Annotated in this window: 52 protein-coding genes, 1 tRNA gene and 1 pseudogene (2 of these 54 only partly in view); 17 read left to right on the top strand and 37 right to left on the bottom strand. The window is 70.3% G+C overall.

All coding sequences use genetic code 11. The annotated features are described in order from the left end of the window. The 9 genes from OG780_RS24610 to rsmI form a co-directional block, all read right to left on the bottom strand. Positions 1-1,766, bottom strand: partial view of an outer membrane protein assembly factor BamB family protein gene (locus OG780_RS24610; protein ID WP_328451582.1) — the 5' portion only. The gene continues 160 nt to the left of window position 1, outside the view; only the first 1,766 of its 1,926 coding nucleotides appear in the window; its start codon is at positions 1,764-1,766; its stop codon lies beyond the left edge, outside the window. A 78-nt stretch (positions 1,767-1,844) separates the two neighbouring features. Next, positions 1,845-3,737, bottom strand: coding sequence for an outer membrane protein assembly factor BamB family protein (locus OG780_RS24605; protein ID WP_328451580.1), 1,893 nt, complete (start codon positions 3,735-3,737; stop codon positions 1,845-1,847). A gap of 406 nt (positions 3,738-4,143) precedes the next feature. Beyond that, positions 4,144-5,949, bottom strand: a complete 1,806-nt coding sequence (locus OG780_RS24600) for an ABC-F family ATP-binding cassette domain-containing protein (RefSeq protein ID WP_328451578.1) — start codon at positions 5,947-5,949, stop codon at positions 4,144-4,146. A 105-nt stretch (positions 5,950-6,054) separates the two neighbouring features. Further along, positions 6,055-6,957: a 4-(cytidine 5'-diphospho)-2-C-methyl-D-erythritol kinase gene (locus OG780_RS24595; protein ID WP_328451576.1), complete on the bottom strand. Its 903-nt coding sequence runs from the start codon at positions 6,955-6,957 to the stop codon at positions 6,055-6,057. Continuing rightward, positions 6,954-7,925 carry a 16S rRNA (adenine(1518)-N(6)/adenine(1519)-N(6))-dimethyltransferase RsmA gene (rsmA, locus tag OG780_RS24590; protein WP_328451574.1) on the bottom strand — a complete coding sequence of 324 codons (972 nt, stop codon included), beginning with the start codon at positions 7,923-7,925 and terminating at the stop codon, positions 6,954-6,956. The genes OG780_RS24595 and rsmA overlap by 4 nt, the downstream gene beginning before the upstream one ends. A gap of 93 nt (positions 7,926-8,018) precedes the next feature. After that, entirely contained in the window at positions 8,019-9,470 is a 1,452-nt protein-coding gene (locus tag OG780_RS24585) for a ubiquitin-like domain-containing protein (RefSeq protein ID WP_328458344.1), read from the bottom strand. A 698-nt stretch (positions 9,471-10,168) separates the two neighbouring features. Further along, positions 10,169-11,056 carry a TatD family hydrolase gene (locus OG780_RS24580; RefSeq protein WP_328451572.1) on the bottom strand — a complete coding sequence of 296 codons (888 nt, stop codon included), beginning with the start codon at positions 11,054-11,056 and terminating at the stop codon, positions 10,169-10,171. Positions 11,057-11,142: 86 nt separating this feature from the next. Continuing rightward, positions 11,143-11,613 (bottom strand): hypothetical protein, encoded by a 471-nt coding sequence (locus OG780_RS24575; protein ID WP_328451570.1) that lies wholly within the window; start codon positions 11,611-11,613, stop codon positions 11,143-11,145. A gap of 228 nt (positions 11,614-11,841) precedes the next feature. Continuing rightward, entirely contained in the window at positions 11,842-12,699 is an 858-nt protein-coding gene (rsmI, locus tag OG780_RS24570) for a 16S rRNA (cytidine(1402)-2'-O)-methyltransferase (protein ID WP_328451568.1), read from the bottom strand. A gap of 95 nt (positions 12,700-12,794) precedes the next feature. Here rsmI and OG780_RS24565 point away from each other — a divergent pair, with 95 nt between their 5' ends. The 8 genes from OG780_RS24565 (at position 12,795) to OG780_RS24535 (ending at position 21,304) form a co-directional block, all read left to right on the top strand. Then, on the top strand, positions 12,795-14,531 hold the full coding sequence (locus OG780_RS24565; RefSeq protein WP_328451566.1) for a dolichyl-phosphate-mannose--protein mannosyltransferase: 1,737 nt from the start codon (positions 12,795-12,797) through the stop codon (positions 14,529-14,531). Positions 14,532-14,582: 51 nt separating this feature from the next. After that, on the top strand, positions 14,583-14,684 hold the full coding sequence (locus tag OG780_RS44675; RefSeq protein WP_443062199.1) for a DUF397 domain-containing protein: 102 nt from the start codon (positions 14,583-14,585) through the stop codon (positions 14,682-14,684). 985 nt (positions 14,685-15,669) lie between these two features. Beyond that, positions 15,670-15,885, top strand: coding sequence for a DUF6243 family protein (locus OG780_RS24560; RefSeq protein ID WP_328451564.1), 216 nt, complete (start codon positions 15,670-15,672; stop codon positions 15,883-15,885). Between the two features lie 306 nt (positions 15,886-16,191). Then, positions 16,192-17,820, top strand: a complete 1,629-nt coding sequence (locus OG780_RS24555; RefSeq protein WP_328451562.1) for a penicillin-binding transpeptidase domain-containing protein — start codon at positions 16,192-16,194, stop codon at positions 17,818-17,820. Between the two features lie 114 nt (positions 17,821-17,934). Beyond that, positions 17,935-19,611 (top strand): penicillin-binding transpeptidase domain-containing protein, encoded by a 1,677-nt coding sequence (locus tag OG780_RS24550; RefSeq protein WP_328451560.1) that lies wholly within the window; start codon positions 17,935-17,937, stop codon positions 19,609-19,611. A 145-nt stretch (positions 19,612-19,756) separates the two neighbouring features. Beyond that, on the top strand, positions 19,757-20,047 hold the full coding sequence (locus OG780_RS24545) for a hypothetical protein (protein ID WP_328451558.1): 291 nt from the start codon (positions 19,757-19,759) through the stop codon (positions 20,045-20,047). A 70-nt stretch (positions 20,048-20,117) separates the two neighbouring features. Next, positions 20,118-20,648: an aminoacyl-tRNA deacylase gene (locus OG780_RS24540; protein WP_328451556.1), complete on the top strand. Its 531-nt coding sequence runs from the start codon at positions 20,118-20,120 to the stop codon at positions 20,646-20,648. Positions 20,649-21,058: 410 nt separating this feature from the next. Further along, the gene (locus tag OG780_RS24535) at positions 21,059-21,304 is read left to right on the top strand and encodes a hypothetical protein (protein WP_328451554.1); all 246 of its coding nucleotides are present in this window, start codon (positions 21,059-21,061) and stop codon (positions 21,302-21,304) included. Positions 21,305-21,385: 81 nt separating this feature from the next. Here the strand turns inward: OG780_RS24535 and OG780_RS24530 are convergent. Continuing rightward, positions 21,386-21,524: pseudogene (locus tag OG780_RS24530) on the bottom strand (IS5/IS1182 family transposase); the annotation flags it as partial. A gap of 730 nt (positions 21,525-22,254) precedes the next feature. Beyond that, on the bottom strand, positions 22,255-22,809 hold the full coding sequence (locus tag OG780_RS24525; protein WP_328451552.1) for a hypothetical protein: 555 nt from the start codon (positions 22,807-22,809) through the stop codon (positions 22,255-22,257). A gap of 216 nt (positions 22,810-23,025) precedes the next feature. On the opposite strand from OG780_RS24525, the gene OG780_RS24520 reads away from it, so the two are divergent. After that, positions 23,026-23,364, top strand: coding sequence for a hypothetical protein (locus OG780_RS24520; protein ID WP_328451550.1), 339 nt, complete (start codon positions 23,026-23,028; stop codon positions 23,362-23,364). Between the two features lie 342 nt (positions 23,365-23,706). Here OG780_RS24520 and OG780_RS24515 read toward each other — a convergent pair whose 3' ends face one another. The 3 genes from OG780_RS24515 to OG780_RS24505 form a co-directional block, all read right to left on the bottom strand. Continuing rightward, positions 23,707-23,991, bottom strand: a complete 285-nt coding sequence (locus OG780_RS24515; protein ID WP_328451548.1) for a hypothetical protein — start codon at positions 23,989-23,991, stop codon at positions 23,707-23,709. 217 nt (positions 23,992-24,208) lie between these two features. Then, positions 24,209-24,490, bottom strand: coding sequence for a hypothetical protein (locus OG780_RS24510; RefSeq protein ID WP_326787257.1), 282 nt, complete (start codon positions 24,488-24,490; stop codon positions 24,209-24,211). A gap of 213 nt (positions 24,491-24,703) precedes the next feature. Next, positions 24,704-25,177 (bottom strand): hypothetical protein, encoded by a 474-nt coding sequence (locus tag OG780_RS24505; protein WP_328451546.1) that lies wholly within the window; start codon positions 25,175-25,177, stop codon positions 24,704-24,706. Between the two features lie 463 nt (positions 25,178-25,640). Between OG780_RS24505 and OG780_RS24500 the strand changes: the two genes are divergently transcribed. Continuing rightward, positions 25,641-26,216 carry a hypothetical protein gene (locus tag OG780_RS24500; RefSeq protein WP_328451544.1) on the top strand — a complete coding sequence of 192 codons (576 nt, stop codon included), beginning with the start codon at positions 25,641-25,643 and terminating at the stop codon, positions 26,214-26,216. A 73-nt stretch (positions 26,217-26,289) separates the two neighbouring features. Further along, entirely contained in the window at positions 26,290-26,574 is a 285-nt protein-coding gene (locus OG780_RS24495) for a hypothetical protein (protein ID WP_328451542.1), read from the top strand. Positions 26,575-26,790: 216 nt separating this feature from the next. Here the strand turns inward: OG780_RS24495 and OG780_RS24490 are convergent, their stop codons facing one another. Next, positions 26,791-27,438, bottom strand: a complete 648-nt coding sequence (locus OG780_RS24490) for a chaplin (RefSeq protein WP_328458343.1) — start codon at positions 27,436-27,438, stop codon at positions 26,791-26,793. A 426-nt stretch (positions 27,439-27,864) separates the two neighbouring features. On the opposite strand from OG780_RS24490, the gene OG780_RS24485 reads away from it, so the two are divergent. After that, complete coding sequence (locus tag OG780_RS24485) at positions 27,865-29,268, top strand: condensation domain-containing protein (protein ID WP_328451540.1); 1,404 nt, start codon at positions 27,865-27,867, stop codon at positions 29,266-29,268. Here the strand turns inward: OG780_RS24485 and OG780_RS24480 are convergent. The 6 genes from OG780_RS24480 to OG780_RS24455 form a co-directional block, all read right to left on the bottom strand. Further along, on the bottom strand, positions 29,257-30,429 hold the full coding sequence (locus OG780_RS24480) for a serine hydrolase domain-containing protein (protein ID WP_328451539.1): 1,173 nt from the start codon (positions 30,427-30,429) through the stop codon (positions 29,257-29,259). The two genes, OG780_RS24485 and OG780_RS24480, sit on opposite strands and share 12 nt — an antisense overlap. A 67-nt stretch (positions 30,430-30,496) precedes the next feature. Further along, positions 30,497-30,901, bottom strand: a complete 405-nt coding sequence (locus tag OG780_RS24475) for an organic hydroperoxide resistance protein (RefSeq protein ID WP_326790915.1) — start codon at positions 30,899-30,901, stop codon at positions 30,497-30,499. A gap of 206 nt (positions 30,902-31,107) precedes the next feature. Continuing rightward, positions 31,108-31,581 carry a MarR family winged helix-turn-helix transcriptional regulator gene (locus tag OG780_RS24470; RefSeq protein WP_326787250.1) on the bottom strand — a complete coding sequence of 158 codons (474 nt, stop codon included), beginning with the start codon at positions 31,579-31,581 and terminating at the stop codon, positions 31,108-31,110. Beyond that, complete coding sequence (locus tag OG780_RS24465) at positions 31,578-32,333, bottom strand: energy-coupling factor ABC transporter ATP-binding protein (protein WP_326787249.1); 756 nt, start codon at positions 32,331-32,333, stop codon at positions 31,578-31,580. The genes OG780_RS24470 and OG780_RS24465 overlap by 4 nt, the downstream gene beginning before the upstream one ends. Continuing rightward, positions 32,333-33,094: a cobalt ECF transporter T component CbiQ gene (gene cbiQ / locus OG780_RS24460; RefSeq protein ID WP_326787248.1), complete on the bottom strand. Its 762-nt coding sequence runs from the start codon at positions 33,092-33,094 to the stop codon at positions 32,333-32,335. The genes OG780_RS24465 and cbiQ overlap by 1 nt, the downstream gene beginning before the upstream one ends. A 1-nt stretch (position 33,095) precedes the next feature. Further along, positions 33,096-34,145 carry an energy-coupling factor ABC transporter permease gene (locus tag OG780_RS24455; RefSeq protein ID WP_328451534.1) on the bottom strand — a complete coding sequence of 350 codons (1,050 nt, stop codon included), beginning with the start codon at positions 34,143-34,145 and terminating at the stop codon, positions 33,096-33,098. Between the two features lie 276 nt (positions 34,146-34,421). Here OG780_RS24455 and OG780_RS24450 point away from each other — a divergent pair, with 276 nt between their 5' ends. After that, positions 34,422-34,778, top strand: coding sequence for an SsgA family sporulation/cell division regulator (locus OG780_RS24450; protein ID WP_328451532.1), 357 nt, complete (start codon positions 34,422-34,424; stop codon positions 34,776-34,778). Positions 34,779-34,859: 81 nt separating this feature from the next. Here the strand turns inward: OG780_RS24450 and OG780_RS24445 are convergent, their stop codons facing one another. Together OG780_RS24445 and OG780_RS24440 are read right to left on the bottom strand one after the other, a co-directional pair. Beyond that, the gene (locus OG780_RS24445; protein WP_328451530.1) at positions 34,860-37,076 is read right to left on the bottom strand and encodes an MMPL family transporter; all 2,217 of its coding nucleotides are present in this window, start codon (positions 37,074-37,076) and stop codon (positions 34,860-34,862) included. A gap of 181 nt (positions 37,077-37,257) precedes the next feature. Continuing rightward, on the bottom strand, positions 37,258-37,848 hold the full coding sequence (locus tag OG780_RS24440; protein WP_328451528.1) for a TetR/AcrR family transcriptional regulator: 591 nt from the start codon (positions 37,846-37,848) through the stop codon (positions 37,258-37,260). Positions 37,849-38,206: 358 nt separating this feature from the next. On the opposite strand from OG780_RS24440, the gene OG780_RS24435 reads away from it, so the two are divergent. Next, the gene (locus OG780_RS24435; RefSeq protein WP_328451526.1) at positions 38,207-41,692 is read left to right on the top strand and encodes a S41 family peptidase; all 3,486 of its coding nucleotides are present in this window, start codon (positions 38,207-38,209) and stop codon (positions 41,690-41,692) included. Between the two features lie 131 nt (positions 41,693-41,823). Here OG780_RS24435 and OG780_RS24430 read toward each other — a convergent pair whose 3' ends face one another. The 4 genes from OG780_RS24430 to OG780_RS24415 form a co-directional block, all read right to left on the bottom strand. Continuing rightward, positions 41,824-42,033, bottom strand: a complete 210-nt coding sequence (locus OG780_RS24430) for a hypothetical protein (RefSeq protein WP_328451524.1) — start codon at positions 42,031-42,033, stop codon at positions 41,824-41,826. Between the two features lie 200 nt (positions 42,034-42,233). Continuing rightward, positions 42,234-43,121: an SDR family oxidoreductase gene (locus tag OG780_RS24425; RefSeq protein ID WP_328451522.1), complete on the bottom strand. Its 888-nt coding sequence runs from the start codon at positions 43,119-43,121 to the stop codon at positions 42,234-42,236. Continuing rightward, complete coding sequence (locus tag OG780_RS24420) at positions 43,118-44,074, bottom strand: alpha/beta fold hydrolase (RefSeq protein ID WP_328451520.1); 957 nt, start codon at positions 44,072-44,074, stop codon at positions 43,118-43,120. The genes OG780_RS24425 and OG780_RS24420 overlap by 4 nt, the downstream gene beginning before the upstream one ends. Then, entirely contained in the window at positions 44,071-45,627 is a 1,557-nt protein-coding gene (locus OG780_RS24415) for a flavin-containing monooxygenase (protein WP_328451518.1), read from the bottom strand. The genes OG780_RS24420 and OG780_RS24415 overlap by 4 nt, the downstream gene beginning before the upstream one ends. 305 nt (positions 45,628-45,932) lie before the next feature. Between OG780_RS24415 and OG780_RS24410 the strand changes: the two genes are divergently transcribed. Then, positions 45,933-46,604 (top strand): MerR family transcriptional regulator, encoded by a 672-nt coding sequence (locus OG780_RS24410; RefSeq protein ID WP_328458341.1) that lies wholly within the window; start codon positions 45,933-45,935, stop codon positions 46,602-46,604. Here OG780_RS24410 and OG780_RS24405 read toward each other — a convergent pair. Then, positions 46,592-47,395, bottom strand: coding sequence for an exodeoxyribonuclease III (locus OG780_RS24405; RefSeq protein WP_328451516.1), 804 nt, complete (start codon positions 47,393-47,395; stop codon positions 46,592-46,594). The genes OG780_RS24410 and OG780_RS24405 overlap by 13 nt on opposite strands. A gap of 148 nt (positions 47,396-47,543) precedes the next feature. Here OG780_RS24405 and OG780_RS24400 point away from each other — a divergent pair, with 148 nt between their 5' ends. After that, positions 47,544-48,020 (top strand): GNAT family N-acetyltransferase, encoded by a 477-nt coding sequence (locus OG780_RS24400; protein WP_328451514.1) that lies wholly within the window; start codon positions 47,544-47,546, stop codon positions 48,018-48,020. Positions 48,021-48,123: 103 nt separating this feature from the next. Here the strand turns inward: OG780_RS24400 and OG780_RS24395 are convergent, their stop codons facing one another. The 8 genes from OG780_RS24395 to galU form a co-directional block, all read right to left on the bottom strand. Next, positions 48,124-48,525, bottom strand: coding sequence for a hypothetical protein (locus OG780_RS24395; RefSeq protein ID WP_328451512.1), 402 nt, complete (start codon positions 48,523-48,525; stop codon positions 48,124-48,126). Between the two features lie 216 nt (positions 48,526-48,741). Then, positions 48,742-48,815: transfer RNA gene (locus tag OG780_RS24390), tRNA-Ala, on the bottom strand. A 97-nt stretch (positions 48,816-48,912) separates the two neighbouring features. Continuing rightward, positions 48,913-50,184 carry a divisome protein SepX/GlpR gene (sepX, locus tag OG780_RS24385; protein WP_328451510.1) on the bottom strand — a complete coding sequence of 424 codons (1,272 nt, stop codon included), beginning with the start codon at positions 50,182-50,184 and terminating at the stop codon, positions 48,913-48,915. Positions 50,185-50,357: 173 nt separating this feature from the next. Beyond that, positions 50,358-51,017: a GNAT family N-acetyltransferase gene (locus tag OG780_RS24380; RefSeq protein ID WP_328451508.1), complete on the bottom strand. Its 660-nt coding sequence runs from the start codon at positions 51,015-51,017 to the stop codon at positions 50,358-50,360. Between the two features lie 26 nt (positions 51,018-51,043). Beyond that, on the bottom strand, positions 51,044-51,583 hold the full coding sequence (locus OG780_RS24375; protein WP_326787232.1) for a MogA/MoaB family molybdenum cofactor biosynthesis protein: 540 nt from the start codon (positions 51,581-51,583) through the stop codon (positions 51,044-51,046). Next, entirely contained in the window at positions 51,580-52,092 is a 513-nt protein-coding gene (moaC, locus tag OG780_RS24370) for a cyclic pyranopterin monophosphate synthase MoaC (protein ID WP_328451505.1), read from the bottom strand. Before moaC ends, OG780_RS24375 begins: the two co-directional genes overlap by 4 nt. Before the next feature lie 173 nt (positions 52,093-52,265). Next, positions 52,266-53,588 (bottom strand): molybdotransferase-like divisome protein Glp, encoded by a 1,323-nt coding sequence (glp, locus tag OG780_RS24365; protein WP_328451503.1) that lies wholly within the window; start codon positions 53,586-53,588, stop codon positions 52,266-52,268. A 4-nt stretch (positions 53,589-53,592) separates the two neighbouring features. Next, positions 53,593-54,495 carry a UTP--glucose-1-phosphate uridylyltransferase GalU gene (galU, locus tag OG780_RS24360; RefSeq protein ID WP_326787229.1) on the bottom strand — a complete coding sequence of 301 codons (903 nt, stop codon included), beginning with the start codon at positions 54,493-54,495 and terminating at the stop codon, positions 53,593-53,595. A gap of 133 nt (positions 54,496-54,628) precedes the next feature. Between galU and OG780_RS24355 the strand changes: the two genes are divergently transcribed. Continuing rightward, on the top strand, positions 54,629-55,204 hold the full coding sequence (locus OG780_RS24355) for a 5-formyltetrahydrofolate cyclo-ligase (RefSeq protein WP_443062198.1): 576 nt from the start codon (positions 54,629-54,631) through the stop codon (positions 55,202-55,204). A 139-nt stretch (positions 55,205-55,343) separates the two neighbouring features. Here the strand turns inward: OG780_RS24355 and OG780_RS24350 are convergent, their stop codons facing one another. Beyond that, positions 55,344-57,671 carry the 3' portion of a penicillin acylase family protein gene (locus tag OG780_RS24350; protein WP_328451498.1) on the bottom strand. 441 nt of this gene lie beyond the right edge of the window, so only the last 2,328 of its 2,769 coding nucleotides appear in the window; its start codon lies beyond the right edge, outside the window; the stop codon is at positions 55,344-55,346.

Here is a 57,671-nt window from a genome sequence, read left to right as displayed (position 1 = left end):
GGGTTCTGCATCAGCTTCGTCTCCTTGAAGGAGGTTCCGTCGAAGGAGACGATCTGCCCGCCCTTGTCGTACGGCGGCCGCTTGTACGCGATGAGGCTGGTGCCGTCCATGCGCAGCGGGGTGATGCTGTAGCCGTCGCCCGCGTCGGCGCGCTGGCCCGTCTGCTTACCCGTGGCCAGGTCGAACGCGACGATCTCGTTGGTCCGGCTGTAGTCGCCGGTGCCCTCGTGCTCCTCCGTCGGGACGTACAGCTTGTCGTTGCCGACGGCGAGCGACTTGCAGAACTCGATCCGGGTGATGCCGTCGCACTTGGCCGCGTACGTCTCGCCGGGTGCCGAGATCTTCGCCCGCAGCTTGCCGGTCTTGTTGTCGATGGAGAAGAAGTCCGAGATACCGCTGCCGTCACCGGCGGAGTCGCCGACGTCGGCCGCCACGACCAGCGGGTCGGTGGAGACGACGCTGGCGTACTCGATGCCGGGCGACATCTTGTACTCGGAGATGACCTTCCCGGACTTCGGGTCGATGGTCTGGATGTGCAGCTGGCGCGTACTGCCGTACTCGCCGCACTTGCGGACCGCGACCAGCTTCTCGCCGCCGCCGTAGCCGGAGTCGTAGCAGCTGTCGCCCGTCTTCGGCGCCCACAGAACCTTGCCGGTGGAGATGTCGAACGCTCCGCCGCCGCCCGTGCTGCCCGCGGCGACCGTGTTCCCGCTGATCGTCACGTTGTCGAGGTTGATCGACTGGTCACCGGACTTGATCGTCCGGGTCCAGAGTTTCGCGCCCGCGTCGAGGTCGATGGCGGCTAGCTGGGTGCATCCGTGCGAGGGCTGCGTCTTGGTGGGCATGGCCGGCTCGTAGATGATCGCCGAGCGGTTGGCGTCCGTGGTGTGCCGGCTGGCCTGGCACACCGGGCCGGGGAGCTTGAGCGTCCAGGTCTTGGCGCCGGTGTCCGGGTCGTAGCCGTTGATCTCGGCGTTGCCGGTCTTGGCGTACACCTTGTCGGTGAGCCAGGAGCCGGCCGTCTGCACGCTCGTGATGCCCTTGGGCACGGCCGGCGCGGGGAGCTGGAACAGCAGCGTGGAGTTGGTGTTCGCCGGCACCTTCTCCCCGCCGTTGCCGCCCTTGCCGTCACCGCCCTTGTCGTCGCCCTTGCCACCGGTGGTGCCGCTCGTCGCCCCGGTGTTGTGCGGGTCGTCCTTGCCGGAGCGCTGCGAGTACAGGAAACCGCCGCCGACGATCAGCGCGACGGCCACCACGGCCGCCACGATGATGAGCAGCTGGCTGTTGATCCTGCGCCCGCCGCCTGCCTGCTGAGCCTGCGGCTGCATCGGCATGGTCGGCGGCTGCGGGTAGCCGTAGCCGTACGGGGCCTGCGGCTGGCCGGGGGCGCCGTACGGGGCCTGCGGCTGGCCCGGGTAGCCGTAGCCCGGCTGGCCCGGGGGCGGCGTCTGCGGGTAGCCGTACGGCTGCTGCGGGGCCGCGGGCGGGGGCGTCTGGGGATAGCCGTAGCCCGGACCGGCGGCGGCCGGCGGCGGGGTCGGCGGACCGAATCCGCCCGCCGGCGGGTCCTGCGGAGCACCGAAGCCCTGCGCGGGGGCGTCCTGCGGAGCGCCGAAACCCTGCGCCGGCGCGTCCTGCGGAGCGTCGGGACCGCTGGGCTCGGGGTCTCCGGCGCTCGGACTCTGCGGAGTGCCCGGAGCGGGTTCCTGCGGTGCGCCGAAGCCCTTCGGGGGTTCGTTCGGCGGCGGCGGGGGCGGCTGGCTCATGACGTGATTACCTCGGAATGCGTCGGGACGGCGGGCCTGTGCGCGCGTACGGGCGCGACGGAACGGGCAGGGGCGTGATCACTTGCCGAAGGCCAGCATCAGCTTCTCCTTCGCCTCGTCATTGCCCGTCAGCCGGGTCGTGGAGATGTAGAAGCGTCCGTCCACGTAGTCGACGGCCTTCGAGTAGAAGCCGGACTCGATGTCCGCGGTGCCCTGCGGGTTCTGGAGCAGCTTCGTGGGCGTGTGGACGGTGCCGCCCGTCGGGATCGACACGACGCGGCCGCCGCCGTCGTAGGACGCCTCGACGTAGGCGATGAGCCCGGTGCCGTCCGTCTTCATCGGCATCATCGTCGCGTCCGTCGGGGACTTGACGCGCCACTTCTCCTTGCCGGTCGCGAGGCTGAACGCGACGATCTCGTTGGGGCCGCTCTTCGCCTCGGTCGGCAGATAGAGCGTGTCGGCGTCGGCGACGGCACCGAAGCAGCCCGTCAGGTCGCGGTCGAGGATCGCGAAGCCGCACTCGGGCGCGAGGCCGTCGTCGCTCTTGAGCTGCGAGCGCTCGTCACCGTTGCCCGTCAGCACGGTGATGTTCACCGTCTTCTTCGCGTCGTTGGTCAGGTAGAGCACGACCGGGTCCACGGAGTAGGCGCGCCCGACCCGCCAGCCCTTGGGGAACTTCTTCGTCCATCGGACCTTGCCGGTGGCCGGGTCCAGTTCCTGCACCTCGTCGTGCTCGGTGCTGCTGCCGGCCCCGCAGGACGAGACGGCCAGCAGCTTGGGGCCGCCCGCGAATCCCGCCGGGTAGCAGCCGGAGCCGTACTTCTCCTTGTCCCACAGCTTCTTGCCGCTGGTGACGTCGTAGGCCGTGCCCGACATCGAGCGGCCGACCGTCAACGTGTTCCCGGTGACGGACAGTTCGACCGAGAGCGTGCTGTCGAACAGGGTGCCGTCCGCGACCTTCCCGCTCCAGCCCTTGGCGCCGGTGTTCAGGTCGACCTGCTGGAGCTGGTTGCACTTGGCGCTGCTGGCGGCGCTGCTCATGTAGGCGATGACGACCTTGTCGTCGGCCGTCTTCTGCGGGGTGACCGAGCAGATCTTCTGCGGGAAGGTCAGCGCGGGCCAAGTCGGCTTGCCGTCCCCGACGTCGAACGCGAAGAGCTGCTTGTACGCCGTCTTCACCGCCGTCTTGCCGGTGATCCACATGCCGGAGGCGTCGGCGCCCGAACCGGGCGCGTCGGGTGCCGACTTGTACCAGAGGACCTTCGCCTCGCCCGCCTTGCGGCCGGCGTTCAGGTCGTCGTCCTCCTCGCCGCCGTCACCGCTGCCGTCGCCGGGGTTGACCGGATCGTCCGACGCGGACGCCGATGCGGACGGGCTGCCGCTCGGGCTGTGCTCCGCGACGGGCTTCTTGTCGTCACCACCGCCGGTGACGGCCCATACGGTGCCGCCGACGACGAGCAGACCCGCCACCGCGGCGGCGATGACGAGCGCGGGCTTCCCCTTGAACGGGTTCTTCGAGCCACCGCCGGGACCGCCGGGCGGCGGGGTGCCGGGCGCGCCCGGGTACGGCGCCTGGGGCGGATACCCGTACCCCGGCTGCTGCCCGTATCCGTAGGGTCCGGGCCCGCCGTAGGGACCCGGCTGCTGCGGCTGTCCGTATGGGCCCGGCTGGGCGTAGGGGCCGGGCTGCTGCGGGTACCCGTAGCCGGGCTGCGGAGGCCCGGCGGGCGGGGTGTTCTGGGGCGCGGCGGGTGCCTGGGGCGGCTGCGCGGGAGGAGGGGGTGTGCTCTGGGGCGCCGGGGGCGTGTTCGGGGGCGTGCCCTGTGAACGCGGGTCCTGCGGCGCGCCCTGCGGTGCGCCGAAACCACCCTGCGACCGCGGGTCAGGCGAGGCGTCGGCACCACCTGTCGGCGGCTGGTCCTGCGGTGCTCCGAAACCGCCCTGCGGCGGCTGACTCGGCGGCTGACTCATCAGCGCGTCCCCCTCTTCACTGATGTGACCCCTCACCGGCGGCGCCGGGTTCGCGCCTCGCCCGGTGGATCTCAGACTGTTCTCAGACCGCTCTTTCTATCACTCCGGGGGGCGCGGACAGGGGGCCGGTGCGCGCCCTGTTCCCAAGGGAGGACCGGGCTGTGATGCCGCCGTTACGCGCCTTCACGTGCTCTTCATGCCGGGCACCCAGGGTGGGTTCACCGCCCCCGGACCGCCGTGACGGGGGGCGCCATAGGCAACTCGGGGGCGCCCGGCGGCACTTGCGCGCCCTTCGAGCAAGCCGCGTGCGCCGGGCGGACGAGCCGGGCGCGCGGCGCCTCCGCCCCGGGAGGCACCGCACGTCAGGAGGCACCGCGGATCGGGCAGGGGGCGGTTGCCCTCCGTGTCAGGCGTCTTCCGCCAGCTCCAGCCAGCGCATCTCCAGCTCCTCCCGCTCGCCCGCCAACCCGCGCAGCTCCGAATCGAGTTGGGCGACCTTCCCGAAGTCGGTGGCGTTGTCGGCGATCTGGGCGTGCAGCTTGGTCTCCTTCTCGGAGATCTTGTCCAGCTGGCGCTCGATCTTCTGGAGTTCCTTCTTGGCGGCGCGGGCGTCGGCGGCGGAAGCGGCCTTGACGGGGGCGGGGGCGGCGGCGAGCACGGCCGCCGCGGCCACCTCCTCCATCTTCTGGCGCCGCTCCAGGTACTCGTCGATCCCGCGCGGAAGCATCCGCAGGGTGCTGTCGCCGAGGAGCGCGAACACGTTGTCCGTGGTGCGCTCGATGAAGAAGCGGTCGTGGGAGATCACGATCATGGAGCCGGGCCAGCCGTCGAGGAGGTCCTCGAGCTGGGTGAGGGTCTCGATGTCGAGGTCGTTGGTGGGCTCGTCGAGGAAGAGGACGTTGGGCTCGTCCATCAGCAGGCGCAGGAGCTGGAGCCGCCGGCGCTCACCACCGCTGAGGTCGCCCACCGGCGTCCACTGCTTCTCCTTGTTGAAGCCGAACGTCTCGCAGAGCTGCCCCGCGGTCATCTCGCGGCCCTTGCCGAGGTCGACACGGTCGCGGACGGACTGGACGGCCTGGAGGACCCGCCAGGTGGGGTCGAGCTCGGCGACCTCCTGGGAGAGGTAGGCGAGCTTCACCGTCTTGCCGGTGACGATGCGGCCGGCGGCGGGCTGCTTCTCGCCGTCGCTGCGGGCGGCCTCGGCCAGGGCGCGCAGCAGCGAGGTCTTGCCCGCTCCGTTCACGCCGACGAGGCCGACGCGGTCACCCGGGCCGAGCTGCCAGGTCAGGTGCTTGAGCAGCACCTTGGGCCCGGCCTGCACGGTGACGTTCTCCAGTTCGAAGACGGTCCTGCCGAGCCGCGTACCGGCGAACTTCATGAGCTCGCTCTTGTCGCGGGGCGGCGGGACGTCGGCGATCAGCTCGTTGGCGGCCTCGACGCGGAAGCGCGGCTTGGAGGTACGGGCGGGCGCCCCGCGGCGCAGCCACGCCAGCTCCTTGCGGACCAGGTTCTGCCGCTTGACCTCCTCGGTCGCGGCGATGCGCTCACGCTCGGCCCGCGCGAACACGTAGTCGGTGTAGCCGCCCTCGTACTCGTACACCGCGCCCTTCTGCACGTCCCACATCTGGGTGCAGACCTGGTCGAGGAACCACCGGTCGTGCGTCACGCACACCAGCGCGGAACGCCGCTCCCGCAGGTGCTTGGCCAGCCAGGCGATGCCCTCGACGTCCAGGTGGTTGGTGGGCTCGTCGAGGACGATCAGGTCCTGCTCCTCGATGAGCAGCTTCGCGAGGGCGATACGGCGGCGCTCGCCACCGGAGAGCGGGGCGATCACGGTGTCGAGGCCCTGCGGGAACCCGGGCAGGTCGAGACCGCCGAAGAGACCCGTCAGCACGTCCCTGATCTTGGCGTTGCCGGCCCACTCGTGGTCGGCCATGTCCCGGATGACCTCGTGGCGCACGGTGGCCGTGGGGTCGAGCGAGTCGTGCTGGGTGAGCACCCCGACGTTCAGGCCGCCGGAGTGCGTCACGCGGCCGGTGTCGGGCTCCTCCAGCCGGGCCAGCATGCGGATCAGGGTCGTCTTGCCGTCCCCGTTCCGGCCGACCACGCCGATCCGGTCGCCCTCGCTGACGCCGAGGGAGACTCCGTCGAGCAGTGCACGGGTGCCGTACACCTTGCTGACGGACTCGACATTGACCAGGTTGACGGCCATTTCTCTCCTGAACAAGGGGGACGATCGACCCTCAAGGGTAGTCCGCGCGGCGGACGTCCCCCGCCGCGCGTTCCCCGTCCCCTCGGTCGAGCACGGCCGCTCCGGTCAGTCGAGCACGGTCGCTCCGGGCGCCGGGGACCGCGTGACGCGGACCGTCCGGCAGGTGCCCGAGGTGAGAAGCACCTGGCCGATGGTCCGCGCGGACTCCGCGTCCGGCGCGAGGAACGCCGTGGTCGGGCCCGACCCGGAGACGAGCGCGGCGAGCGCGCCGGCCGCGCGGCCCGCCGCGAGGGTGTCGGCGAGGGCGGGGAAGAGGGAGAGGGCCGCGGGCTGGAGGTCGTTGGAGACGGTGCGGGCGAGGGCCCCGGCGTCCCCCTTCGCCAGCGCGTCCAGCAGTTCCTGCGAGGCGACCGGCTCCGGAACGCGTACGCCCTCGTTCATCCGGTCGAACTCCCGGAAGACCGCCGGGGTCGACAGACCGCGCTCGGCCATCGCGAACACCCAGTGGAAGGTCCCGCCGACCTCCAGCAGCCGCAGTCGCTCGCCCCGACCGGTACCGAGCGCCGCCCCGCCCACCAGCGAGAACGGCACATCACTGCCCAATTCGGCACAGATGTCGAGGAGTTCGTCGCGCGAGGCGTTCGTTCCCCACAGGGTGTCGCAGGCGAGCAGCGCGCCCGCCCCGTCCGCGCTGCCTCCGGCCATGCCGCCGGCGACGGGGATGTCCTTGGCGATGTGGAGATGGACGGCGGGGTCGATGCCGTACCGGCGGGCGAGTTCCAGGGCGGCGCGGGCCGCGAGGTTCGTGCGGTCGAGGGGCACCTGGGCGGCGTCCGGACCCGCGCAGGTGACGCGCAGTTCGTCCGCCGGGGTGACCGTCACCTCGTCGTACAGGCCGACCGCGAGGAAGACGTTGGCCAGGTCGTGGAAGCCGTCGGGGCGTGCGCCGCCGACCGCGAGCTGGACGTTGACCTTGGCAGGGACGCGTACCGTCACCGTCTCCGTCACGGCTGGGTCGACTCCTCGTTCTCGGTGGCGTTCTCGGTGGCGCTCTCGGCGTTCTCGACGTTCTCGGGGCGGTAGCGGCGTGCGTTCCTCGTGTCCGCGCCGCTCGCCTCGCCTCGGTTCTCCGCGATCCGGACGAACTCCTCGACCGTCAGGGACTCGCCGCGGGCCTGCGGAGAGACGCCGGCGGCGACGAGCGCGGCCTCGGCGGCGGCGGCCGAACCGGCCCATCCGGCGAGGGCGGCACGCAGGGTCTTGCGGCGCTGCGCGAAGGCCGCGTCCACGGCCGCGAACACGTCGCTCTTCCGGACGGTCGTGGAGATCGGCTCGGCACGCCGGGTGAGCGACACGAGACCGCTGTCGACGTTGGGCGCCGGCCAGAAGACGTTGCGCCCGATGGAACCGGCCCGCTTCACGTCGGCGTACCAGTTCGCCTTCACGGACGGCACGCCGTACACCTTCGAGCCGGGCGGGGCGGCGAGCCGGTCGGCGACCTCCGCCTGGACCATCACGAGGGTGCGCTCGATCGTCGGGAAGGTGTCGAGCATGTGCAGCAGGACGGGCACGGCGACGTTGTACGGGAGGTTCGCGACCAGCGCGGTCGGGGGCGGGCCCGGCAGTTCCCGGACCTGCATGGCGTCCGAGTGCACCAGCGAGAACCGGTCGGCCCGCTGCGGCATGCGGGCCGCGACCGTCGCGGGGAGCGCGCTCGCGAGGACGTCGTCGATCTCCACGGCGACGACCCGGTCCGCCGTCTCCAGCAGGCCGAGCGTCAGCGAGCCGAGGCCGGGGCCCACCTCCACGACCACGTCGTCGGGCCGCACCTCCGCGGTCCGCACGATGCGGCGCACCGTGTTGGCGTCGATCACAAAGTTCTGGCCGCGCTGCTTGGTGGGCCGTACGCCGAGGGCTGCCGCGAGTTCGCGGATCTCGGCGGGGCCCAGGAGGGCGTCGGAGGTGGGGCTGGTCACGAGCCAAGGGTACGGGGGGCCGGGCCCCGGCCGTGCAGCCGCGGCCCGGTGGTGCCGGTGTCAGCCGTGCGGCCCCGGCCCGGTGGGCCGATGTCAGCTGCGCAGCCGCGGCCCGCAGTGCGGCCAGGGAGTCGCCCCGCGGCGCATGTACAGCTTCTTGGCCCTGCGCGTCTGTTCCGCGGCCGAGGCGTCCTGGGGGCGCCCGGCGCCACCGAGGGTGTGCCAGGTGCGGGTGTCGAACTGATAGAGGCCGCCGTACGTCCCGGACGGGTCGACGGCGCCGGGCCGGCCGCCGGACTCGCACGCTGCGAGGCCCTTCCAGTTCAGGTGATCGGCGCCGCCGCGGGACGGGGGATGCGGCTTCGTGCCGACCCTGACCAGCCGGTTCTGCGGGTGCCGCACCACCTCGGACCGTTCGAGCCGGGGCCGCTGCTTGACGCCGTTGACGGTGCGCAGGCTGTAGGTGAGGCGCCAAGCCCCGTACCGGCCCGGGTTCTCGACGACCTCGACGCCCTCGAACAGCGAGGCGTCGTCGGCCCGCCGCACCTTGAACGGAATCCGTTCCTCGCGGACCTCCCTGGTCCCGGTGACGCGCAGCACGGTGACCGTCTGCCCGTCCCGCGGGAAGCTCCCGCCCGGTACGGAGGTCATGTCCTGTCCGTGCAGGGTGATCCCGGCCTCCCGCACGGCCTCCGCGACGCTCGCCGCGTTGGTGCGGATCGTCCGGGCCCGGCCGTCGGCCATGATCGTGACGGCGCGTTCGGTCCGTACGTCGAGCGCCAGTCCTTCGAGCCCGATGCGCCGGGAGCGCGAGGCCGACAGGTGGGCACCCTCGGCGCGCACTCCCAGCTGGCCGAGCGCTCCGTCCACGGTGTGCGCCGTCGTCCACACCCTGCGCCGCTCCCCGTCGATGGTGAGGTGCACCGGCCGCCCGTAGCGCACCGCGACCTCGTCCCCGCTGGCGAGGGCGGTGCCGGGGGCCGGTGCGACCATGTCGTGCGCGCCCACCTTCACGCCTTCGTCGGCGAGCAGTTCCGACACGTCGTCCGCGAAGGTGTGCAGGGTGCGCGGTCTGCCGTCGACGCTGAGCTCGATCGCCTTGTCGTTGGCGACGAACGCGGAGGTGCCGCCGGCCAGGAAGACCACGACCAGGGCCTGCGGGAGCAGCCGCCGCAGGGCTTCGGGGCGCTCGGGGATCCGCTTGCGCCGGGCCGCGCGACGCGCCTCGGCCCGGCCGCCCGTACCGCGCCCGTCCGCGACGCCGGTGCGGGTGCCGGTGCCGGTGCCGGGACGGGCCGCTCCCCTCGCGCCGTCCACACCGTCCACGGGGTTCGTGGCGGCGGCCGGGTTGCCCTGCTGCAGACACGGCAGGCGGGGCTCGGTCGGCGCGTCGGGCGCCACCGGCACCGTGCGCCCACCCCGCGTGCCGGACGCGCCCTGCACGCCGTACAGGGGGGCTCGGGGCGCTTCCGGTGCCGCGGGGTGGGCGGCGCGGGTCCCGTAGGCCGGGGTCCAGGAAACCGGGGTCCAGGAAACCGGGGAGATTCCGCCGTACGGCCCGTACCCCGCGTGACCGGAGTACGTCTCATGCCCGGAGAAGGGCTCGCGCCCGCGGTAGCTCTCGTACCCGGCGTACGCCTCGCACCCGGAGTCCGTCGGCACCTCGTACCCGGCGTACGCCTCGTGCCCGGAGTCCGTCGGCACCTCGTGCCCGGTGTACGGGTCGTGCCCGGCGTACGCCTCGTGATCGGCGTACGCCGGGTGACCGGGGTCCGCCGGCAGCTCGTGCCCGCGGTAGGCCTCGTGACCTGTGTACGCCTGGTGACCGGGGTGAGGCTGGTGACCGGAGTCCGCCCACGCCTCCTGGCCCCGGTACTCCCCGTGACCGCGGTACCCCTCGCGGTCGGCCCGCGTCGCACCGGCGAGGCCGGGCCCGGCGGGCGCGGCGAATGCGCCGGGCGGCCCGGGCGTACCGAGCGGGTCCGCCGCGGGGGGCGGGCCGGCGGCGGCGCCGGTGACGCCCATGACGACGGTGGTGGCCTCGGGGCCACCGGTCGGTCCGTACGTCTTGTACGGCTCGTACCGCGAGCTGCTCACGACGACACGCTCCAGGGTCCGGATCGGGCGACCAGAACCTAGCGGAGCGACGTCACTCTCCCAAGCAACGCGGCTACGCTGTGTCGCGACACTTTCTCGCCGAAGACCCCGGCCGGACCGGGAAGAGCCCCCGAGGCCGTTACGGGTCAGTAATCGAACGCGCGCGCCGTGTTGGCGGAGATCGAGGTCGCCAGCGTGTCCTCGTCGATCCCCCGTACCGCGGCCATGGCACGCACCGTGACCGGAATGAGATACGGCGCGTTGGGCCGTCCGCGGTAGGGCGCGGGGGTCAGGAAGGGCGCGTCGGTCTCGACGAGGACGAGTTCGAGCGGGGCCACGGCCAGCGCGTCGCGCAGCGGCTGGGCGTTCTTGAAGGTCATGTTCCCGGCGAAGGACATGAAGTAGCCGGCGCGGGCGCAGACCGCGGCCATGTCGGCGTCGCCCGAGTAGCAGTGGAAGACGGTCCGCTCCGGGGCGCCCTCCTCCGCGAGGACGCGCAGGACGTCCGCGTGGGCGTCGCGGTCATGGATGACCAGGGCCTTGCCGTGCCGCTTGGCGATCTCGATGTGGGCGCGGAAGGAGCGCTCCTGCGCCTCCTTGCCCTCGGGCCCGGTGCGGAAGAAGTCCAGTCCGGTCTCGCCGACGCCCTTGACGTGCGGGAGGGCGGCGAGCCGGTCGATCTCCGCGAGCGCCTCGTCCAGCGCGGCCTCGCCGCCCGGCCGGCGGACGCCCTGCCGGGACCAGCCGTCGGGATCGCCGAGCACGATACGGGGTGCCTCGTTGGGGTGCAGGGCGACGGTGGCGTGGACGGCGTCGTGCGTGGCCGCCGTCTCGGCCGCCCAGCGCGAGCCCTTCACGTCGCAGCCGACCTGCACGACCGTCGTCACGCCGACCGAGGCGGCCTTGGCGAGGGCGTCCTCGACCGTGCCGGACTGCATGTCGAGATGGGTGTGCGAGTCGGCCACGGGAACGCGCAGGGGCTCGGGGAGCGGCGGTGCGGCGTTCTTGTCGGCGGCGGAGGCGGAGGAAGGCATGCCCCGATCCTACGAAGAGGGCATGCCTGGTCTCACCTCGCGGGGAGCCGGCGGGCGGTCCCGTGGGTGGGTCCCGCCCGGGGAGGTCAGCCCGCCCGGCGGTGCTGGAAGGGGTGCAGCAGGTCCGACAGATGCCAGTGGTGCGGCTCCTTCGGGGCGTCGGAGGCCCCGGCCTGCGTCTCCCCCTCCGGGCCGTCCTCGGGCCGGCGCGGTACCGGCCGGCGGTGGCGGTGCGTCATGGAGCGCATGGAGTCGTGGGCGGAGGACACCTGGCCGGCGCGCATGATCCGCACCACGTGGCTGTCGCAGTTCAGGCAGGTGGGCCGGCTGAGCGGCGACGGCACGACCTCGCCGTTCGCCACGTACACCACGAACTCGACGCCTTCCGCGTCACGGTGGTGCTCGATCTCGTACGACTGTTCCCAGCCGCGCCCGCAGCGCATGCAGGCGAAGGAATACGATTCGTGGACGACGGCCGTCGCCGTGCCGCGATGCCTGTTCTGTTCGGTGACCTGACCGGCGGCGGTGCTGCCGGTCCGTCCTGTGGTCTCACTCATGCCAGCTCCTCTTGTCCGCTGGACAAGCACCTCCGTCGGCGGATTTCCCCCTGGATTCCGTCGAGTCGCCGAAGGCGAGGGACGGGTGCGTCCCTTTGTCCAGTGGACGCTTCTCCCGGCGCGAATGCATCCGGCCTGTCGAGTGTTGGAGCCGATTTGGCCCTTCCTTGTCGGAAGGCTCCTGTCACCCGGCCTGATCTTTGCTTTTCACGATAGTCCTTTGCCCTTCTATGGGCCGGTTCGTTCGGCGTTCTTTGCCGCCACGACGGCATCGAAGACGTCCCGCTTGGGAATTCCCGCTTCGGCCGCTACGGCGGCGATGGCCTCCTTGCGCCGCTCCCCCGCCTCCTCGCGCACCCGCACCCTGCGCACCAGCTCGGCGGCGTCCAGTTCCTCGGCGCCCTTCTCGGGGGCGCCCTCCACGACGACGGTGATCTCGCCGCGGACGCCCTCGGCGGCCCAGGCGGCCAGCTCGCCGAGCGGGCCGCGCTTGACCTCCTCGTACGTCTTGGTCAGTTCGCGGCAGACGGCGGCGCGCCGCTGGGTGCCGAAGACCTCCGCCATGGCGGCGAGGGTGTCGTCGAGCCGGTGGGGCGCCTCGAAGTAGACGAGCGTGCGGCGTTCCTCGGCGACCTCCCGCAGCCGGGACAGGCGCTCGCCGGCCTTCCTGGGCAGGAAGCCCTCGAAGCAGAAGCGGTCGACGGGCAGGCCGGACAGCGCGAGCGCGGTGAGCACGGCGGAGGGGCCGGGGACGGCGGTGACCTTGATGTCCTTCTCGACCGCGGCCGCGACCAGCCGGTAGCCGGGATCCGACACGGAGGGCATCCCGGCGTCGGTCACGAGCAGGACCCGCGCCCCGCCGACGAGCGCCTCGACGAGTTCCGGGGTCCGGGCGGCCTCGTTCCCCTCGAAGTACGACACGATCCGCCCCGTCGGCTGGACACCGAGGGACTGGGTGAGGCGGCGCAGCCTGCGCGTGTCCTCGGCGGCGACGACATCGGCCCCGGTCAGTTCCGTGGCGAGCCGTGGCGGCGCGTCGGAGATGTCGCCGATGGGAGTGCCTGCCAACACAAGGATTCCTGTCACGGTCCCATCCTCGCAGGGGCGCGGCCCGACAAGCTCATCCGACCGGAAGGGCCCATGCACGGGACTCCCACAGACCTGTTCCCTACGATGGCGCGGTGACCAGTACCGCGTCCTCCACGGACACCCGGCAGGGCCAGGCCGAGATGCAGCGGCCGTCGTGGCAGCAGCGGCTGCGCCGATTCGGCTACACGGCGCCGCCCAGAAGTGATGTGCGCGACCGGCTCGTACCGCCGTACGCCAAGCCAGGCCCCGGAATCTGGGCCTCGCTCGGGCTGCGCCAGGAGGTCGCCGACCGTTTCAACCGCTGGTCGGGCTGGGTGGGCCCGCTCCTGGTGACCCTGCTCGCCGGGTTGCTGCGGTTCTGGAACCTGGGCAGCCCGAAGGCGGTGATATTCGACGAGACGTATTACGCCAAGGACGCCTGGGCGCTCTTCCACCGCGGCTACGAGGTCAACTGGGCGAAGAACGCCAACGACCTGATCCTCCAGCGCAACGGGCACGTCCAGGTCCCCAGCGACGCCGCCTATGTCGTGCACCCGCCGATCGGCAAGTACGTCATCGGGCTCGGCGAGTGGATGTTCGGCTTCAACCCCTTCGGCTGGCGCTTCATGACGGCGCTGCTCGGCACGCTGTCGGTGCTGCTGCTGTGCCGGATCGGGCGCCGGCTGTTCCGCTCGACGTTCCTCGGCTGCCTCGCGGGCACCCTGATGGCGGTGGACGGTCTGCACTTCGTGATGAGCCGCACCTCGCTGCTCGACGGGGTGCTGATGTTCTTCGTGCTGGCGGCCTTCGGCTGTCTGGTCGTGGACCGGGACAAGGCGCGGGCCAGGCTGGCGGCGGCGCTGCCCGCCGACGAGAACGGTTTCGTCCGCCCCGACGCGCACATCGCCGAGACGACCCGGCTGGGCCGGCGGCCCTGGCGCTGGGGGGCGGGCCTGATGCTGGGCCTGGCCATCGGCACCAAGTGGAACGGGCTGTACATCCTCGCCGCGTTCTGTGTGATGGCGGTCCTGTGGGACGTGGCCTCGCGCCGGGTCGCGGGCGCCCGCCACCCCTACGTGGCATCGCTCCGGCACGACACGGGCCTCGCGTTCCTGGCGACGGTCCCGGTCGCCCTGTCCGTGTACCTGGTCTCCTGGACCGGCTGGATCCTGTCGCCGGACAACGGCAAGGGCGGCTACTTCCGCAACTGGGCCGTGACGGACGGCAGGGGCGGCAACTGGACCTTCCTCCCGGACTGGCTGCGCAGCCTGTGGCACTACGAGCACGAGGTCTACAAGTTCCACGTCGGGCTGTCGTCGCCGCACACCTACCAGTCCAACCCGTGGAGCTGGCTCGTCCTCGGCCGCCCGGTCTCGTACTTCTACGAGTCCCCGCTGCCCGGCAAGGACGGCTGCCCCTCCGACGCCGGCGAGAAGTGCGCCCGTGAGGTGCTGGCGCTCGGCACGCCCCTGCTGTGGTGGGCCGCCTGCTTCGCGATCCTGTACGTGCTGTGGCGCTGGGCCTTCCGCCGCGACTGGCGGGCGGGCGCCATCGCCTGCGCCGTCGCGGCCGGCTACCTCCCCTGGTTCATGTACCAGGAGCGCACGATCTTCCTCTTCTACGCTGTCGTCTTCGTCCCGTTCCTCTGCCTCGCCGTGACGATGATGATCGGTGCGATCCTCGGCCCACCGGGCGCCGGAGAACGCCGCCGCGTCATCGGCGCGGCCGGAGCGGGCGTCCTGGTCCTCCTGATCCTCTGGAACTTCATCTACTTCTGGCCCCTGTACACGGGCACCGCCATCCCGATCGAACAGTGGCGGTCCCGGATGTGGCTGGATACGTGGGTCTAGCCGGGCGAACACACCAGGAGGGCGCGACCGACGGTCGCGCCCTCCTGGTCGTTGTTGGTTCGTGACTCGAAAATCCCGGCAGGCCAAAATCTACATTTCGGCACGCCAAGCTGGAGACGCTTCATCCATGGAGTTTCGATAGGCATGCTCTAGCCCTCTCCGTTCCCTCATTCACACGGTCTTGCCTTCACCTTCACCTTCACCGCTGGAGACAATCGGAGCCTGTCACTGCGCAGAGGGGAGCAGTCCATGACGTCTCGCAGGTTGCGGAAACAGTGGGTTCTCTGGACGACAGCCGGACTGGGACTTATCGCGCTCATCGCCGGCTTCCCGTTCATACTGAGCGCATCAGCCCCCTCCAGCATGGACTGGAACAGATTGAGCGAGGTCAGCCAGGCTTACGGGGCAGTAGCCGTATTGTTTTCTGCAGCAGCATTCCTCGGGGCGATAATTTCGATCCCATACCAGAGCAGGCCGCAATAGATTGCCCTGTCGGCTGGTAGCTGTGCGAGACCCGGACGCTGCGTCCGGGTCTCTTCTGGTTACGCGCCCAACACTCGCTCCGGCAACGCAGGAAGCACAGCCGCCCACTCGCCCAGCACCTGGCTCTGTACGGTGAAACGGGCCCCCTGCCAACAGCAGGAATCAGCACGCCATGCGTGGTCTTGGAGATCACCTCGGCATCGGGTGAGCGGATCGCGTTCCACCGCAAGCGACGCGGCTACACGCAAGAGGCCTTAAGCACGCGCGACAGGGGATCGATGACTGCGCCTGTTCATATGGTTCATGCTTGCCAGCCTGTACGAGGTGGAAGGACAGCTCCCCTCGGTTGTGCAATTGTTCGAGGGCGAGGGGGTCTTTGGCCGATTCGCCGGATCCCGGCTCACTCATTTCATCGAGCACGCCGATCCGGGCCGAGCAACTCTCGCATTCCTCGGGCAGAAGCCGACCACCTCGCCAGGCCCTGCGGGCGCTGTCGGCCACCAAGCGGATAGCCGACTCGTCAAGATCACGGCCCAGGCCGCCCGATCCGGCCCCGCCCGGGGACGACTACCCTGGTCAGGCCCGCGCTGACGTCCTTCGACCCGTCCCCACCGCTGAATCCGTAGATCACTTCACATCATTACCGGGAGAACCCGTGACCGTGAGCAAGAACATCAACAACCCCGTGGGCATGGGCGGCGGCAAGCGCAAGAAGCTGTCCCGCGCCGAACGGCAGAACAACGGTCCGCACCGCAACCTCGACCGCCAGGCTGCGGCCGACCAGAAGGCGGAGCTGGTGCGCAAGATGCGCGAGAAGGCGGGCGCGGCCGAGGGCTCCGGGCAGGCGGGCGACGACACCGCACAGAGCTGACGCACCGCCGCCGCAGGGCGGCACCGCACGGGTCAGGGCCCGGACCGCGACACGCGGTCCGGGCCCTGACCCGCTACCTGGGTCCAGCCGAACGGACACGCCGAGGGGCGTCCCGCCCGGTTGGCCGAAAAAGATCACACAGACGCATCCGTGAACAACATTCACGGATGCGTCTCCGTGGTTTGGGCAACAATTCGGCGAAGGTCTGCACCACGAGCCCCGTCCGCACCTACAGTGCGAAGTGAACCGGCTTTTCTGAACGCGTTCAGAAGTTCGGAGAAGGGTTCACGGGGAGGGATTCGCGCAATGCGCAAGGGGGCCAGGGCTGCCGTCATAGGCAGTGTGTTCGCGGTGATGGTGGGCGGCGCCGGGTACGGCGCCTACAACGTGGTGACCTCGATCAGCGGGGGCGGTGCGACGGGAGACGGCGGGCCCGCCGCGGTGAAGACCGGGCCACCGAGCGGCGCCGAGGTCAAGGAGGCCAGCCGCGCGTTCTTCGCGGCCTGGGAGAAGGGCGACGCGGCCGAGGCGGCCGCGGACACGAACTACGCGTCGAGCGCCGAGGGGCTGCTCGCCGGCTACCGCGACGACGCGCATCTGACCGACGTGAAGATCACGCCGGGCGCCGCGTCCGGGGCTCGGGTGCCGTTCTCCGTCAAGGCGACGGTGTCGTACGACGGGAAGAGCAAGCCGTTCGCGTACGACTCCGAACTGACCGTCGTCCGCGGCGAGACCACCGGGAAGGCCCTGGTCGACTGGAAGCCGTCCGTCGTCCACCCGGAGCTGAAGGACGGGGACACTCTGGTCACGGGCGAGTCGGCGAGCCCGGCGATCGAGGCCGTGGACCGGAACAACGTTGTCCTGACAAAGGAGAAGTACCCGTCCCTCGGGCCGATCCTGGACGCGCTCCGGGAGAAGTACGGCGACACGGCGGGCGGCAGCCCCGGTATCGAGCTGTCGATCCGGCACAGCGGTGAGAGCAGCGGCGACACGACCCTGGTCACTCTCGCCGAGGGACGGGCGGGCAAGGTCCGTACGACACTCAGCGCGAGCGCGCAGGCCGCCGCGGAGAAGGCCGTCACCCAGTTCGCCGAATCCTCCGTGGTGGCCGTCAAACCCAGCACCGGAGAGGTCCTCGCCGTGGCCAACCACCGCGCGGACGGCTTCAACGCGGCCTTCCTCGGCAAACTCGCGCCCGGCTCCACGATGAAGATCATCAGCGCGGCGACCCTCATCGACAACGGCATCACGACGGCCGACGGCCCCGCGCCCTGCCCGCCCGACGCGGCCTGGCAGAGCCAGACCTTCCACAACCTCAAGGGCATGCAGCCCAACGAGAAGGCCACGCTCTCCGAGAGCTTCGCGCGCTCGTGCAACACCGCTTTCGTGAAGTACGCGGACGCGGTGAAGGTCGACTCCCTCACCAACGAGGCCCAGCAGCGCTTCGGACTCGGTCAGAACAACTGGAAGACCGGCATCGATTCCTTCGACGGCTCCGTGCCCGCCTCCGGCGGCCCGGACACGGCGGCCAACATGATCGGTCAGGGTCAGGTCCAGATGAGCCCGCTGAACATGGCGTCGGTCACCGCCACCGCGATGACGGGCGTCTTCCGGCAGCCGGTCATCGTGCCGCGCTCCCTCGACGACCGTGAACTGGCCACCGCGAAGGGCCTGTCCAGCGCTACGGTCGCGCAGCTCCGCGCGATGATGAACCGCACGGCCGTCAGCGGCACCGCGGCCCCGGTGATGAGCGCACTCGGCGGCAGCATCGGAGCCAAGACCGGCTCCGCCGAGGTCGACGGCCAGGCCAAGTCCAACAGCTGGTTCACCGGATACCGCAACGACATGGCGGCCGCCGCCATGACGCAGGAGGGCGGTCACGGCGGTCAGGCGGCCGGCCCGATCGTCGCAGCTGTGCTACGAACGGGCGGCTGAAGTCGCTCCGCACAGGACGGGACCCTAGGGTGGTGCTTCTCGTTGAGGAGCGAGAGGCACGGGGGCATCACAGAGCATCACGGGGCACCAGGGGACGGCGGAGGAAACAGGGCTGTGGGCAAGAGAAGGCGCGTCGCCGAGCGACGGAAGACGAAGCAGCCCGCCGTACTCGGCGGGGTGATCGCCGTGGCCGTCGTCGGCGGGGCGCTGGGTGCCTACAGCCTCTACGGCAGCGGGGCGTCGGCCGACGAGGGGACCACGGCCACCACCCGCAAGGCCGTCAAGACGGGCCCGCTGTCGGCCGCCGAGGTCACCATGGCGTCCACCGCCTTCCTGAACGCCTGGCAGAGCGGCGATGTCACCGCGGCGGCCGCGGCGACCGACGACTCGGCCGCCGCCACGACCACGCTGACCGGCTTCGGCAAGGACGCCCACGTCAGCGACGTGACCCTGACCGGCGGCAAGCGCTCGGGCGCCGACGTCCCCTTCACCGTCAAGGCCAAGGTCACCTACAAGGGCATGACCAAGCCGCTGTCGTACTCCTCGAAACTGACGGTCGTGCGGGGGGCCAAGAACGGCGTGGCGTTGGTCGGCTGGAAGCCGTCCGTGGTCCACCCGGACCTCCAGGACGGCGACCGGCTGGTGACCGGTGAGGCCGGGACGCCGCCGGTCACCGCCATCGACCGGCACGGCGGTGAGCTGACCGCCGCCAAGTACCCCTCCCTCGGCACGGTCCTCGACGGGCTGCGCGAGAAGTACGGCAAGACGGCCGGCGGCAAGGCCGGCATCGAGCTGAGCGTGGTCCGCAAGGCCGCGGCCAAGGGCGCCCAGAAGACCCCCGACAAGACCCTGCTGACGCTCAGCGCGGGCACGCCGGGCAAGGTGCAGACGACGCTCAGCCCGACCCTCCAGGCGGAGGCCGAACGTCTGGTGGCCGCCAAGCCCAAGGCGTCGGTGGTGCTGATGCGGCCCTCGACCGGTGAGATCCTCGCCGTCGCGAACACCGGCCACGGCTTCAACACCGCCTTCCAGGGCTCCCTCGCGCCCGGCTCCACGATGAAGGTCATCACGGCGTCGATGCTCTTCGAGAAGGGGCTCGCCTCCCCCGACAAGCCGCACCCCTGCCCCAAGACGGTGACGTACGGCGGCTGGAAGTTCCACAACGACGACGACTTCGAGATCAAGAACGGCACGTTCAAGGCGAGCTTCGCGCGGTCCTGCAACACGGCCTTCATCTCCCAGGCCAAGAAGCTGAAGGACGACGACCTGACCAAGCAGGCCCAGCAGGTCTTCGGCCTGGGCCTGAACAACTGGGCCATCGGGGTGCCGTCGGCGGACGGCGCGGTGCCGGTGCAGAGCGCCGCGCAGATGGCCGCCGAGCTGATGGGCCAGGGCGGGGTCCGCATGAACCCGCTGAACATGGCGTCGGTCGCCTCCACGGTCCAGTCCGGCACCTTCCACCAGCCGTACCTGGTCGCCCCGTCGGTCGACCACCGCACGCTGGCCAAGGCGTCCCGCACGATGTCCGCGGCCACGCTCGCCCAACTGCGCGAGGTCATGCAGTACACGGCCGCCGCCGGCACCGCCGCCGAGGCCATGGCCGGACTCGGCCCCGACTACGGTGCCAAGACCGGCTCCGCCGAGGTCGACAACCAGAAGCAGCCCAACGGCTGGTTCACCGCGTGGAAGGGCGACCTGGCGGGAGCCGGCGTCGTCCAGCAGGGCGGCCACGGCGGCAGCACGGCGGGCCCGATCGTGGCAGCCCTCCTGAAGGCCGGTTCCGGCGGCTGACATCCGCACTCCGGCTCCGAGAAGCGCTCCCGGCCCCGCGGATCCGTCCGGGGCGGGGGCCGCGCCGTCCGGGGATGCAACTGCCCAGGAGCAGACGGGATTCGGGGTGCGCGGCGATGTCAGTAGGGCCTTCTACCCTCCGCGCATGACGTTCTCGCTTCCCGAAGACCTGCCGTCCGGCCGCGGCGTGCCCGTCGGCTCACCGGTCATGTGGTACGCCGACAAGATGCCGTACGCCCCGCTGCTGGACGTGTGGACCCGCGCCCAGCGGCAGCAGGACACCACCGGCCTGCGGCCGATCCTCTGCTACGCGGACGACGACCGCCCGCGCTCCCTCGACCTCGCCGAGATAGCCGCCGTCGACCCTCCGACACCGTTCCCCGAGTACGCGGCGTCCCTCGTCGACGCCCCGCTGTGGAGATTCTGGTGGGACTGAGGCCGCAGGCCCGGCGGCCTGTCGGGGACCCGGTCGCGTGCGCCGTACACCGGCCACTAGCGTGCGGTGCATGAACGTCACCGATGAGAACGCCGGCGAGGGCCAGTCCTCCGTCGAGAACGACACCGACCCCCGTTTCGCCGAGGCCCTGCGGGAGCTGGGCCTCGGCGAGGTGATCGCACGCGTCCGGCGCTTCCCCGCCACGGCCCGCACCACCGCCGAGGCCGCCGCGGCGATCGGCTGCGATCCCAGCCAGATCTGCAAGTCGCTGTTCTTCGCTGCGGACGGGGCTCCGGTGCTGGTGCTGCTGGACGGCTCGGCGCACGTCGGCATGGAGCTCGTGCGGCGGCAACTGGGCGCCGAGAAGATCACCCGGGCGGGGGCACATCTCGTACGGGAGTCGACCGGGTACGGGACCGGCGCGGTGCCGCCCTTCGGACACCGTACGAGGATCCGTGTGCTGGTGGACCGTTCGGTGCTCGGCCACGACACGGTGTGGACCTCGGCGGGCACGCCGTTCACCGTGTTCCCCATGGACCCGCGGAGCCTGATCACGCACGCGGGCGCCACGTTGGTGGACGTGCGCGAGCCGATGGCGTGACGCCGCTCGTCGCCGCGGCCATCACCTTCGACGGCCGCCTCTCAGCGGCCCGTCGGTAGCCCCAACTACCCTCAGTTGCATGGCTCGTTCGACGGCCCCCGCCTCGGCATCACTCGGACGCCGAAGATCAGAAGAACGAGTCGAACAGCCTGCGAGCCTAACTCTCGCACCAGGTCATCGGGTTGATGCGACGGTGCGCCGTACCGGGTCCTCGTCCGCGGTGCGTCCATACCGTATGCCGAACAGCAAAGCCTCTTTCTGTGGCGCCAGTTGGCGTCAACTTCGGGCCCGGCTCCTCCACCGAACACGATGACCTCCGCGCTCCGACCACCTGACGCTACTGCTAGTGTTCATCCAGTCACGCTAGGCAACTAGCTATCACGTGTAAGCAATGGAGAACCGAGGGTTCCATGCGTAAGTTTCAGCAGGTCGTGATCGCAGCAGCAGTGGCGGCCGGTGGCCTGTCCGCCATCGGCGCCGGAACGGCTGTCGCCGACACCCATGGCAACGGACCGCGGGCGGTGGACCTTTACCGCCCCTACCAGGAGTGCAGCCCGCAGACGGTGTCGGAGAACGACATCCCGATCGGAGTGCTCGGCTTGGGCCAGACCCGGGACACCGCCTGCGGCCAGCACAACCGCGCCTTCACCGGCTGAGGTCAGCATCGCGACGGCCGGCACGGGATCCCTTCGGGTTAACCCGAAGGGATCGAATGCCGGCGGCCGGCCGCCTTGATCTCAGTGCGCGCCGGCCAGATGGAGGGCGAGGACCGCTCGGACGAGACCGGTGACCCCGGTCGTCGAGCAGCGGAGCCTGCGGAGAGGCGAGCCAGGGCTTGAGGGTGGCGACGGCCGCTTCGGCCAGTGCCCGGACCTCGCGCGGGAACGGTTGACGGCGTCGGCCAGGTCCGGTGAAGCCCAGAGGGACGGCCTTTCGGGCCACGCCCTGCACGTTCCCCCAACCAGCGGCCCCATCCGCCTGTCAGGCCAACTGTCCAGCCGACGCGGAAAGTTGGAAAAGGTTCGGCGCCGCAGACCGCACCTGCGGCGCGACCGATCCCGAGGGAGCGGCGCCCGGGCGCCCGTACTAAGGACACGCATCAAATGTTCAGCAGGAAGAAGATCGCGGCCCTCTCGGGGCTCATCGGCGGGCTCGCCGTGACGTCCATGGGCATGACGTATGCACACGCCGCGGGAGACCCGGCATCTTGCACTCGGAACCCCCAGGGGGACGTCATCTGCGTGCAGCACATCGAAGGCGGGACCGCCGGGCGCGACGCCATTCCTCATCAGGAGACCTGCATGCCGGTGCAGTCCGTAACGCTGCCCTCCCCCACGGGCAACGGCACGACACAACTCGGCCCTCGGGTGACCTGTTCGCCTGCCACGTCTGGAGCACCTCGATCGATCGAAGGAAAGCGGGAACTGCCCGGCCTCCTTCCCTGAGGAATGCGACGGCTGAACCCCGCCCTATGGCGTAATTGGCGCTTTACCCCATACGAGGCTCCGGCGCGACATGGGACGCAAATCCTCGATTGATTACACCTAGCGTGCAAACGTTTACGTTAAGTGGTCATTCCGGGCGGTATGCCCGGATCAGGAAAGGGTCATCTATGCGTAAGTTCCAGCGCGCCATGGTCGTAGCGGCGGCCGTAGCGGGGCTGTCCGCCCTCGGCGCCGGCATCAGCTTCGCCGACGGTAACGGCAGCGCACCCGTGCCGGTCACCGCCGTCGCCAACACGTCTGCCAACGCCGTGGCCGTCGGGGGTGGCTACTACCTCCTGCCGCAGGAGCAGGTCCAGCCGCAGGAGCAGAAGCTGGCGCAGGAGCAGGCCCAGCCCCAGGTTCAGCCACTGGCCCAGCCGCAGGAGCAGGTCCAGCCGCAGGTCCAGGCGCAGGAGCAGGCCCAGCCGCAGGTCCAGGAGCAGGTCCAGCCGCAGGCCCAGCCGCAGGTCCAGGAGCAGGCCCAGCCGCAGGAGCAGGGTCAGCCGCAGGAGCAGGCCCAGCCCCAGGAGCAGGGTCAGCCCCAGGAGCAGGGTCAGCCCCAGGAGCAGGGTCAGCCCCAGGAGCAGGCCCAGCCGCAGGCACAGGAGCAGGTCCAGGAGCAGGCTCAGCCGCAGGAGCAGGAGCAGGGTGACAACGGCTAAGTGCCAGAGCTCCACGTAAAGGCCCGCCGCGGCCTCACTCAGCGTCGGGGATACGGACCGAGCGGTGCGCCGAGTGACATCCCGTGGTGCATGTAGCCCGGACGCCGAGTTCGCGTCCGGGCTACAACCATCCTGCCGGCGGACAAGGATTCAACTGCCCGACTTTCTCGGCGCGGATAACACCGGTCAATAAAGAATTATCCGATTCTTCACCACAAAGGAATTCAACGCATGCTCTTTTCACAGAAGACTGCGGCCGTCGCAGCGTTCGCCGGAAGCCTCGCCGCCATCTGCCTCGGCGCTACAGCGCATGCCGCGGGAAACGCAGGCAACTGCCCCACCGAGCAGAAGGACGTCGTGTGCGTTCAGAAAAATAAGACGTACACCGACAAGGACGGCACGCACGTCATCGAGCAGGACCAGCAGTGCTCGACGACAGACCGGCCGCACGTGGTCACCCAGCAGGACCAACTCCTGGGAAGCGCCCCTGCCAAAGTGGGGCCGGTTGTGGAGTGCTCCAACACGGCCAAGCTGCCCAAGGGGTTCAAGAAGCCACACATCGGCGTCTGAGCGCTCACGGAAAATGCTGGTCCGGGGAAGGGTTCCCGGACCAGCATTTCGTTTTCGAAGAGGCTGGTGTTCGGCGATCGCGTCCCTCGGGACGCCGTGGCGCAACAGCCTCACAACTACGGCCTTCGCGTTGATCCCTTGCTTCCGTGACGGAGCACAGGATCAGGCGAAGGCCGCTGCCGTGTTCGGAACTCAGGCAAACCCATCGGCATGTTCGGGGCCGTTTCGACGGCAGGCCCGAAACCCCGAGCTCAGGGCCTGCAGACAGCCGAACCGTGGGTTTGAGACTTGACCTTGCAGGTCCATGAGTCACTCACCCGCATGGTGTTCAACTGTGAGCTCTTAGCCGCCGAACGTGTTGCTGCAGCCCGCGGTTGAGCCCAGCGACGTCTTCTGGGCCCCCGGGTTGCCCTCTCCGCCCAGCAGGTTGCCGCCCAGCCCGTTGCCGATGCCGACCTGACCGAGGACATCGAGGTTCAGGTCGTGCGACTGACAGGTGCTGTGCTGCGAGACCTTGAGGCTGTCGCCCCTGTCCCAGCCCTGATCCGCGTGGGCGACGCTGGCGCCCAGAAGCCCGACGTTTCCGAGGACGGCCATCAGGACAGCGGCCGTACGGAGCTTGCGCATGTCATCTCCAGAAGAAGTGAGGTGAATGCGATCTGCGAGGGATCGCCTCTATGTGACGCGAAGAATTCAAGGGCGCCAGAACGGAGTGCCCGGAAGGGGCCGGCGCAACGCTGCGCCACCTCGGAAGTGTTTTGGCGCACGTGAAAGTCCCGGCACTTTGCCTGAGGCCCAGTGCCGGGACCGTTCATGGTTTGGCGTCTTTACGCCTGAGGGGACTTCAGAAGGCGCTGTTGTTGCAGCCCATGGTGGAGCCGAGCGAGGTGGACTGGGCGCCCGGGTTGCCTTCGCCGTTGAGGGCGTTGCCCAGCAGGCCGTTCAGCACGCCGACCTGGCCGAGGACGTCGAGGTTCAGGTCGTGCGACTTACAGTTGGAGCTCTGCGTGACGCTGAACTGGTCGCCGCCGCCCTCACCGTGACCGCCGGCGTAGGCCGTACCGCCTACGAGTCCGATGCTGCCGATGGCAGCGACCAGGACGGCAACGTTGCGAAGCTTGCGCATTTCATCTCCGTGTGGGGGTGAGTTTTGCGATCTGTGGGTAGATCGCGGTTACAGGGCAGAACATTAGCGACAAATGCCTTGAACTGGACAACGACACGCGGGCTTTATGTCGCCAAGGCTTTATTTCGCCGAGAAATCACCGAAAGTCATATCGCAGGCCGAACCGAGCCGGATCCGTCCGCCGCCCGTGCCCGGCATCGACGTGGTCGTCCGTCAGTGCTGCTGCACGTTGGCGAAAGAATTCGTCTGGCTGTTGGCCTGGGTGCACTCGACGCCCCGGGTCTGGGACGAGGCGAGCAGGGCGATCGGGACGTTCGCGTCGAGCAGGGTCTGCGGGCTGCACTCCTGGTACGGACGGAACAGGTTGGCCTGCCCCGCCGAAGCGCCCTGCTGCTGCCGCGGCGCTTCAGGAGAGATCCGCGGACTGAGCTGCGGGTTCAGCTGCGGGCTGACCTGCGGGGCAACCTGAGTGCCACGCGACGGTGCCAGCTGTTGCGGAGCCGGCGAGCCATAGGTCTGCGCGGTCGCCTGAGCGGAGGACGCCGAGGCTGCCTGGGCGTCGGGCTGCGAAACCGGGTGCGGTGCAACGCCGTTGGGTGCAGACGGGGTGACGGCGAAGCTTGAGCCGGCGCCGACGCCGGCCAGGCCGCCGGCTGTTGCGGCGACGAGCGCGATCTTGTGAAGCATACGCATGAGTTTCCTCGGCTCTTCAATTGACCTGTGCACGGAAGCTGATGTGCCGATGCGGCAGCGCAGTCTTCGCTGTCCTCGCTGCTCCATTCGGCCGCGATGGGCCATCCCTATCGCCCCGTGGGGAACGAAAAAAACACGGGCTCGAAACGGGTGCGGGGGTGTGGTCACCCATTCGGTGCGGCGTGCGAGCCGTGACGGCCGTGTCGGCAGACGGCAAATGGGTGACGGCCCGTCGAGTGCCGTGACCACGGCGCCGAGATCTCGTTCCTCGGAAGAGAGGGCAGCGACCGTAGACCATTGACAGGTAGAGGATCCGCTGCCAGCTCCGATACGAAGTCCGCGTGCTCCTCGAGACAACCGTAGCCTCCGGCGCGATGCGAGTGACGCACCAACTGCACGCGTGACCGCATTGAATGCAATGGACTCACATCTCAGGTAACGAAGGGCCGAGGGTTTCATGCGGAAGCTTCACAAGGCCGCGCTCGTCGTCGCGGCGGCCAGCGGTTTGGCCGGCATCGGCGCCAGCGGCAGCTATGCCGACTCACCGGAGGGGCGCCTCAGTACCACCCCGGCATCGGTTCCGGATCAGCCGGCCGCTCCGGCCGCGGCCCCCCAACCAGCCCCACAGGCCGCCCCGTCAGGATCACAGCAGACCGGATACGCCTCGGCCTCGGCCTCATCACAGGGAACAGCCCAGGCCTCCAGCACGTCGAACCCGCAACAGGCCGCTCCCGCACGGTTCGCGCAGGCCGCACCCGCACAGCCGGCGCAGGCCGCACCGTCACAGGTCGTGCCGCAGGTCATGCCGCAGGTCATGCCGCAAGTGGCCCCGCAGGTAGCGGTACCCCAGGTACTCGACTCAGAGGCCCCGATGATGGTCGCCCCCCAGGTGAACCCGCAGCTGAACCCTCAGGTGAACCCGCTCGTCGACTCGACGATCACGCCCACGAACGCACCGGAACTGGCTCCGGTCGCCCTCGGGCAGATCGCGGCCCCTCCCGTCGGGCAACTGGGACTTCCCCGACTCGGCTGACAGCCCGCCCCCTGCACATCCGCAGTCCTGACTCGACAGGTCAGGTCACCGCACTTCCTCCAAGGAGCTTCACATGCGCAAGTTGCACAAGGTAGTTCTTCTGAGCGTCCTCCTCGGCAGTGTCGGCTCCTTTGGTGCCAACACCGCTTTCGCGTACGGCGACGAGGGCCACGACACCGACAGCATCGACATCACGCAGGGCGTCGAGTGCCGTTCGCACGACATGAACATCGAGGTGCTCGGCAGCGTCGGCGCCCTCACCGGCGTGGCCGGCAACCTGCTGAACGGAGAAGGGGCCGCGGGCGCGCAGAAGAGCCATCTCGGTTCCGAAATGGGCTGCAACAGCCGGGCGCTCTGACCGGCCTCCCACTTACCTGCCTGCCTTGTCGATCTGGCCGGCACCATCCCTGCATCGGGATACACGGAGGCGGCGTGGACGCATGAAGCGTTCACGCCGCCTCCGTTTTCATGAACCTTCTCGCCACCGGGCCGAGCAGACGAACGGGCGGACAGGCACCGGCAGCCCCCCTGGGCCCCACCAAACAGGTTCGATGGGGCTGTACAGGCATCCGGGTCAGCGACTTGGACGGAAGCGGCGGTACAGGAGCGCACCCGCAAGGAGGGACGCGGCGCCGCCCGCGAGGGCCTGCACAGTCAGATCCGCTCCTGTGTGGGCCAGCGTGGACGTCGCCGTGTCCGGGGTGTCCGGAACGGCCTCATGCCGGGGGGCCGGGGTTCGTGACACCGGGGGCGTCGGGGCCGAGGGCTTGGGGGCCGGAGTCGTTCGGGGAACGTGCGGGTGAGAGTGGTCACCGCCGTTGACCGACTGGTTGCCGACCGCAGGGTTACCCACGCCGACCGCGTTGACGCTGTTCCCGGAAACGTTCACCGGCAGATCGACCGGGAGCTGCAGACCGTTGCCTGAGATCAGCCCGGGCGAGTCCGTGACGCGGCCATCAGCCGAGGCTCCGCCTGACGTGTCCGATCCGCCGCGGGTTTCCGCACCGTCGGCCTTGGCCGTGTCCCTGTTTTTGCACACGTTGCCCACGGCCGGGTTGAGCAGCCCCACGACGTTCACCGTGTTGCCGCAGAGGTTCAACGCCCCGGACAGTGGAACCTGGATGGTGTTCCCGGAGAGCACCCCGGGCGAATCGGCCGCCGTAGCCCCGGCGTCGGCACCGTCGGCTGCGAAGACGGCGGACACGGGAAGAGCCACGGCCATCGCGCCGGATGCGGCGGCAACGGCGAGCACACGGTTTCGAGTAGCCCGTCTCATAAATATTTACCTTCCTGGCATCACTGCGGGCACTCACCCGCACATCTGCAAACGCCGGAAAGGCAACAGGGTTATGGCGTGCCGCCTTCCAAGTCGCCGTGCTGGGCCAAAAGGCCTCAACAGATGCCGTCGATCATGTGAATGTCGGTCTGGTTGCTCGTTGCTCTCGTCATGACGATCGCAGCGAAGAGGCACCCGTGGCAGTCCCTACAGGCAGGCGCATGAACGGCCGTTGAATGCGGGTCGATGGATAGGTCGCTTCACCGTTCGACGTGCCACACCTTCTGCTGATTTGCGGGCGAAACGACAGACAGCGCTCGCACGCGACTCCACGTTGATCAAGCCTTTGTTTTCCTACAAGGAGACGCCACTGTGCGAATTTCCGATATTCAGCGCTGCGAGGTCCGGCCTGGACGACTTGTGGAATGGGGGTTCAGCCCTGCGACCGTCGCGGCCGCGACGGTGCTGCCGACGGATCCACGGCCGCCGGCGTACATCCAGGAGTCACACATCAGAACGGCGCGGTCGGTGCGCGAGGGAGGCTTGTTCGTGCCGACCTGGCTCGGTACGGCTTTCGACCTGCCCGGCCGAGTCGACCTCGACGTGCTGGAACAGGCCCTACACGGCTGGACATTGCGCCACGAGACGCTGCGCAGCGGGTTCAGGTGGGTGGGCGACGAGATGCAGCGGTTCACTCTCGACCAGGACGACGTCGCGCTCCACCGCGAAGTGGTGGGCGACTTCACCGACGGGAACCTGCTGGCCGAGCATCTGCAGGACCGTTTCGACCAGGCGGCAGACGCTCTCGGCTGGCCCAATCTCATCTACGCGGCGGTCGTCCGCGAGGACTCCACCAGCGTGTATCTGGCGTTCGACCACACCAACGTCGACGCCTACTCGCTGCAGCGCATCCCGTACGAGGTACAGGAGCTGTACACGGCACATGCCGCAGGGCAGCCCCTCGCCGCCGCACCGGTCGCGAGCTATGTGGACTTCTGCGAGCAGGAACGAACGAACGCGAACGCCATCGACGACACACACGCGATCGTCACGCGCTGGCGGGAGTTCATCGACCGGTGCGACGGAAGGCTTCCGGAGTTCCCTGTCGATCTGGGCCTGCAGCCCGGCGGCGTTCTGCCCGTCCAAAAGCTCATGCGCGAGCCGCTCGTCGATGCGGAAGCGGCCGCGGCGTTCGAGACGTACTGCCGGCCCTACGGCGGCAGCCTGGTGGGCGTCCTGGCCGCGACCAGTCTGATCGTCCACGAACTCGGCGGGCAACCGGTCTACCGCACGGTCGTGCCGTTCCACACCCGGCTGAAGTCCACGTGGTCGGACTCCGTGGGCTGGTATGTCGGCGGCGCGCCGATCGAAGTACCTGCGGCACGGGACTTCGACGCCGCGCTCACCTCGGTCCGGGCCCAGCTGCAAGCCAATCGGTCGTTGGCCCGCATTCCTCTGGCCCGGGTGCTACGCCTCCTGGGCGAGGACTTCCGTCCCACATCACCCGACTTGTACTCGATCGTCTCGTACGTGGACGCCCGCCTCATTCCTGGTTCGGCCTGCTGGAGCGAACAAAGGGCGTACGGGCTGCTCCGCGTGTCGTACGGCGATCAGGTGTGCGCCTGGGTCAACCGGCTGCACGAGGGACTGTGGATCGCATGCCGCCACCCGGACACGGACATCGCTTCCAAGAACGTACAGCTGTATATCGAGAAGCTTCGAGAGCTGATCGTCTCGGTCTGTCCTGCAACCTTCTCAACCGTCTCAGGGCGATGATGTCGGGCCGACGGCCGTCCGCACCGCCCGGACCAGCGCCTGGGCCCGTGCGTCCGCCGTCACGCTCTTGCGGAAGCCGTTGGTGACGTAGCCGAACGCGATGCCCGACTCGGGGTCGGCGAAGCCGAGGGCGCCGCCGCGGCCGGGGTGGCCGAAGGAGCCCGGGGAGAGAAGCGGCGACGCTCCGCCGTGGAGCATGTAGCCGAGGCCGAACCGGGTGTTGACGACGAGGACCCGGTCCGGTCCCGCCGACTGCTCCGTCCGCGCGGCCGCCAGCGTCTCGGGCGTGAACAGCCGGACCCCGTCCACCTCCCCGATCAGCGCGGCGTAGAAGCGGGCGAGGCCGTCGGCGGTGGCGATGCCGTTCGAGGCCGGAAGGACGGCGGAGCGGTAGCCGGGATCGTTCTCGTCGGGCATCGGGGTGATCGCGGCGAAGGCGCGGCGGGTGAGGCTGCCCGGGTCGGCGTACGCCTCGGAGACCGCTTGCTTGGGGCGGGTCCTGAGGCCGCCCGGCACGGCCGGCGCCTCGATCTGCGCGACCCGGCCCACCCGGCCGGCCACCGTCTCCGGAAGCCCGACCCACAGGTCGAGGTCCAGCGGCCCGGCCACCTCGTCCGCGATCCACCGGCCGAGGGTGCGTCCGGTGACGCGCCGGACCAGCTCGCCCGTCAGCCAGCTGTACGTCTGCGCGTGGTACCCGTGCTCGGATCCCGGTTCCCATACGGGCGTCTGTGCGGCCACCGCCGCGGCCGCGAGGTCGGGGTCGGCGGCCTCGGCGGGGGTGAGCGGACGGTCGAGGACGGGCACGCCGGCCCGGTGCGCGAGCAGATGCCGTATGCGCGTGTGCTCCTTGCCGTGCGCCTTGTACTCGGGCCAGTAGGCGCCGACCGGCGCGTCCAGGTCGAGCTGTCCCCGCTGGGCGAGCAGCAGGAGTACGGCGGCGGCGACGCCCTTCGTCGCGGAGCGCACGATCTGCGCGGTGCCCCGCTGCCAGGGCTCGGTGCCGTCGACGTCACGGGTGCCGCCCCACAGGTCGACGACCTTGTGCCCGTCGCGGTAAACGGTGACGGCGGCGCCCCGGTCCCCCAGCGCCCCGAAGTTGGCCGCGAACGCCTCCCTGACCGGTTCGAAGCCCTCCGCCACTGTGCCGTTCACGTCCACGCCCGCGCTCCCTGTCGCCTCACCACTGCCGATGATGAGTGCAACACGCGCCCGCGGCCTTCGATTCCTAGCCCAGCAGGATCGTGACCTCGATGTTGCCGCGGGTGGCGTTCGAGTACGGGCAGACCTCGTGCGCCGCGTCCACGAGCTTCGCCGCCACGTCCTCGTCGACGACGGGGAGCGAGACGCTCAGGGCGACCGCCAGTCCGTAGCCGCGCTGCTTGTTGGGGCCGATCCCGACCTTGGCCGCGACCGTGGAGCCGGAGAGGTCGAGGCCGGCCCGGCGGCCGACCATGACCAGCGCGTTGTGGAAGCAGGCACTGAATCCGGCCGCGAACAACTGCTCCGGGTTCGTGCCGTTCCCGTCGCCGCCCAGCGCCGGCGGCATCGCGACCTTCAGTTCGAGCTGCCCGTCCTGACTGGTCACATAGCCGTTCCGGCCGCCGTGCGCGGTCGCCTCGGCGACATACATGATCTTCGTCGGACGAGTGTCGACAACGGCGCCGTCGGACACGGCAGGCCTCCCCCGGGGCGGGCAACAGAAGGTGGCGCACACATGCATCGTGCACAAGTGCATGGTGCACAAGGTACTGGCCGGTATGGAGCGCGGGAAGCCTCGGGGTGCCCATTGCCGATCATGTGATCCGGCCCGGTCTCGACAGGGGGCCGGTCTCTGTGTCAGCGTCCGCGTGCCGCCGCGTTCTCCGCTCGTTCGGTCAGCCGGCGCAGCTCCTCGCGCAGGCGCGTGACGTCGGCCTCGCTCAGGCCGGTCGCCGTCAGCAGCGCCTGCGGCACCTCCTCCGCGCGCTCCCTGAGCACTTCGCCGCGCCCGGTCAGCGCGACGCGCACCGAGCGTTCGTCCTGCGCCGAGCGCTCACGGCGTACGAGCCCCGCCGACTCCAGCCGCTTGAGCAGCGGCGACATCGTGCCGTAGTCGAGGTGCAGGGCGGCGCCCAGTTCCTTGACCGTGGTCTCGCCGCGCTCCCACAGGACCAGCAGGACGAGGTACTGCGGGTAGGTGAGGCCGAGTTCCTCCAGCAGCGGGCGGTACGCGGCGGTCACGGCCCGCTGGGCGGCGTACAGGGCGAAGCACAGCTGGTCGTCGAGCAGCAGCGACCCGGCCGGCGGCCCGACGTCCTCTTGTTTCGTCACGCCCCCATTGTCACGGAGCGCGGGTCGAACCCGAAGGGCAGCTCCAGACGATGGGTGCGCATGAGCTCGTCGTCGGAGAGGAGCTCGCCGGTCCCGCCGTCGGCGACGATCACGCCGTCGCTGAGGACGAGGGAGCGGGGGCACAGTTCGAGGGCGTACGGCAGGTCGTGGGTGACCATGAGGACCGTGACGTCCAGCGAGCGCAGGATGTCCGCGAGTTCACGCCGGGAGGCGGGGTCGAGGTTGGAGGAGGGCTCGTCGAGGACGAGGATCTCCGGCTCCATCGCCAGCACCGTCGCGACGGCGACCCGGCGCCGCTGCCCGAAGGACAGGTGGTGCGGAGGGCGGTCGGCGAAGGCTTCCATGCCGACGCGCTCCAGCGCCGTGCGGACGCGGGCCTCCAGCTCGGCGCCCTTGATGCCCGCGGCGGCCGGCCCGAAGGCCACGTCCTCGCGCACGGTCGGCATGAAGAGCTGGTCGTCCGGGTCCTGGAAGACGATGCCGACCCTGCGCCGGATCTCCGCCATGTGCCGCTTGCCGACCGGGAGTCCGGCGACCGTCACCGTTCCGGCGCCGCCGGTCAGGATGCCGTTGAGGTGCAGGACGAGGGTGGTCTTGCCGGCGCCGTTCGGGCCGAGCAGGGCGACGCGCTCGCCGCGCCCGATCCGGAAGTCCACGCCGAACAGGGCCTGGTGCCCGTCCGGGTAGGCGAACGCGAGGCCGGAGACCTCCAGAGAGGGTGCAGCAGACATCACAGCGTCCATCCCAACAGACATACGACAAGGGCGGCGAACGGAAGGGCGAGGGCGTACGACCACTGCGCCCGGGACGCGGTCACCTCGTCGATGACGGGCATGGAACCGGCGTACCCGCGGCTCACCATGGCCAGGTGCACGCGTTCCCCGCGTTCGTAGGAGCGGATGAACAGCGCGCCCGCCGACTTCGCGAGCACTCCCCAGTGCCGCAGTCCGCTCGCCTCGAAGCCGCGCGACTCCCGCGCGATCCGCATGCGCCGCATCTCGTCGGTGATGACATCGCCGTAGCGGATCATGAAGGAGGCGATCTGCACGAGGAGCGGCGGGAGCTTCAGCCGCTGGAGGCCGAGGAGCAGTTCACGCAGTCCGGTGGTGGAGGCCAGCAGGACGGAGGCGGCGACGCCGAGGGTGCCCTTGGCGAGGACGTTCCAGGCGCCCCACAGGCCGTTGACGCTCAGGGACAGTCCGAGCACGTCCACCCGTTCGCCCTCCGCCACGAAGGGCATCAGCACCGCGAACGCGACGAACGGGATCTCGATCAGGAGCCGTCTCAGCAGGACGCCCGCCGGTACGCGGGCCCGGTGGGCGACCACCGCCAGCAGCACGGCGTACAGCGCGAACGCCCACATGGCCTCGCGCGGGGTGGAGACGACCACGACCACGAAGGCGAGGGCGGCGGCGAGTTTGGTGTGCGGCGGCAGCGCGTGCACGGGTGAGTCCGCGTGCCGGTACAGCTTGTGCGCGTGACCGGCCCCCACCTCAGACGCCTTCCGGCACGGAGGCGGGCGAGGTGTCGGCCGTACGGCGCCTGCGGACCGTCCAGAAGACGCCGGTGCCCGCGACGACCGTGACGCCGACGCCGATCACCCCGGCGAGACCACCGGAGAGGCGGGAGTCGGAGACGTCCTTGACTCCGTATCCGGCGAGCGGCGAGTCCTCGGAGGCGTGCGCCTTCGCCTTCGCGTCGATGCCCTTGTCCTTGGCGACCTTCTCCAGGCCGTCGGGGCTCGCGGAGGCGTAGAAGCTGACGAATCCGGCGAGGACGAGGGAGGTGACCAGGCCGGTGATCCACACCTTGCGGTGCGAGGAGCGGGCCGCGACGGGGGCGGCGGCCGCGGGGACGTCGACGAGTTCCCCGTCCACGCGCAGCTTGAGGCGCTGCTGGAGGCCGCGGGCGCCGTGGACGAGGTCGGGCCGTACGGCGATGACGGCGCCGACGGTGAGCGCCGTGATCACGGCCTCGCCGATGCCGATGAGGACGTGGACGCCGACCATGGCCGTGGCGACCTTGGAGAGCGCGATGTCGGTGGTGCCGCCGACCGCGTAGATGAGGGTGAAGGCGACCGCGGCGGCCGGGACGGAGAGCAGCGCGGCGACGAAGGAGGCGACGGTGACCGAGCTCCGCTTGCGGGGCAGCACCGTCACCAGGACGCGGAAGACGGCGTACGAGACGACCGTGGTGACGATCGCCATGTCGGTGATGTTCACGCCGAGCGCGGTGAGACCGCCGTCCGCGAAGAGGATTCCCTGCATGAGCAGGACGACGGAGACGCAGAGGACACCGGTGAAGGGGCCGACGAGGATCGCGGCCAGGGCCCCTCCGAGGAGATGTCCGCTGGTCCCGGCGGCGACCGGGAAGTTCAGCATCTGCACGGCGAAGATGAAGGCGGCGACCAGGCCGGCGAGCGGCGCGGTCCGTTCGTCGAGTTCACGGCGGGCACCCCGCAGGCTCACGGCGACGGCGCCTGCGGCGACCACGCCTGTGACCGCGGAGACCGGGGCATTGATGAATCCGTCAGGAACGTGCACCGTCCGATGATAATGCCTTGTTGCGAACGACTTGCAAGAGCGGGAATGTGCGAACAGCTCGCGACGGGCAGGCGTACGGGAGCAGTTCGCGGGCGCGGAAGGCGTGGACCGCCCGCGGATGTGACCACCGCGCACATGGACGCGCCGTGACCGGGCAGGCGTTCCCGAAGGAGGGTCACGGACGGCCGGAGAGCGGTTTCCGCCAGATGTGCGACATTGGAATGGTGACGGAATTCACATCTTCCGCATAGGTCACGCAGCGTAAGGAGTCGGTTCATGCCCGCCGTCGAGCAGTACGCCCGCGCTCATATCGTGACGGACACCGCCGATTCCGCCGACGACGAACACCGGGCCGTCCCGGTGGCCCTCCGGTACGACCCGGAGACGGACCCCCGTCAGGTGCGCATCACGCTGCCCGGCCCCCACGAGTGGACCTTCGACCGCGAACTCCTGGAACGGGGTCTGCGGGTCCCCGTCACCAGCGGCGAGATACGCATCTGGCCGTGCGGCCGCGTCCAGGCCGTCCTGGAGTTCCACTCGGCGCAAGGAGTGGCGGTCGTGCAGCTCGACACGAAGGCGCTCATGCGCTTCCTCCGCCGTACGTACACGGCCGCCACACCCGTGGCGCACTGAGGAACGGCACATACGTGAGAGACCTCGCCGAGGCGTCGGCGAGGTCTCTCACGTGAACGGTCCGGCCGCGGGGGCCGAGGGTCAGACGCCGACCAGCTTCCGGTCGTCGTCCCCTTCACGCGCCTTCTCGTCGAGCGCGCGCAGGCCCTCGCCCTCGACATCGACGTTCGGCAGCACGCGGTCCAGCCACTTCGGCAGCCACCAGGCCCGCTTGCCGAGCAGCGCGAGCACCGCCGGGACGAGTGCCATCCGTACGACGAACGCGTCGAAGAAGACGGCGATGGCGAGACCGAAGCCGATCATCTTGATCATCGACTCGCTGGAGCCGATGAATCCGGAGAACACGGCGATCATGATGACGGCGGCGGCCGTGACGACCCGTGCGCCGTGCTTGAACCCGGTCACGATCGCCTGGGCGGGCTTCTCCCCGTGGACGTAGGCCTCCCGCATGCGCGTCACGAGGAACACCTCGTAGTCCATGGCCAGACCGAAGACGACACCCACCATGAAGATCGGCATCATCGACATGATCGGGCCGGTCTCCTCGACGCCCATCAGGCCGGACAGCCAGCCCCACTGGAACACCGCGACGACCGCGCCGAGGGCCGCCATCACGCTGAGCAGGAAGCCTAGCGCCGCCTTCAGCGGAACGAGGATCGAGCGGAACACCACGATCAGCAGCAGGAAGGCGAGGCCGACCACGAGCGCGAGATACGGGATCAGCGCGTCGTTGAGCTTCTGCGAGAAGTCGATGTTCATGGCCGTGGAGCCGGTGACCAGCACCGTCGCGCCCGTCTCGGCCTTGATGCCGGCGCCCCCGCCGCGGATGGTGTGGACGAGGTCCTCGGTCGTGACGGAGGACGGCTTCGAGTCGGCGATCACCGTGATCATCGCGGTGTCCCCGGCCTTGTTGGGGGCCGCCGGGCTGACGCTCACGACACCCTTGAGGTCCGCGATCTCGTCGCGCACCGTGCTGAACACCGTCTTGGGCGCGTCGCTCGCCTTGGCGTCGACGACGACCATCAACGGGCCGTTGAAACCGGGACCGAAGCCCTCGGAGAGCAGGTCGTAGGCGCGGCGCTGGGTGGTGGACGTCGGCTGCGAGCCGTCGTCCGGCAGACCGAGCTGGAGCGAGGCCGCCGGAACCGCGGCGGCGCCGAGGCCGACCACGCCGAGCAGCAGCACCGCGAGCGGGCGGCGGACGACGAAGCTCGCCCAGCGCGTGCCCATGTTCGGCTTGCCCGCCTTCTTCGCGGCGCGCCCGCCACCGAGGAGCCTGCTCTTCTTGCCGGCCGGCTGGACCCTGCGGCCCGCGTATCCGAGCAGCGCGGGGATCATCGTCAGGGCGATGAGGACGGCGATGGCGACCGTGCCCGCCGCGGCGACACCCATCTTCGTGAGCATCGGGATGTTGACGACCGACAGTCCGACCAGCGCGATCACGACGGTCAGTCCCGCGAAGACCACGGCCGAGCCCGCCGTACCGACGGCCCGTCCGGCCGCTTCCTCGCGCTCTCGGCCCTCGGCCAGCTCGGCCCGGTAGCGGGAGACGATGAAGAGGGCGTAGTCGATGCCGACCGCCAGGCCGATCATCATCGCGAGGGTGGACGTGGTGGAGCCCAGGTCGAGCACGCTGGCGAGCGCGGTGATCGTCGAGACGCCGATGCCGACGCCGACCAGCGCGGTCAGCAGCGGCAGTCCGGCCGCGATGAGCGAACCGAAGGTGATGACGAGGACGACCGCGGCTATCGCGATGCCGATGACCTCGCTGGAACCGGTCTCGGGCGTCGCCTGGAGCGCGTCACCGCCCACCTCGACGGTCAGCCCGGAGTGCCGCGCGTCCTCCGCGGCCGTCTTCAGGGCGTCCTTCGAGGCGTCCTTCAGCTCCATGCCGGAGACGTCGTACTTCACCGAGGCGTAGGCGATCGTCCCGTCCTTGCTCACGGCGTGGGCCTTGAACGGGTCGGTGACGGAGGTGACCTCGGAACCGGTGCCGAGCACCTTGACGGCCTGCTCGACCGTCGCCTTGTTGTCCTTGTCCGCCATCTTCTCGCCGGCGGGCGCCTTGAAGACGACCCGTGCGGTCGCTCCGTCGGCACTCATTCCGGGGAAGCGGCTCTCCAGCAGGTCGAAGGCCTTCTGCGCCTCGGTGCCGGGGATCGAGAAGGAGGACGATCCCGCGACGGGCGCGGAGGCGGCGCCGACACCCGCGAGCGTCAGCAGAGCCACCCATATCAGGGCGGCGAAGTGCCGTCGCCGGAAGGCGAGTCGGCCGAGTTTGTAGAGGAATGTGGCCACGAGGGCGTACTCCCGGTCAGGTCGTGGAAGGGCAGGGGCTGGTGTGATCACCCGAGTGGGGGCAGGGGGGATCAGCCCGACGACGTGAGCGGCGCGTCAGGTGCGACTACAGGGATCTGTAGAGGTGGATCACTACAGGGATCCACGGGGGTGGAACAGGGGAAGGGTCAGGAGTGGGACGTCAGGCGCCGAGAGCGGGGAGGACCACGGCGTCGACATACGAATGCAGGAAGGCCTGCGTCGGTGGGAGTTCGTCGATCATGGTGCGGGCCGCGAAGGCTCCGATGAGCATGTGCATCACGTACTCCATCGCGGGGTTGTCCGCTCGGATCTCACCTCGGTCGACACCGCGCTGGAGCACCCGGCGCAGCTCTTCCATCTCCGGCTCGATCAGCCATTCCCGGAACGCCTTCAGCAGATCCGGGTTCCCGTGCGCCGCCATGGCCAGACCCCGCATCAGCGCGGAGTCCTGCTCCATCTGGCAGTCGTCCTGCCGGAGGGCCAGTGCGTGGAAGTCGCCCCGCAGGCTCCCGGTGTCCATGTCGGAGAGCTTCAGCGGCTTCTGGTGCCGCAGGGCTTTCACGACGAGCTCGGCCTTGCCGCCCCACTGGCGGTAGAGGGTGGCCTTGCTGGAACGGGTACGGGCCGCGACGGCGTCCATCGTGAGGGCGTCGTAGCCGACCTCACGAAGCAGGTCGAGCACGGCCGTGTACAGCTCGGCCTCGCGCTCGGGCGTGATCCGACTGCGACGCACCGTTGCGGCTTCAGCCATCCCACTCACCTCTCCCGCTTCGAACGACACGGATTCGTATGTCCCTGAAGATACCCCTGACGCCAGCGAAACGAAACCGTTTCGTACGTGTGCTGGGTCACTCCGGGGACGGGTTACGCCCGGGGACGGGTTACGACCGGGGACGGGTTACGACCGGGGACGGGTGGGGCGGGAGCTGGTGCGGGGCCCGAACCGATGCGGGGCGGGAGCCGGTGCGGGGCCCGAGCCGGTGCGGGGCGCGTTCGTTCCTGAACGCGCCCCATGCACACCTCCCGTATCCCCGCCCGCGCCCACGTCCCACAACGCGCCCCCGGCGCCACGAGTTGCCGGGGTCACTCCAGCGGAAAAGCATGGGGAGGTGAGCCACGAGTACGAGAACGCGACCACGGACGAGAACTCCCCCGGCTATCTGCGTTTCCCGCATCTGAGCGGCGACCGGCTGTGCTTCGTCACCGAGGACGACCTGTGGCTGGCCCCGCTCGACGGCCGCGGGCGCGCCTGGCGGCTCACCGTCGACCGCACCAAGGTCGGCCACCCCCGTTTCTCCCCCGACGGCCGGCGGATCGCGTACACGAGCTGGCGGAGCCTCGTCCCGGAGATCCACCTGGCGCCGGTGGACGGCGGACCGGGCCACCGGCTCACCTACTGGGGCAGCGCCGACACCCAGGTGTGCGGCTGGTCCCCCGAAGGCGACATCCTCGCCGTCGCCTCGCACGGCCAGCCCTTCTCCTACTTCACCTGGGCCTACTCCGTCCCCACCGACGGCGACCCCGGCCGCAAACAGCCCTGGGGCCCGGTCTCGGACATCGGCGTCGCCGACATCGAGGGCGAGCGGAAGACCCTGCTGCTCACCGGCACCCCACCGCACGAACCGGCCGCCTGGAAGCGCTACCGGGGCGGGGCCATGGGCCGTATCTGGCTGCACGGCCGGCAACTGGTCGCCGAGCTCGGCGGCCATCTCGCCTGCCCGATGTTCGTCGACGGGCGGATCGCGTTCCTCTCCGACCACGAGGGCATCGGGAACCTCTACTCGTGCTCGTACGAAGGCTCCGACCTGCGCCGGCACACCGACCACGACGCCTTCTACGCCCGGCACGCCTCCTCGGACGGCACCCGGGTCGTCTACCAGTGCGCCGGCGATCTGTGGATCGTCGACAACCTGTCCCCCGAGTCGGTTCCGCGCCGCCTCGACGTCCTGCTGGGTGGTCCGCGCGCCGGACGGCGTACGTACCCGGTGCCGGCCGCCCAGCACGTGGACAGCATCTCCGTGGACGAGACGGGCCGGGCCTCCGCCGTCGTCGTACGCGGCAGCCTGTACTGGCTCACCCACCGCGACGGTCCCGCGCGCACCATCGCGGACACCCCGGGCGTACGGGTCCGGCTCCCGGAGATGCTCGGCTCGGGCGGCCAGGTCGCCTATGTCACCGACGCGGAGGGCGAGGACGCTGTCGAGATCGCCTACCTGCCACGCGCGACCGGCGCCCGCGAGCCGCGCCGCCTCGCCTCCGGCCGGCTGGGCCGCGTCCAGGAGCTGGTGTCGGACCCACAGGGCGAACGTCTCGCCATCGCCTCGAACGACGGACGACTGCTCCTGCTCGACGCCACGGAGGACCCCGGCGAGGCCGCCGAACTCGGCGGCCTCGATGAGCTGGGTGAATCAGACGACTCCGACGAATCCGGGGACACCGGGGAGTCCGGGGAGTCCGGGGAGTCCGGGGAGAGTGACGAGGCCGAAGGGGCAGGGGCGGAATCCGGGGCGGGGGCGGAATCCGGCGCAGGAGCGGAATCGGAGACAGGAGCGGAGTCCGGGGACGTTCCGCGGACGGGGTCCGGCGAGGTCACCGAGCTCATCCGGTCCATCAACGGACCGGTGACGGACCTCGCCTTCTCGCCGGACGGCGCCTGGCTGACCTGGTCGCACCCCGGGATCGGGCGCTCCCTGCGGCAGATCAAGATGGCGCGCATAAAGGACCGTCTGATCGTCGACGTGACCAACGGCCGCTTCGAGGACGAGAATCCGGTGTTCACGCGGGACGGCCGCTATCTCGCCTTCCTGTCCTGGCGCGGCTTCGACCCCGTGTACGACGTGCACACCGGGGACCTGTCCTTCCCCCTCGGCTGCCGCCCCTACCTCGTCCCCCTGTCCTCCGCCACCCCTTCCCCGTTCGCGCTGAACCCGGACGGACGGCCGGTCGCCGGAGGCCTCGACCCGGTCGAGGACGGGTCCGGCGACGGCACCGCGACGACCGTCGAACTCGAAGGCCTGGAGAGCCGGGTGACGCCCTTCCCGGTCACCGCCTCCAAGTACTCGGCGCTGCGCCCGGTCTCGGGCGGCGGCCTGGTCTGGCTGCGCTGGCCGATCTCCGGCGCGCTGGGCGAGACGTTCGCCAACCCGGACGACACGACCGGCCGTCCGACCCTGGAGTTCTTCAACATCACCAAGGCGAAAAAGTCCGAACTCGTCGACCATCTGGACTGGTTCGCCGTGAGCGGCGACGGTTCCCGGCTGGTCGTCGTCGACGAGGGCGACCTGCGCGCCGTCCCCGCCACCGAGTCCGGCGACAGCGACTCCACCGTCTGGATCGATCTGCGCCGCATCCTGCACGAGGTGGACCCGTGCGCCGAGTGGCGCCAGGCGTTCTCGGAGGCCGGCCGCATCATCCGCGCCTACTACTGGGACCCGGACATGTGCGGCATCGACTGGGACGCGATCCTGGAGCAGTACCGCCCCCTGGTCGAACGGGTCTCGTCCCCGGACGAGTTCGCGGACCTGCTGCGCGAGGTGCTCGGCGAACTGGCCACCTCGCACGCGTACGTGAGCCCCGCGCGCCGCAACGAGGGACCGCCCCACTACCAGCGCTGGCAGGGCCTGCTGGGCGCCAACTTCGTCTGCCGTGACGACCATTGGATGCTCAAGCGCATCCTGCCCGGCGACTCGTCCGACTCCAAGGCGCGTTCACCGCTGGCCGGCACCGGCATCCGGGAGGGAGCGGTACTCACCCACGTCGACGGGCGTCCGGTGAACCCGGTCACCGGACCGTATCCGCTGCTCGCGGGCGCGGGCGGCACGACGGTGGAGCTGACCTTCACCCCGGCCGAGGGCGAGGGCCGCCCGCGCCGGGTGGCCGTGGTCCCGCTGATCGACGAACGCCCCCTGCGCTACCAGGACTGGGTGGCCAAACGCCGCCAGGTGGTGCGGGAGTTGAGCGGCGGCCACTGCGGCTATCTGCACATCCCGGACATGGGCGGCTCGGGCTGGGCCCAGTTCAACCGCGACCTGCGGATGGAGGTCTCGCGCCCGGCCCTCATCGTCGACGTGCGGGGCAACGCGGGCGGCCACATCAGCGAACTGGTCGTCGAGAAACTGACCCGCACGATCCTCGGCTGGGACCTCACCCGCGACGCCCAGCCGGTGTCGTACGCCTCCAACGCCCCGCGCGGCCCGGTGGTGGCCCTGGCAGACGAAGCGACGTCGTCCGACGGCGACATGATCACCGCCGCCTTCAAACTGCTGAAGCTGGGACCGGTCGTGGGACAGCGCACCTGGGGCGGAGTCGTCGGCATGACCGGACGCCATCGTCTCGGCGACGGCACGGTCATCACGGTGCCGATGAACGCCGCATGGTTCGACGCGTACGGCTGGTCCGTCGAGAACCACGGCGTCGCACCGGACCTGGAGATCCTGCGCACCCCGCTCGACTGGGCGGAGGGGCGCCACGCCCAGCTGGACGACGCCATCCAGCTCTCCCTCGACCTGCTGCGCGCCCACCCCGCGGCCTCCCCGCCGGACCACTCTGACGTGCCCGACAGAAGAAGGCCGAAGCTCCCCCCGCGACCGGAGTGACCGGCCGAGACCGGACCGACCGGACCGACGAGACCGACGAGACCGGACTACCGGACTCTCCGGAAACGAGCACAAGAAAGGGGCGCCCTCCGTGAAGAGGGCGCCCCTTTCAGGCCGAGCGGGCCTTTCGATCAGGCGTCGTAGTCCTGGTCGAAGCGGTCCTGAGCCTCCCGCTGAGCTCGCTCCGCGTCCGGCCTCGCGCCGTCACGAGCGGGGGCACCGTCGCGGCCGGCCGGGGCACGGCGGCTCGCCTCGTCCTGCCGGCCCTCGGGGCGCGTCTTCTTCTTGCCCTGCTGCTTCATCCGCTCGGCCTTGTCCTTGAACTGGTCCTGCATGCTCATGAGATTCACTCCTGTTGCGGGTGAGGGATTCGGCCCTCGACCCCCCTTGTGAGTGGGGGAGGTCCGGGCCTCGACCAGACTGACACGCAGGAACAGAGCACGCATTTCGGTCAGTCACTCACCGTGAGACACGCCGGTGGGACACACTCCGGAGGCCTCCCGGAGACGCCCCGGATCCCCCCGGGGCGCCTCCAGCCGGCTTACGGAGCCGTCGACTTCCGCTCCTCCTCGTCGGCCGCTCCGCCGGCACCGACCAGCCCGGTCCGCACACCGCCGAGGCGCGGTTCGAACCGCCGCATCTCGCGCTGCCCGACCGACCCGATGACGCCGGGCAGGTACCCCCGGATCCCCTGCATCCCGCGCAGCCACCACTGCGCGTACACATGGCTGGAGCGGCGCTCGATCCCGGCCACGATCCGCTCGACGGCCGGACCCAGCGGATAGGTCTTGTTGGACGGCCACGGCAGCCGCTGCCTCAACTCCCGCATCACCTCGTCCTGATCGGCTCCGCGCACCATGTCGGTGTCGGTCCAGGACAGATACCCGACGCCGACGCGAACGCCCTTGTGGCCGACCTCGGCGCGCAGACTGTGCGCGTACGCCTCCACACCGGACTTGGAGGCGCAGTAGGCCGACATCATGGGGGCGGGAGTCATCGCGGCCAGCGACGCGATCTGGAGCAGATAGCCCCGGCTCTTCATCAGCGCCGGCAGGAACGCCCGTGCGGTGACCGCCGATCCGATCAGGTTCACCTCGATCACCCGCCGCCAGGCGACGGGGTCGGAGTCCACGAAGGGGCCGCCGCTCGCGACACCGGCGTTCGCGACGACGATGTCCACCTTCCCGAACCGCTGCTCGACCTCCTGGGCGACCCGCGCCATCGCCTCGTGGTCGGTGACGTCGGCGTACCAGTGGTCGCTCTCGCCGCGCAGCCGTTCCGAGACCCGCTTCAGCTCGTCCGCCTCCAGTCCGACCAGTGCGACCTTCGCCCCGCGCGCGGAGAGCTTGCGGGCGAGGAGTTCACCGACACCGCGTGCGGCCCCCGTGACGACGGCGACCTGCCCTTCCAGGCCGACCCTGCTGCTCATGCGCCCTCCTTGATCTCTGCGGTCTCCGCGGTCTCCGCGGTCTCCGCGGCGTACGTGGCGTACGTGGCGACGAGTTCCCTGATGCGGGCCGTCACCAGTTCCGGCGCCTCCACCGGAGTCATGTGCCCGAGGCCCGGCAGCTCGGTGCTGCCGACACAGTTCGGCAGCGCCGCCACGAGGGCGCGGGCGTGCACGACCGGTGTCAGCCGGTCCACGCTGCCCGCGATCACCGCCGTCGGCACCCTCAACTCCCGTACCCCCGCTTCGAGATCGAGGGTGGCGAGCACGGCCGACCACGCGTGGCGCACGGCGCGCGGACAGGCGTGCACGATCCGCGCGCACGCCTCCACCATGACGGGAGACGAACCGGGGCCCATGGTCGCGTACTTGAGGATCCGCCTGGCGACCGGCGTGACGGGCCCGAGCGGCGCGCGCGAGCCGAGCACGGCCCCGGTGAGACGCGTCCGGAGCCGTCCGGCGCGCCACGGCAGCACACGCGCCTCCTCGACCAGTCGCGTGCTCCCCGTGCTGCACAGCAGCGCCGCCGCCGCGTGCTCCTGGAACCGCGGCCGCGCCGAGGCCGCCATCAGCGTCATCCCGCCCATGGAGTGGCCCGCGAGCACGGCCTTCTCGCCCGGCGCGAGGGTGGCCGCGAGCACCGCCTCCAGGTCGTCGGCGAGCGCCTCGGTACTGCACGCGTCACTCGCGGGACTGCGTCCGTGCCCGCGCTGGTCGTACGCGATGACCTTGTGGTCGGCGGAGAGGTCCCGGATCTGGGCCGCCCAGAAGGCGGTCGAACAGGTCCAGCCGTGGGCGAGGACGACGGCGGGCGCGTCCTCGGGGCCGTGCACCTCGACGTGCAGTCGCGCGCCGTCCGCGGAGTGCGCGATCAGTTCCCGCGCCGGCACGGGAGGCGCGTACACGCCGTGCGCCTCGTACGTCAGTCGGCTCACGCTCCTGCCTCCACCTTCTTCTTGCGGGTGCTCTTCGTACGCGGTTCGGGCGCGGCCTCCGGCGCTTCTCCCGGTACGGGCTGCGCCGCGCGCAGCACGTCGTACTCCCCCAGGTCGACGCGGCGCGTGGCGCCCCGGAACTCGGTCGTCGTGCCGGGCCACACGGTCGTGTTGACGCCGTTGGCGTCGAGGTACCAGCTGGTGCAGCCGCCGGTGTTCCACACCGTGCGCTTCATGCGTTCCTGGACCTTGTGGTTCCAGGCGTCCACGGCGGCGGGGCGGGCGTCGAGCGCCACGCGTCCCCCGAGGACGTCCAGTTGCCGTACGAAGTCCGCCATGTAGTTGAGCTGGGACTCGATCATCAGGATCATCGAGGAGTTCCCGAGCCCGGTGTTCGGTCCGATGATCGTCATCCAGTTGGGGAAACCGGCCGCGGTGGCGCCGCGCAGCGACTTCATGCCGGTCTCCCAGGCCTGTGCGAGCGTCCTGCCGTCCGCCCCGACGACCCGCTCGGCGATCGGCATGTCGGTGACGTGGAAGCCGGTCCCGAAGACGATCGCGTCGACCTCGGCCCTCGTACCGTCGGCGGCGACCACCGTGGAGCCGTCGATCTCGGCGAGCCCGGAGGCCACGACGTCCACGTTCGGCCGGGTGAGCGCCGGGTAGTAGGCGTTCGACAGCAGGATGCGCTTGCAGCCGATCCGGTAGTCGGGCGTCAGCTTCTCCCGCAGCGCCGGATCCTTCACGGCGCGCGCGATGTTCCGCTTGGCCAGCCGCTCGACCACGCCCAGCTGATGGGGCCGCTTGGTGAACGCCTGCACCTGGAGTTCCCGGATGCCCCAGAGCAGTCCGCGCCTGCCCTTGGTCGTGAACGGCACCTGCCGGTGCAACCACCGCTCCACGCCGCTGATGGCCCGGTCGACCCGCGGCATCACCCACGGCGGGGTGCGCTGGAAGAGGGTCAGCCGGGCGACGTCCTGCTGGATGGCCGGGACGATCTGGATGGCGGAGGCCCCGGTGCCGACCATGGCCACCCGCTTGCCGCGCAGGTCGTAGTCGTGGTCCCAGCGGGCGGAGTGGAACACCTTGCCGGTGAACGTGTCGATCCCCGGGATCTGCGGGATCTTGGGGTCGGAGAGGGGCCCGGTCGCGGACACCACGACGTCCGCCGTCAGGAACCCGCTGCTGGTCTCGATCCCCCAGCGCAGCTTCTCCGCGTCCCAGGTCATCTTCGTGACCTCGGTGTCGAACCGCAGATGCGACCGCAGCCGGAAGACGTCCGTCACGTGCTCCAGGTACGCGCGGATGTGTTCCTGCCCGGAGAAGGTGCGCGGCCATTCGGGGTTGGGCGCGAACGAGAACGAGTACAGGTGCGACGGGACGTCACAGGCGCACCCGGGATAGCTGTTGTCGCGCCAGGTGCCGCCCACGCCGCCGGCCCGCTCCAGGACCACGAAGTCGGTGATCCCTTCGCGTCGCAGCCGCACGGCGGCGCCCAGCCCCCCGAACCCGGACCCGATCACCGCCACCCGTACATGCTCGTGCTCGGTCATCCCGACGCCTCCCTAGCCCGCACGACCATGCCAGTGAACACTGGCACAATCGGGAGGGTAGAGCAGCTTCGTACTCATGGGTAGGGGTTGCGAGCGGGAAAGTTACCCGGGGTACGACGTAGGGTGCGGACGTGGCCGAGGGATCAGGAAAGCGCGGCGCGGAGACGCGGGCAGGGGGCACGGCGACGCGGAAGTCCGGCGGACGCCGGACGGACGCGCCGACGCGCGGAGCATCGGCCCCGGAGCCCGGGCCGCTCACCGGCACCGCCCGCCCGGCGCCGGAGCCCGGCCGTCGCGAGTACCGCATGGAGGAACTGGCCGAGGAGGCCGGCATCACCGTGCGCACGCTGCGCTTCTACCGGGAGCGCAAACTCATACCGCCGCCCCGGCGCGAGGGCCGCATCGCCTGGTACGACGACACCCACCTGGCCCGTCTGCGCACCATCTCGGCGCTGCTGGAACGCGGCCACACCCTGAACGGCATCGCGGAACTGGCCGAGGCCTTCGACCACGGCCGCGACGTCGGCGAACTGCTCGGCCTCGGCGAGCCCACCGAGGAGACCCCGGTCCGCCTCTCCCCCGAGGAACTGGCCGACGTCTTCGCGGGCCAGGCGACCGGGGAGAACCTCGCCGCGGCGCTCGACCTCGGCTATCTCGGCACGGACGGCGGCGAGATCGTACACATCAGCCGCCGCCTGCTCGACGTCTCGGCCGCCCTGGTCCGCGAGGGCATCCCGCTCGCGGACGTCCTGACGGCCGCCCGCCGCGTACGGGAGCACACCGAGGCACTGGCCGAACTCTTCACCACCCTGGTCCTCACCGAGGACCGCACCCCCGAAGACCTCCAGCGCCTGCGCCCCCTGGCGAAGAGCGTGGTGGAGGCGGAACTGTCGATGGCGATGGACCGCCGGCTACGGGAGCACCGGGACCCGCGTACGGGGCCCCGGGAACGCGGCGGGACCGCTCAGAGCTCGTAGACCACCGTGACCGGGGCGTGGTCGGACCAGCGTTCCCCATGGGTCGCCGCGCGCTCCACGAACCCCTTGACCGCCTTGCCCGCGAGCCCCGGCGTGGCGGTCTGAAGGTCGATCCTCCAACCTGAATCGTTGTCGAAGGCCCGCCCCCGGTACGACCACCAGGTGTACGGACCCTCGGCGTCCGGGTGCAGGGCGCGTACGACGTCGACGTACCCGCCGTCCTCCGGGTCCAGGACCCGGCCGAGCCACTCCCGCTCCTCGGGCAGGAAGCCGGAGTTCTTCTTGTTGGCGCGCCAGTTCTTGAGGTCGGCCTCCTGGTGGGCGATGTTCCAGTCGCCACAGACGACGACCTCGCGCCCGTCGGCGGCGGCCCGCACCCTGAGTTCCTTCAGGTGGGCCAGGAACTCGCCCATGAACCGGACCTTCTCGTCCTGCCGTTCGGTCCCGACCTCGCCCGAGGGGAGGTAGAGGCTCGCGACGGTGACACCGGGCAGGTCCGCCTCGACGTACCGCCCGGTGGAGTCGAACTCCTCGGACCCGAAGCCGATCCGGACCCGGTCGGGCTCACGGCGTGTGTAGAGGGACACACCGGCGCGGCCCTTGGCGGCGGCGGGGGCGTGCACGACGTGCCATCCCTCGGGCGCGCGCACCTCCTCGGGAAGCTGCCCGGGCTCGGCCCGCACCTCCTGGAGACACAGCACGTCCGCGGAGGTCTCCGCGAGCCACTCCACGAAACCCTTCTTCGCGGCGGCCCGGAGCCCGTTCACATTCACAGAGGTCACAGTCAGCACCCGGAGCACGATACTTAATCGGTACGTTCGACCAGAACTCGATCTACATCCGTGCGACCGGCCGGAACTCGACCGACGAGAACGGCACGGTCGGCCGGACCCGCACCACCCGTCCATTCACCTATCGCATAGACGTACGGTATTACGCATGAATTTCCGCCAGGTCCCCTTCGACCATCCCGACGCCGTGAAGCTCAACGACCAGGTTCAGGCCGAATACGCCGTGCGCTACGGCGACGGCGGCGACGCCACGCATCTGGACGCCAGGATGTTCGCCCCGCCGTTCGGCCTCTATCTGATCGCTTACGACGAGTGGGACCGCCCGGTGGCCACGGGCGGCTGGCGCACCCAGGACGAGAACGACGAGGGCTACGCGGACGGGGACGCCGAGCTCAAGCGCATGTACGTGATCCCCGAGGCCCGGGGTCTCGGCCTCGCCCGGCGCATGCTGGCCGCCCTGGAGGAGGACGCCCGCACGGCCGGCCGCACCCGCATGGTCCTGGAGACCGGCTCCAAGCAGCCCGAGGCGGTCGCCCTGTACGCGTCGAGCGGCTACGAACCGTGCGCCAAGTTCGGCTACTACCGCTTCCACGAACTGAGCCTCTGCTACGCCAAGGCCCTCTAGCTTCCCGGCAGCCATCGGGGCGGGCCTTCACCCGGCGGTGGCGGAAGCGACCGCCGCGCCACTCCCGCCGGGCGGGTCCGTCACGGTCGCCGGTGCCGTGGGGTCAGCCGAACACGATCCCGAAGAGCAGCGCGCCGATGGACGCCAGCGTGAGGCCCAGCGGTATCAGGCTCACCCCGATTCCCGCGCCGAGGCTCTTCCCCTTCGCCCGCCACCACGGCACTCCCAGGGAGAGCACCGCCAGCAGAAGCAGCACCAGGCTCGCGCCGATGGCGGCCTCCGTGCGCCCGCAGGGGCTGGCGGCGCTGCACGAGTCCAACGCCATGGGGGACATCAGCAGCAGGAAGGCGGCGACGAGTTGGACGGGGAGCGCCACCAGCACACCGGCCAGCGGGGCGATCCACCACTTCCGCCGGGGCTGCGCCGGGTCGGCGGGGGGAAACGCGGCCACGGACGGCGAGGGGGAGGCCTGAGCGGGGACCTGCGGTCCGACGGGCGCGATCATGGGCACAGTATGGGGCCCTCGTGAACATCCGGTGAAGGCCGGTCCGTTCCGACAGCCGCGTACGGCCATCGGTCCGGAAAGCGACGACCGAAAGGCCCGGACGGCGAAGGCCCGAAAGACCGGAAAGCAAAGATCGAAAACAGTCGCCGCGCCTCGCCGTCGCGCGACGCCAAAGAGCCCCAGCCGGATCTCTCCGACTGGGGCTCTGAGCTGCGGTGGACCTGTGGGGATTTGAACCCCAGACCCCCTCGATGCGAACGAGGTGCGCTACCAGACTGCGCCACAGGCCCTTGCAACGAGTGAAACTCTAGCATCCCGATCGAGGTGCTCGGTAATCCGTTCCTGCCTGGTCAGCCGGACTCCCGCGCACCTCCGTCGTCACACTCGTCACTCGTTGGCCGCGCGTGGCCGTTCGCCGTCCTCGTACTGGTCGAACAGTGGCGTCCGGCCGCGCTCGCGGGCGCGGCGCGCGGACGCCGCCCGCCGGGCGTCGCTGCGGCTGTCGTCCGCCGCCCCGGCGCCCTCGGATCCTTCGGAGAGGTCCTCGTCGGCCGGTTCCGCCTCGGGCGCGCTCGGCTCCACCGCGCTGGAGCGTGCGGAGCTCCACGCGTCCGGGGCGCCCAGGTCCACGCTGGACGTCGCCCTGGGCGCGACCGGCGCGGTCACATAGGTCGGCAGGGGAACCGGCACCGGGTCCCAGCTGTCCCCCTGGGCGGGCCCGCACTGCCGTTCACGCTGCTGGTCGACCCACTCGGCGTGGTCGGTCTGCTCGACGAGGGCACGACGGTCGGCGGCGAGCGCCAGGAGACCGGGGTCGGTGTCGGGGGCGGAGCCCTCCTCCGGTTCGTCCGCCACCGGGTCGACGGACGCCCGCCGGCGGGGCTGCCGCTCCCTGAGCCGCTGCGCCGCGACCTCGGCCCGGCGGCGGTCCATGGTGTAGGTGAAGCGCCGCCGCTCCTGGACACGCAGGTGCACGATGTACGAGCTGAGGATCACGGCCGGCACGCCGGGCGCCCACAGGAAGGCGAGCCCGCCCACGGCCGCGACGACCGCGCCGAGGCTGAAGGCGAAGAACATCATGACCGTCGTACGCCGACGGCGTGCGAGGACCTTCGTACGCCGGGCCCGCGCCGCGGCCTCCGCCGAGACTGCCCGGCGGGCGCCGGGCGTGGACGAAGCGGCCTGCTGGGGCGCGGACTTGGCCGGGGGTCTCGGCGCCGGCACACCCGACTGGTGCGGTACGGACCGGGCGGTGCCCGAGTTCTCGTACGCGCCGCTCTCCTTGCCGGGAGCGCGTGCGCCCGACTCCTGCTCCGCCTGGGCCGGCTCCGGCACCTGTACTCGTTCCTGCACGTGCGGACGGTGCCGGTCCGCCGCCTGGGGCCGGGTCGGGGATACGGCGAAGGCCCGGACGTCCACCGAATCGGTGACGCCGTCCGGGTCGGCGCTGGGCTCCTCCTCCTCGGCGGAGCGTGCGCGCAGGTCCTTGGCGTATCGACGCTCCATGCCCGCCCGTCCGGACAGCAGCCGGATGGCGGTGCTGAAGCGTTCCGTCGGACGGGCTTCGTTCAGCTCGTCCTGCCTACGGAGCCACATCGGCACCAAGTAGGCGGCCCAGGCCCCGACAATGACTGCGTAGATGAGGCCGCTGCTGCTCACGCCTCACACGGTAGAGGGGTTTGTATGAGGCCATCTGCCAATTGCGCCGGTGTGTCGCACGATCCGGCTGATATTTCGAACTTTTTTTGTGACCGATGCGATCAACAGGCCGTCGCGAGCGCGAAATTAATGCCCTGACGCGATCGCCTGCCGATCATTTTCGAACACCTATTTCATTTCCCGGGGTGGCCGGGCTTGCTCGGGTTCTGCGAGCCGGCCTGCTCCGATCCCACCTGATCCGAACGGGTCCTCGCCGAACGCGTCCGCCGCCAGCGCCCGAGCAGCCCCTCGGGCACTTCCTCCGCGGTGAGGGCGAAGACGAGATGGTCGCGCCAGGCGCCGTCGATGTGGAGATAGCGCGGGCGCAGCCCTTCCTCGCGGAATCCGAGTTTCTCCACGACCCTGCGGCTGGGCCCGTTCTCGGGGCGAATACAGACCTCGATGCGGTGCAGTCCGACGGTGCGGAAGCAGTGGTCGCTGACCAGCGCCACGGCCGTCGGCATCACCCCGTGGCCCGCCACCGACTGGTCCACCCAGTAGCCGATGTGCCCGGAGCACATCGAGCCCCAGGTGATCCCGGCCACGGTGAGCTGGCCGACCAGCCGCCCCTGGTACTCGATCACGAAGGGCAGCATCCGGCCCGCGTTGGCCTCGGCCCGCAGGTGGCGGACCATCTGCCGGTACGTCGGCCGGTGCGCGATCGGGCCGCTCGGCGTGGGGGGAGGGATCGTCGCCTCCCAGGGACGCAGCCAGTCGCGGTTGCGCCGGTTCACCTCGCGCCAGGCCCGCTGGTCGCGCAGCCTTATCGGCCGGAGGACGACATCGCCGTCCACCAGCTCGACCGGCCAGGATGTGCTGTTCAGCTCGCACCCCCACTGCCACTGGGTCCCTGGTGGTCGCCGCCGCGGATCTGGTCGACGGCGTGGATCAGGAGGGGTTCCAGAACGGCCAGTCCGTCCCTCACCCCGCCGGTGGAGCCCGGCAGGTTGACGATCAGCGTCCCCCGGGCGACTCCGGCGAGCCCCCGCGAGAGCGCCGCCGTGGGCACCTTGTCCCTGCCGAACGCCCTGATGGCCTCGGCGATTCCCGGGATCTCGTGGTCGAGCACCCGCCGGGTCGCCTCGGGGGTGCGGTCGGTGGGCGAGATCCCCGTGCCGCCGGTGGTGACGATGACGTCGTAGCCCGCCTCGACTCCGCTGCGCAGCGCCTCCTCCACGGGGTCGCCGTCGGGCACGACCCACGGCCCGTCGACCGCGAAGCCGCATTCCGCGAGGCCTCCGGCGACCAGGGGGCCGCCCTTGTCCTCGTAGACACCGGCGGCGGCACGGTTGGAGGCCGTGACGACCAGCGCGCTGTAGTCCGCCGGAAGGGCTCCGCCGATGACGCTCTCGCCGCTCATGCCCGGCTCCAGTCGCCCGATTTCCCGCCCGTCTTCTCTTCCACCCGTACGTCCGTGATGACCGCCCCCTTGTCGACAGCCTTGACCATGTCGATCACGGTGAGGGCCGCCACACTGACCGCGGTGAGGGCTTCCATCTCGACGCCCGTGCGGTCGGTCGTCTTCACGGTGGCGAGGATCTCGACGGCGTCGTCCGCGACCGACAGATCAATTTTGACACCGGACACCGACAACGGGTGGCACAGCGGGATCAGATCCGGTGTGCGCTTGGCTCCCATGATCCCGGCGATACGGGCGGTGGCGAGGGCGTCGCCCTTGGGGACCCCCTCACCGCGCAGCAGCTCCACGACACGCGGCGAGACCAGGACCCGGCCGCTCGCGCGCGCGGTGCGTGCGGTCACGTCCTTGCCGGACACGTCGACCATACGGGCGGCGCCGGCCTCGTCGATGTGTGTCAGTCGGTTCTGCACAGAGGGTCCGGAGGTCTTCCCCCGGGACGGAACAGTCATGTGCGTGGGCGCTCCCGGTCGTGGCCCGTCGCGGTGCGGAGCGTGGGCCTGGTGTGCGCGACAGGTTACCGCCCGCCCCGTATGCCGCCACGCCGCCCGTCAGGGGCTGTGCTCCCCCGGCGCGAGCCGGCACCCCCGGTGGGGCCGGGAGGGCGCCCGCTCCGCCCGGCCGCTCAGCCGAGGACTACGACCTCGACCTCGGCGCCGGGCTCGACCGAGGTGTCCTGCTCGGGGACGACGATCAGCGCGTCGGCGTGCGCGAGGGCGGCGACCAGGTGGGATCCGGCGCCGCCGACGGGCGTGACCGTGCCGTCCGCGTACGTACCCCGCAGGAACTGCCGCCGGCCCTTCGGCGAGGTCAGCGCCTTGTCCGCGGAGAGCTTCGCCCGGATCGTGGGCCGGTGGACGTCCGGCAGCCCCATCAGGGCGCGGATCGCGGGGCGCACGAAGAGCTCGAAGGAGACGTAGGACGAGACGGGGTTGCCGGGGAGCGCGAGCAGCGGGGTGTGGTCGGGGCCGATGGACCCGAAGCCCTGGGGTTTGCCGGGCTGCATGGCGAGGGTGCGGAAGTCGATGCCGCCGCCCTCCTCGTCCTCGTCGCCGACCGAGGCCAGCGCTTCCTTGACGACGTCGTAGGCGCCGACGCTCACCCCGCCGGTCGTGACCATCAGGTCCGCGCGGACGAGTTGGTCCTCGACGGTCGAGCGCAGGGTCTCGGCGTCGTCGGCGACGGCGCCGACGCGGTAGGCGATGGCTCCGGCGTCGCGGGCGGCCGCGCACAGGGCGAAACTGTTCGAGTCGTAGATCTGTCCGGTGCCCAACTCCTCGTCGGGCTGGACGAGTTCACTGCCGGTGGACAGGACGACCACGCGCGGGCGGGGGCGCACCCGTACGGTGCCGCGGCCGATCGCGGCGAGCAGCCCGATCTGCGGCGGGCCGAGGACGGTGCCGGCTTCGAGGGCGCGGTCGCCCGCCTTCACGTCGCTGCCCTTGGCGCGGACGTGCGCGCGTGCCTCGGCCGGGCGGTGGACGTGGACCTGTCCGGAGGAACCCTCTGGGGACGTGCTGTGTGCGCGCATCCGGGAGACCGGTCCCTCGCCGAGGCCTCCGTCCGTCCACTCGACGGGGACGACGGCTTCGGCGCCGGGCGGAAGCGGGGCGCCGGTCATGATGCGGGCGGCCTGGCCGGGGCCCACGTAGGGCTGGTCGGCCTGGCCGGCCGCGACATCCCCGACGACCGTCAGGACCGCCGGGAATTCCTCGCTCGCGCCCGCCACATCCGCGACCCGGACCGCGTACCCGTCCATCGAGCTGTTGTCGAACGGCGGCAGGGAGACCGGCACCGTGACGTCCTCGAGCAGGACGCAGCCCTGGGCGTCGAGGAGTTGCAGCTCGATGGGTTCGAGGGGGCGGACGGTCGTGAGGATGTCCTCCAGGTGGTCGTCCACCGACCAGAGGTGTTCCTGGCCGGTGGTGCGGGTCGCGGCGCTGCTCAAATCCCTACATCTCCTCGGCTACGTAACTGCGAAGCCAGGTCCGGAAGTCCGGGCCCAGGTCTTCACGTTCGCATGCGAGTCTGACAATGGCACGCAGGTAGTCGCCGCGGTCCCCGGTGTCATAGCGGCGGCCCTTGAAGACGACGCCGTGCACGGGGCCGCCGACCTTCTCGTCCGCGGCGAGCTGCTGGAGGGCGTCGGTGAGCTGGATCTCGCCGCCGCGGCCCGGCTCGGTCTTGCGCAGTATGTCGAAGATGTGCGGGTCGAGGACGTAGCGTCCGATGACGGCGTAGGCGCTGGGCGCGTCCGCGGCGTCCGGCTTCTCGACCAGACCGGTCACCTTGACCAGGTCGCCCTCGTCGGTGGCCTCGACGGCGGCGCATCCGTAGAGGTGGATCTGCTCGGGCGCGACCTCCATGAGCGCGATCACGCTGCCGCCGTGCCGCTCCTGGACCTCGACCATGCGGGCCAGCAGGGGGTCGCGGGGGTCGATCAGGTCGTCGCCGAGGAGTACGGCGAAGGGCTCGCGGCCCACGTGCGGGGCCGCGCACAGGACGGCGTGACCGAGGCCCCTGGGGTCGCCCTGGCGCACGTAGTGCATGGTCGCGAGGTCGCTCGACGCCTGGACCTTGGCGAGCCGGCTCGCGTCGCCCTTCTTCTGAAGGGCGGACTCCAGCTCGTAGTTGCGGTCGAAGTGGTCTTCGAGCGGGCGCTTGTTGCGGCCTGTGATCATCAGAACGTCGTCAAGACCCGCTGACACGGCCTCTTCGACCACGTACTGGATCGCCGGCTTGTCGACGACCGGCAGCATCTCCTTGGGAGTGGCCTTCGTGGCCGGCAGGAACCGGGTGCCGAGGCCTGCCGCGGGAATGACAGCCTTGGTGATCCTGGGGTGTGACTCAGTCATGTCCGCAACCATAACCGGTCGCTATGTGCAGAATCTGTGGCTCCGGTTAATTCACGATCATATGAACGGATTAAGAGAACTACAGGAGTCACCTGTGAGACACGTCGGACGCGAACCAGAGCCTGACAAACGAATGTTGCGGCGAGGACTCCTGTCGGTGAGAAATGGGTTTCCGGCCGATGACGTGCGGGAAACCGCCGCCGCCCTCGCCGCCCGCGCCCTGGAACTGCCCGAACTGGCGCGGGCCGGCACGGTCGCCGCCTACGTGTCCGTGGGAAGCGAACCGGGCACCCTCGCCCTCCTGGACACGCTCCACGCGCGCGGGGTACGCGTCATTCTGCCGGTCCTGTTGCCGGACAACGACCTGGACTGGGGCGCGTACACCGGGGCGGACTCCCTCGCGGAGGTCCGACACGGCGGGAAAATGGCCCTCTTGGAGCCCACGGGTGAGCGGCTGGGACCGGCGGCCGTCCAGGACGCCGACGCCGTTCTGCTGCCCGGACTCGCCGTCGACGCCCGCGGGATGCGGCTGGGGCGCGGCGGAGGCTCGTACGACCGCGTGCTGGCCCGTCTGGAGCGCTCGGGCGCCGACCCGGCCCTGGTGGTGCTCCTGTACGACACCGAGGTGATCGACCGGGTCCCGGAGGAGGCTCACGACCGGCCCGTGCACGCGGTGGTGACCCCCTCCGGAGTGCGCCGCTTCCGCTGACGGGATGCGGACGCGGGAGGAAGGCGGACAGCGAACGCGAAGTGGCCCTCCACGCACGCGTGGAGGGCCACTTTCGTCGGACACCGGCTTCAGTGCGTCGAGTACGGCGAGGACGCCGACGCCGACGGCCGCCGAAGCGTCAGGGCTTCAGGACCAGGGTGTCGCTCGTCGCCTTGTCGACGGCCTTCTTGGTGAAGGCCCACGGCAGGAGTTCTCCCTTGGCCCACTTCTCCGTCTGGTCGGTGTAGTGCGAGCTGTAGGCGTGCCCCGAGGCGCCCGAGAGGTTGATCCACTTGGACTTGTCGAGGTCCCCGAGGTTGACGACCATCCGCATCGAGGGCACCCAGACCACCCCGTAGCCGCCCGCCGCGTTCCAGCCGGTCGCGTTGACCGTCGCCTCGCCGCCGCTGAGTTTCCAGGGGCCGCGGTTGAGCATGTACTGCAGGAAACCGGGGCCTTCGGTACCGAGGGTCTGGTTCTTCAGGAACAGGCGGTGCAGCCGGCCCCAGCTCCAGGTGTCGATGTCCTTGCCGAGCTTGGCGGTCAGCTCCCAGCGGGCGTCCGTCATGGCCTGGCTGAACAGCTCGTCCCGGGTGTCGATCGGGTCGTCGTCGTTCGTCTTGCGCTTCTTGGGCGACTTCCACCAGTCGTTGTGCTCGTCGTCGATGATCTTGCGGATCACCTCGAACCAGCGGTCGCCGCCGTCCGGCTGCGCCTGGTCCGCGTCGCGCTCGCCGCACTCACGCACGGTCTGGCCCTCGTCCGCGGGGCCGGTGGTGTCGATCCGGGGGACCCACAGGCACTGGCCCTTGACCCGCAGCTCCTTGGGCAGCTTGTTGCCGAAGGCGAGCTTGAGGATGTTGCGCCAGGTGGCGTTGAAGTAGGCGGCCGCGGCGGAGTCGGCGTCCTGGGTGTAGTCCCAGCCCTCCAGGAGCTTCTGCGCGTCGCGGACGTCCTTGTCGGCCACGTCGATCTTGAGCAGTATGGGCACGATCAGCTTGGCGATCTCGCTGCTGTTGTCGAGCTGCATCTGGCGCATGTCATCGGTCGAGATCTTGGCGCCGCCCCTGGTCTTCGTCTCGATCAGGTTGGTGATCCGCTGGCTGCGGGTGCCGTAGCCCCAGTCCGTGGTGAGCGTGTACGGGTACTTGTCCGGGTCGACGACCGCCTGGTTGGCGGTGACGATGTAGCCGCGCTTGGGGTTGTACTCGTAGGGCAGGGCGGACGGCTTGATGTAGCCGGTCCAGCGGTACTTCGAGTCCCAGCCGGGCGAGGGCAGCGAGCCGTCGTCGCCCTTGGCACGCGTGGGGATCTTGCCGGGCAGCTGGTAGCCGATGTTGCCGCTCGCGCCGGCACCGTCGGCGTAGACCAGGTTCTGGGACGGCACCTCGAAGGACTCGGCCGCCTTGCGGAACTCGCTCCAGTCCGACGCCTTGTCCATCGCGAAGACGGCGTCCATGGTCCTGCCCGGCGCCAGCGCGGTCCAGCGCAGTGCTATCGCGTAGCCGTCGCCCCGGTCGGGCGCCTCGGCGTCGACCGTGGCCTTCTTGCCGACCTGGACCAGTTCGTCGTCACGGTCGGAGAGCAGCGGCATCCCGTCCTGGGCCTGCCGGACGACGATCGTCCGGGCGGCACCGCCCGCGACCTTGATCGTCTCCTTGCGGGTCGTGAAGGGCAGCACCTTGCCGTCGTACTCGTAGCCCTGGCCGGTGATCTTCTCCAGGTAGAGGTCGGTGACGTCGACCCCGGAGTTGGTCATGCCCCAGGCCATGTCCGCGTTGTGGCCGATGACCACGCCGGGCATGCCTGCGAAGGTGTAGCCGGAGACGTCGTACTGGCACTTCGCGGAGACGGCCGTGCAGTGCAGGCCCATCTGGTACCAGACCGAGGGCAGCGACGCCGACAGGTGCGGGTCGTTGGCCAGCAGCGGCTTGCCGGTGATCGTGTGGCTGCCGGCGACGACCCAGGAGTTGGAGCCGATGCCGTTGCCGTTCACGCCGACGGCGGTGGGCAGGTCGTCGAGGACCTTGTAGAGCCCCGAGAGCTGGCTCTGGAAGCCGGAGGGCGCCGCGGTGCCGCCCGTGAGCCCCGTGCCCGCCGTGGACGTCGAGGCGGCGTCCGAAGAGCTGTACGTCCCGGTGACGCTGTCGTACGAGCCCTCGCGGACGATCGTCTTGTTCCGGCTGTAGGGGTAGTCCGGGTACAGGTCCGCGATCTGCTTCGGGCCGAGCCGGCTCGTCATCAGGGAGCGGTCGATCTCTTCCTGCATGTTGCCGCGCAGGTCCCAGGCCATCGCCTTGAGCCAGGCCACCGAGTCGACCGGGGTCCACCGGGTCGGCTTGTAGTCGTTGGTGAAGCCCAGGGCGGCGTACTCCAGGGAGATCTCCTTGGCGCTCCTGCCCTCCAGATAGGCGTTGACTCCCTGGGAGTACGCCTGGAGGTACTTCTTCGTGGAGGCCGACAGCTT

The organism is Streptomyces sp. NBC_00386 (assembly GCF_036063235.1).
In the GTDB taxonomy this organism is placed as follows: Bacteria; Actinomycetota; Actinomycetes; order Streptomycetales; family Streptomycetaceae; genus Streptomyces.
Note: the sequence above shows the minus strand (reverse complement) of the source record. Positions and strands in the feature narration are given on the sequence as shown.

Coding starts and splice junctions, on each gene's coding strand:
- OG780_RS24410 (WP_328458341.1), top strand. CDS start 45,933: ATGGAGGAACTGGCCGAGGAGGCCGGCATCACCGTGCGCACGCTGCGC.
- galU (WP_326787229.1), bottom strand. CDS start 54,495: ATGACTGAGTCACACCCCAGGATCACCAAGGCTGTCATTCCCGCGGCA.
- OG780_RS24515 (WP_328451548.1), bottom strand. CDS start 23,991: ATGCGCAAGCTCCGTACGGCCGCTGTCCTGATGGCCGTCCTCGGAAAC.
- OG780_RS24545 (WP_328451558.1), top strand. CDS start 19,757: ATGACGTTCTCGCTTCCCGAAGACCTGCCGTCCGGCCGCGGCGTGCCC.
- OG780_RS24395 (WP_328451512.1), bottom strand. CDS start 48,525: ATGATCGCGCCCGTCGGACCGCAGGTCCCCGCTCAGGCCTCCCCCTCG.
- OG780_RS24495 (WP_328451542.1), top strand. CDS start 26,290: ATGCGCAAGTTGCACAAGGTAGTTCTTCTGAGCGTCCTCCTCGGCAGT.
- OG780_RS24355 (WP_443062198.1), top strand. CDS start 54,629: ATGTTGCGGCGAGGACTCCTGTCGGTGAGAAATGGGTTTCCGGCCGAT.
- OG780_RS24440 (WP_328451528.1), bottom strand. CDS start 37,848: ATGGCTGAAGCCGCAACGGTGCGTCGCAGTCGGATCACGCCCGAGCGC.
- OG780_RS24450 (WP_328451532.1), top strand. CDS start 34,422: ATGCCCGCCGTCGAGCAGTACGCCCGCGCTCATATCGTGACGGACACC.
- OG780_RS24500 (WP_328451544.1), top strand. CDS start 25,641: ATGCGGAAGCTTCACAAGGCCGCGCTCGTCGTCGCGGCGGCCAGCGGT.
- OG780_RS24580 (WP_328451572.1), bottom strand. CDS start 11,056: ATGCCTTCCTCCGCCTCCGCCGCCGACAAGAACGCCGCACCGCCGCTC.
- moaC (WP_328451505.1), bottom strand. CDS start 52,092: ATGACTGTTCCGTCCCGGGGGAAGACCTCCGGACCCTCTGTGCAGAAC.
- OG780_RS24520 (WP_328451550.1), top strand. CDS start 23,026: ATGCTCTTTTCACAGAAGACTGCGGCCGTCGCAGCGTTCGCCGGAAGC.
- OG780_RS24505 (WP_328451546.1), bottom strand. CDS start 25,177: ATGCTTCACAAGATCGCGCTCGTCGCCGCAACAGCCGGCGGCCTGGCC.
- OG780_RS24575 (WP_328451570.1), bottom strand. CDS start 11,613: ATGAGTGAGACCACAGGACGGACCGGCAGCACCGCCGCCGGTCAGGTC.
- OG780_RS24555 (WP_328451562.1), top strand. CDS start 16,192: ATGCGCAAGGGGGCCAGGGCTGCCGTCATAGGCAGTGTGTTCGCGGTG.
- OG780_RS24430 (WP_328451524.1), bottom strand. CDS start 42,033: ATGAGCATGCAGGACCAGTTCAAGGACAAGGCCGAGCGGATGAAGCAG.
- OG780_RS24605 (WP_328451580.1), bottom strand. CDS start 3,737: ATGAGTCAGCCGCCGAGTCAGCCGCCGCAGGGCGGTTTCGGAGCACCG.
- OG780_RS24475 (WP_326790915.1), bottom strand. CDS start 30,901: ATGTATGTCGCCGAGGCGACCGCGCACGGCGGCCGGAACGGCTATGTG.
- OG780_RS24535 (WP_328451554.1), top strand. CDS start 21,059: ATGCGTAAGTTTCAGCAGGTCGTGATCGCAGCAGCAGTGGCGGCCGGT.
- OG780_RS24400 (WP_328451514.1), top strand. CDS start 47,544: ATGAATTTCCGCCAGGTCCCCTTCGACCATCCCGACGCCGTGAAGCTC.
- OG780_RS24600 (WP_328451578.1), bottom strand. CDS start 5,949: ATGGCCGTCAACCTGGTCAATGTCGAGTCCGTCAGCAAGGTGTACGGC.
- OG780_RS24425 (WP_328451522.1), bottom strand. CDS start 43,121: ATGAGCAGCAGGGTCGGCCTGGAAGGGCAGGTCGCCGTCGTCACGGGG.
- OG780_RS24465 (WP_326787249.1), bottom strand. CDS start 32,333: ATGTCTGCTGCACCCTCTCTGGAGGTCTCCGGCCTCGCGTTCGCCTAC.
- OG780_RS24415 (WP_328451518.1), bottom strand. CDS start 45,627: ATGACCGAGCACGAGCATGTACGGGTGGCGGTGATCGGGTCCGGGTTC.
- OG780_RS24375 (WP_326787232.1), bottom strand. CDS start 51,583: ATGAGCGGCGAGAGCGTCATCGGCGGAGCCCTTCCGGCGGACTACAGC.
- OG780_RS24510 (WP_326787257.1), bottom strand. CDS start 24,490: ATGCGCAAGCTTCGCAACGTTGCCGTCCTGGTCGCTGCCATCGGCAGC.
- OG780_RS24540 (WP_328451556.1), top strand. CDS start 20,118: ATGAACGTCACCGATGAGAACGCCGGCGAGGGCCAGTCCTCCGTCGAG.
- OG780_RS24490 (WP_328458343.1), bottom strand. CDS start 27,438: ATGGCCGTGGCTCTTCCCGTGTCCGCCGTCTTCGCAGCCGACGGTGCC.